We start from the raw sequence: 56,452 nt of genomic DNA, 5'->3' as shown, positions 1-56,452 counted from the left end.
GCGTTGCGGTGCTGAGCCACGCGCACCTCCCACTGGCTGCGACGGCGTCGCGCTTCGCGATCCGCCGAGCAACGGTGGTAGGTCTCCGGCGGCCGGGCCAGCCCGTAGATGTCCCCCCACCACTCCCCCGGCTCGGGGTCGAGGATGGTGTCGAGGTGCGAGGGATAGCGGCGACCTGCGCCGTCATGAACATCCGCGCGGTCGGCCATCGGTTGGACGATCCGGCCTTCCTGGTCCACGACGACCAGGTAGAGCCCGGCCGCGCCGAGTAGACGCTCCAGCACGGCCAGACTCGGTGTCAGGCTGCCCGCTTCGACCCGGCCCACGGTCGAGGGCGCGACCTTGGCGAAGCGGGCCATCTGGTGCTGGCTCAGCCCGACGATCCGACGTGCCCGGCGGACCAGGCCGGCGATGGGAGACCGACCGATGGTCGGACCGGGGAACGGAGGAGGATCGAGCGCCGACGCCATCCGCCCACCATGCCGGTGCCCTCACCCAGACTCAATCCCTGTGGATAAGCCTGTGGAAAACCGCCCGGGGTGCTGAACCGGCGCGAGGCCAGGCACCCAGGTCGCGTCCTTTGCTCTGCTTCAACGGACGCAACAGTTGGACCCGAAAAGTGTTGCGCCGGTTGAAGCAGAGCAAAGGGGCCGCAAGGGGTGCCCGGGCCCGGCACGCCCAGCAGGACGGACGGCAACAGAGGCCAGCCGGACAGGCTGCTCAGTAGCGCTGACGGAGCAGACCGGCGGCCTCGACCGCCCAGTAGGTGAGGATGATCTGGGCGCCGGCCCGCTTGATCGAGGTGAGCGTCTCCAGCATCACCCGCTCGCGGTCGATCCAGCCGTTCGCGGCAGCCGCCTCGACAGTCGCGTACTCCCCGGAGACCTGGTAGGCGGCGACCGGGACGTCGACTGCGGCCCGGACCGCCGACACCACGTCGAGGTACGGCAGGGCCGGCTTGACCATCACCATGTCGGCGCCCTCGGCGACGTCCAGCGCCACCTCGCGCAGCGACTCGCGCAGGTTGGCCGGGTCCTGCTGGTAGGTACGCCGGTCGCCCTCTAGCGCCGACTCCACAGCGTCCCGGAACGGACCGTAGAACGCCGAGGCGTACTTCACCGCGTACGCCAGCACTGCCACGTCCTGGTAGCCGGCCGCGTCGAGCGCCCGGCGTACCACGCCGACCTGGCCATCCATCATGCCGGACGGCCCGACCACGCCGACCCCGGCGGCGGCCTGGGCGACCGCCATCTCGGCGTACGCGGCAAGGGTCGCGTCGTTGTCCACCTCGCCGCCGGGGGTGAGCAGACCGCAGTGCCCGTGCGAGGTGAACTCGTCCAGGCACAGGTCGCCCATCACGACGGTGTCGTCGCCCACCTCGGCCACCACGTCGCGGATGGCGACGTTCAGGATGCCGTTCGGGTCGATGCCGCCGGAGCCGGTCGGGTCCCGCCGCTCGGGCACCCCGAAGAGCATGATCCCGCCGACACCGGCCTGGACCGCCTCAGCGGCGGCCTTGCGCAGCGAGTCCCGGGAGTGCTGGAGCACCCCCGGGAGCGACGCGATGGCCCGGGGCTCGGTAAGCCCCTCCTTGACGAACATCGGGAGGATCAGCTCGGCCGGGTCGACCCGGGTCTCGGCGACCAGTCGGCGGATCGCCGGGTTGCGGCGCAGCCGGCGTAGCCGGATCTCGGGGTACGACATGATGGCCTCCTCGGACGGCTACCGGAAGCGCAGGGCTGTGGGGCCCTGCACCTTCGAGCCGCGGCGCTGCTTGGCCGGCATGGCGGCCAGCTTCTCGCGCAGCTCGACAGCGTAGGCGGCGAGCGCCTCAACCAGGTCGGGCACCGAGGCGTGCGGCGGCTGGACGTCGACCCGCAGGCCGAACTCCGTCGCGGTCTCCGCCGTCTTGGGCCCGATCACAGCAACAACGGTACGGGCGTGCGGCTTCCCCGCGATACCGACGAGATTGCGCACTGTCGAGCTGGACGTGAAGAGCACGGCGTCGAACCCGCCCGACTTGATGGCGTCCCGGATCTCGGCGGGCGGCGGCGCGGCCCGCACCGTCCGGTACGCGGTCACGTCGTCGACCTCCCAGCCGCGCTCGGTGAGCCCGGCGGCGAGCGTCTCGGTGGCGATGTCGGCGCGCGGCAGCAGCACCCGGCCCACCGGGTCGAGGATCTCGTCGTGCGGCGAGAACTCGGCAAGCAGCCCTTCGGAGGACTGCTCCCCGGCGGGGATCAGCTCCGGCTGGATGCCGAACGCGCGGACCGCGTCCGCGGTGGCCTCACCGATGCAGGCGATCTTGACGCCGCCGAAGTGCCGGGCGTCCAGTCCGTGCTCGGCGAACTTCTCCCAGACCGCGCGGACAGCGTTGACCGACGTGAAGATCACCCAGGCGTACCGGCCGTCGACAAGACCCTTTACGGCCCGCTCCATCTGCGCCGGGGTACGCGGCGGCTCGACAGCGATGGTCGGCACCTCACACGGGATCGCCCCGTACGCCCGCAGCCGGGCGCTCATCGCGCCGGCCTGCTCCTTGGTACGCGGTACGAGCACCTTCCAGCCGTACAGCGGGCGGTTCTCCCACCAGCTCAGCTTGTCGCGCTGACCCACGCCCGCACCGATGGTGAGCACCACCCGGCCGGTGAAGCCGAGGGCGGCGGCCACGAAGCTGTCAACTGACGACGTGGTCGTGTACTGGGTCTCGCCGGTGCCGTCGCCGGTCACCCCGACGCCCGTGGTGCCGTCGACCCCGGCGGCCAGCAGACCGTCCCGGACCGCGGCGAGATCACCGGCATCGACAGCGAGCGCGAGCGAACCCCGACCGACGGCAGCTGCCAGCGCCTCGAAGTCCAGCGCTGTGACGTCCTCGACGTCGGCGGCCGTACGCACGCCCGGCAACGGAACACCCGCGTAGGTGGCCACGCCCTCGGCCTGGCCGACACCGGGCACCACCTCGAAGTGGGCGGCGGTGCGGGCCACCGCCTGCACCTCCTTGACCACCGAGTCGTGGCCGAACGGGTCGCCGGCCACGAGGTGCACCGCGTTCAGCCCGGACCGGGCGGCGGAGATCAACACCTTCGCCACGTCCCCCGGTGCGCCTTCGGCAGGCGTGAACTGGGCGTCGTCCCTGGCCTCGGCGCGTACGACGGCGAGCAGAGAGTCGGGGACTCCCCGGTCGTAGATGACCTGGTCGGCGTCGACCAGGGCGTCGTGCGCCCGACGGGTCAGCAGGCCCGGGTCACCGGGGCCCGCCCCGACGAATGCGATACGACCGACGGGCTTACGGGTGCGGGTCATTCTGTGCTCCCAAATTCCTGGGTCCCCGGGCCGGTGTGTCCTTCGTGGCCGAGGATCGAGTCGGCGCCGAGTTCGAGGAGTTCGGCGGCGAGTGCCTTACCGATCTCCGCCGCGTCGGCGGGCGTTCCGGTGCGGGACAGCCGGAGGTCACGAGTGCCATCCGGACTGATCACCGCCCCGCGCAGGTAGATCTCATCGCCGGTGTCACCTTCGGCGAGTTCCGCATAGGCGGCGACGGGTGCGCTGCACCCGGCCTCCAGGGTTGCCAGCAACGCGCGTTCCGCGGTGACCGCGGCGTGCGACGGTGCGTGATCGAGCAGCGCGAGCAGCTCGACCAGGTCCTGATCGTCGGCCCGGCATTCCACTGCCAGCGCTCCCTGGGCGGGTGCGGGCAGCATCAGCATCGGGTCCAACGTCTCGGTGATCACATCGGCCCGGCCGAGTCGGGCCAGCCCGGCCCGCGCCAGTACGACGGCGTCCAGGTCGGCGTCGGGGCCGAGCACCCGGGCCAGGCGGGTGTCCACGTTGCCGCGGATCGGAGTGACCTCCAGTTGCAGGCCGAGGGCGTTCAACTGGGCGATGCGACGCAGTGCGCCGGTGCCCACAGTCGCCCCGGGCGCAAGCTCCGTGAGCGTCCGGCCGTCCCGGGCGATCAGCGCGTCGCGCGGATCCTGCCGGGGCGGAACCGCCGCGACGAGCAGCCCGCCGTCGCTCGCGGTGGGCAGATCCTTGTAGGAGTGCACAGCGAAGTCGATGGTCCGGGCGGTGAGGGCGTCGCGCAGCGCGGAGACGAACACCCCGACGCCGAGCCGGTGCACAGGCGCGTTCGACTGGTCGCCGGCGGTGAGCACCTCGACCAACTCGACCGGGCGTCCGGTGGCGGCGGTCAGCGCCTCGGCGACCTGACCGGACTGGGCCATCGCCAGGGCGCTGCCCCGGGTGCCGAGTCGCAGGGGGGCGGTCATCGGGCACCTCCGGTGGGCGGGGCGGGGTCGGGGGTGTCCACGCCGACCGTCGGGTCGACGCCCGTGAGCGCCGCACCGAGGTCGGGGGTCAGCACGTCGGGGACGGTGTCCACCGGCGAGGTCTGCGGCACCTGAAGGTCGAACAGCTCACGCAGCAGTGCCGCGTACTGGTCGCCTCCGGGCTCGGCGGCGAGCTGGCGGACCTTCACGGTGGGCTGGTGCAGCAGCCGCTGCACCACCCGGTGCACGGTGCGGGCCACCTCGGCCCGCAGGTCGTCGCCGAGGTCGGGGCGACGCTGGGCCAACCGTCGCAGCTCGGCGGTGACGACGTCGTCGGCCCGGCCGCGCAGCGCGGCCACTGTGGGTGCCACGTCGGCGCCGCGCAGCCAGGTGAGGAAGCTCTCCACCTCGCCGAGCACGATCTGCTCGACGGCGGCGGTGTCGGCGGCGGCGGGACCGTCGGCGAGCAGCCCGGCCATCCGGTCGATGTCGATCACCTCGACGCCGGACAGCTCGGCGACGCCCTCCTCGACGTCGCGCGGCACGGCGAGGTCGAGCAGGACCAGCGGGCCCCGGGCCAGGTCCCGCTCGGCAAGCGCGGCGGTGACCACCTCGCGGGTGAGGACCGGTTCAGCGGACGCGGTGGCGGCCACTACGATGTCCACTGTGGAAAGGGTGTCGGTCAGCTCGGCCATCGGCGCGGCGCCCGCCCCGTACGACTGGGCGAGCCGGACGGCCCGGTCGAGGCCCCGGTTCGTGACGGTGAGCGGCCCGGCGCCCAGGCGCGACAGCGTGGCCACCCCGAGCGAACCCATCGCACCGGCACCGATCACCAGGGCGGGACGCCCGGCGAGGTCGCCGTCGAGGTGCCCGGCGGCCAACTCCAGTGCGGCGGTGACCACGCTCTGGCCGGCCCGGTCGATACCGGTCTCGGAGTGGGCCCGCTTGCCGACCCGCAGCGCCTGCTGCATCAGCTCGTGCAGCAGACGGCCTGCCGAGTCGGCGCCGCTGGCCCAGTGGTAGGCGTCACGCAACTGGCCGAGGATCTGCGCCTCGCCGACCACCATCGAGTCGAGACCGCTTGCGACCCGGAAGACGTGGTCCACGGCTGCGGTGTCGTAGTGCACGTACAGGTGGCTGGCGAGCGCCGCCGGCTGGCAGCCGGCCTGCTCGGCCAGGACTGCGCAGATGTCGCCGAGCCCACCGTGGAAACCGGACACGGCGGCGTAGACCTCCACCCGGTTGCAGGTGGAGACGAGCACCGCCTCGCTCACGTACGGCTGGGCGACCAGGCGGTCGAGGGTGCGGGTGAGGTCGGCTGGGGGTACTGCCAGCTGCTCCAGCGTGGCGACCGGGGCGGTCCGGTAGGACGCGCCGACGACAAGCAGTTTCACGTGCCGATCGCCTCCTGGGTGTCGGTGGTCGCGAGCCCGCCCGGCAGAGCGGTGAGGGCGGACCCGCCGGTGGCGGGCAGCGCTACCAGCGACGCCTTGCGGTGCTCGTGGAAGGACAAGATCTGCAGCTCGATGGCGAGGTCGACCTTGCGCACGTCGACCCCCTCCGGCACCGAGAGTACGCACGGCGCGAAGTTGAGGATGCTCGTCACGCCGACCGCGACAAGCTGGTCGGCGACGCTCTGGGCGGCTGCGGCGGGGGTGGCGATCACGCCGATGGCCAGGGATTCTGCGGCGGCGACCGCCGGAAGGTCGTCGACATGCCGGACAGTCAGGCCATTGATCTCTTCGCCGACACGGGACGGGTCGGCGTCGAGCAGCGCCACGATCCGGAAGCCGCGGCCCGCGAAGCCGTCGTAGCCGGCCAGAGCGTGACCGAGATTACCCACGCCGACCAGGGCGACGGCGCGGCGTTGGGTGAGCCCGAGCACATACTCGATCTGCTCGATCAGCAACGCGACGTCGTAGCCGACGCCTCTGGTGCCGTACGAGCCGAGGTGCGAGAGGTCCTTGCGGAGCTTTGCGGAGTTGACCCCGGCGGCGGCGGAGAGGCCCTCGCTGGAGACCGTCTCGTGGCCGGCGTCGGCGAGGTTGTGCAGCGCGCGCAGGTACTCCGGGAGCCGAGCGACGGTCGCCTCGGGTAGGTCCGGGAGCGTCGGTACGGCACCGGCGCGGCCGGACGCGCCTGGGTGACGGTGCTGACTCATGAGACTCCGTGCGGTGCGATCCTCGGCCAACGTCGCAGGTCGGCCGCTTGTGGACTCCCGCTGGCGACCGAGATTGCCGGCTGTGCTAGCAGGGCGCGTCGGAACTACAGAGTAGGCGCTTGTGAAGACGTGCACAAATCGCGATCTTGTCGCCCCGTGACGCAGCCTCACCAGCACCTCCGTTTCGCAAGATCGATTCAGCAGCCGACCGACTCTCGGCCGCCCGGGGCGATTATTGCTCAATCCCGACTTCTCTGACTAATTCCGCGCCGTGCGTCACTAACTCCGCGATCTTGCAGTTGCTGCCCCCGCAGTAGCCCCATAGCGGGCAATCCGGCGACCACAGGTGCAAGATCGGCGCGCCGGAGGGGATTGGGGTAGGGACAGCACTACAAGAGAGAGGCTGGGCTTCGGGATGGGGACGGGCGGCCTCGGTGCCTAGCCTTTTGGCATGACCGCCGCTACCGCCGCCAGCGATCCTCGGATGCTGGCACCGAGCATTCCCCGCCAACTCTTCGTCGACTCCGGGTACGTGCTGCTCGGCCTCCCCCTGGCCGTCGCCAGCTTCGTCGTCCTCGTCGTGGGCCTCTCGGTCGGCGTCGGCCTGGTGGTCACAGTGATCGGCCTGCCGATCCTCAGCGGCACCCTGTACGCCGCCCGTGGGCTCGCCGACATCGAGCGGTTGCGGCTGTCCGCAGTCCTGCGGCAACCACGGATCCGGCCGCACTACCGGCTACCCGAGGCGGGGGCGAACGCCTGGCGGCGGATCTTCGTACCGATCCGGGACGCCCAGTCCTGGCTCGATCTTGCGCACGGCATCCTGCGGCTGGTAGCGGCGGTGAGCACCTTCGTGGTGACCCTGGTGTGGTGGGCCGCCGCGATCGCCGGCTCGCTCTACTGGGCGTACGACTGGGCGCTGCCCCGGGCCGACGCCGACGGCGACCAGGACCTGGCACAACTGCTCGGCCTGGGCGACTCGACCACCGCCCGGATCGGGCTGTACACCGCGCTCGGGGTGTTCTTCCTGATCACGCTGCCGATCGTGGTCCGGGGCTGCGCGCTGCTCCAGGCCAGCTTCGCCAAGGCAATGCTGACCGGGGTGGCCGAGATGCGTGACCGGATCACCGTGCTGGAGGAGCAGAAGCGGGCCGCCGTGTCCGCCGAGGCGTCCGCGCTGCGCCGGCTGGAACGCGACATCCACGACGGCCCCCAGCAGCGCCTGGTCCGGCTGGCGATGGACCTCAGCCGGGCCCGACTCCAGCTCGCCTCCGACCCGGAGGCCGCCGGCCGGACCATCGACGAGGCGGTCACCCAGACCCGGGACACCCTCGCCGAACTGCGGGCGTTGTCCCGGGGCATCGCCCCGCCGATCCTTGTCGACAGGGGGCTGCCCAGCGCCCTGGCCGCGCTCGCCGGCCGCGGGCTGATCCCCATCGAGCTACAGGTCGACCCGCAGCTCGGCACGCCCGGCGGGCGGCTCGACCCGGCGGTGGAGAACACCGCGTACTTCGTGGTGGCCGAGGCGCTGACGAACATCGCCAAGCACAGCCGGGCCACCGAGGCCACCGTCGCCGTGACCCGGCGCGGCACCCAACTCCAGGTACGGGTGGGCGACGACGGGCAGGGCGGCGCCGACCTGGCCAAGGGGCACGGCCTGGCCGGCATCGCCGACCGGGTCCGGGCCGCCGGCGGCGAACTCACAGTGGTCAGCCCCACCGGTGGACCCACCGAGATCCGGGCCGACCTGCCACTGTGAGCGAGCATCGAGACCCGCACGGCAGTCCCGACGTGGTAGACACCAGAGCCATGCGCATCGTGATCGCGGACGACGCCGTCCTGCTCCGGGAAGGGCTGGTGCGGCTGCTGACCGAGAGCGGGCACCAGGTGGTGGCCGCCGTCGGCGACGGCGACGCGCTTGTCGAGGCGGTGGCGGCGCACCAGCCGGACGTGTCGATCGTCGACGTCCGGATGCCACCCACACACACCGACGAGGGGCTGCGGGCGGCGGTGGAGGCCCGCCGGCTGGTGCCGCGTACGCCGATCCTGGTGCTCTCCCAGTACGTCGAGGTGTCGTACGCCGACGATCTGCTGGCCACCGCCGGCGGGTCCGGCGGGGGGATCGGCTACCTGCTCAAGGACCGGGTGGCCGCGATCGACGAGTTCCTGGACGCGCTGCGCCGGGTGGCGGCCGGCGGCACGGTGCTCGACCCGGAGGTGGTGAGCCAGCTCTTCGCACGTCGACGCCGCGACGACCCGCTGCGCGAGCTGACCCCGCGCGAACGCGAGGTGCTGTCCCTGATGGCCGAGGGGCGGTCCAACACGGCGATCGCCCGAGCTCTTGTGGTCAGCGACGGCGCTGTGGAGAAGCACGTGCGCAACATCTTCACCAAGCTCACCCTCCCGCCGGACACCGAGCAGCACCGGCGGGTGCTGGCCGTCCTCACGTACCTGCGGAACTGACCTTGCCGGTGGCCAGGGCCACCGCGTCGGTGAGGGTGTCGGCGACCGGGTGGCCGGAGGCGCGCAGCCGGGCCGGGTCGGTGAAGCCGCCGGTGTAGAGCACCGCCCGGCCGCCGACGGCCAGCGCGGCGTCCGCGTCGTCGATGGAGTCACCGATGAGCACCACCGAGCTGCCGTCCACGCCCAGCTCGGCCAGGTGCAGTTGGAGCGACTCGGCCTTTCGTCCGCCGCCGACCGTGGCCCGCAGTCCGTCCACCCGGGTGAACCGGCCGGTCAACCCGTAGGTGTGCACGGTGGGCACCAGCTCGTCGTGGAACCACATGGACAGCAGGCTCTGGCTGCCCTCCCAGCTGGCCATCGCCGTCTGCGCGTCGGCGGCCAGCTCGCAGGTGGTCAGACCGGTCCGGTACGCGTCGTGGAAGATCCGGTCCAGCCGGCCGAACGCCTCGTCGTCGACGGCCTTGCCGAGCACCTCGGCGTAGTAGTCGGCGATCGGGCGGCGGAACCTCGTCCGATGCTCCTCGGAGGTGACCGACGGCCCTCCCACGCTTGCGAACGCGGCGTTGGTGGCGGCTACCACCAGGCTGAGATCGTTGAGCAGGGTGCCGTTCCAGTCCCACACCAGGTGGGGGTGCGCAGGGCTCATCCGAGCACCATAGGTGCGATTCAGAGCTGGGGGGTGGTCAGGTCCCGCAGCAGCCGGTCCTCCTCCACCCGCCAGTAGCCGTGCTCCTTGCCGTCGAGCATCACCACCGGCAGCCGGTCGCCGTACTCCCGTTCCAGGTCCTGGTTGTCGCTCACGTCCCACTCGACCCACCTGTCACCGGTGACCGCCACCACCCGGTCGAGCGCCGCCTTGGCGTCGTCGCACAAATGGCAACCGGGCCTGGTGATCAGAGCGAGCCGGGCGTCACTGGCCATCGGTTACCTCCGTGCGGGTGTCGGCGGATGCGGGCGGGCCGGCTGGTGTCGCCGACCGGAGCTGGATCTTGCGTACCTTGCCGATCGCCGAGTGTGGCAGGGCGTCGACGAACTCGACGGCGGTCGGGCACTTGAACCGGGCCAGGTTCCGTGCGCAGTGGGCGAGCAACTCCTCGCTGGTCACCGGTCGCCCCTGTGCCGGCACCACGTACGCCCGCACAGTCTCGCCGGTCCGCGGGTGCGGCACACCCAGTACCGCCGACTCGGCCACCCCGGGGTGCCCGCCGAGCACAAGCTCCACCTCGCGCGGATAGACGTTGAACCCGTTCACCAGGATCAGCTCGCCGAGCCTGTCGACGAGGAAGAGGTCGCCGTCGGAGTCGGCGTAGGCGACGTCGCCGGTACGCCACCAGCCGTCGGCGTCCGGGCCGTCGCGGCCGTCCGGCCAGTAACCGGCGAACAGGTTGTCTCCGCCAACGACGATCTCTCCCGGGTCGGTGCCCGGCGCGATGTCGGAGATGTCCAGCTCATCGGGGTCGTCGTCCGGCACGGCCTCGCCGTCGCGCCACAGGTCCACCCCGTCCGGGTCGACAAGGCGCAGCCGCACGCCGGGCAGCGGCCTGCCGATCGAGCCCGCCTTGGCCAGCCCGCCGACGAGGGTCGCGGTGAGCATCGGCGCGGTCTCGGTGAGGCCGTACCCGATGTGCACAGGGTGGCCGGTCGCCTCGGTGAAGCGCGCCGCGACAGCGCGCTCCAGCGGCGCCGCGCCGCACACCGCCACCCGCACCGACGCCATCGCCGTGCGGGCCTGCGGCGCGTCGGCCCAGGTCAGAAACATCGACGGTACGCCCGCCAGCACGCTGACCCGGTGCCGCGCGATCTCGTCCAGTCCCGCTGTGGGCCCCGGCTCGTCGAGCAGCACACCTGTCGCGCCGTTGTGGACGACAGCGCCGAGCCCCGAGTTGAGCCCGTACGCGTGGAACAGCGGCAGTGCCAGCAGCACGGTGTCCGTGGGGCCGACCACCGGCGGGTCGATCCGGTCGACCTGTTCGTGGTTGGCCAGCAGCGCCCGGTGGGAGAGCATCGCTCCCTTCGGGCGGCCCTCGGTGCCGGAGGTGTAGAGGAGTACGGCCAGGTCGTCGCCGCCCCGGGGCGGAAGCGGCGCCGCGGCGGCCGGCGACGCGCCGCGCGCAACGGTCGACGACACGCCGTGCGCAGCAGCTGGCGGCGTGCCGTGCACGGCGGTGAGCGCCGGCAACTCGGCAGCCACCTCGGCGACCAGGCCCCGGACCCGGTCGGCGCCGATCAGCACCGACGCGCCGGAGTCGGCGAGCACGTGCCGCAGTTCCGGCGCGGTGAGGCCGGGGTTGACCGGGACGGCGACCAACCCCGCCCGCAGGGTGCCGAGCAGGCCGATCACGAAGTCGGGGGTGTTGGGCAGTGCGATGGCGACGCGGGGCGGTGTGCCGTTCGGCTCGGTGGGTGGCGCGACGGCGGCCAGGCCGTGCGCGGCGGCGGTCACCGCGGCGTCCAGTTCGGACCAGCTGATGCTCTGGTCCCGCCAGTGCAGTGCGGGCTTGTCGCCGTGGTGGAGAGCCGCCCGGCGGACCGGGTCGGCGAGGTTCGGCGCGGAGCCTGCCGCTGCGTCCTGCACGGTGATCGAGTCTGGCACAGCGGGCGGTGACAGACCATGCCCGACTGTCGATCGCGAGCACCGCTCAGGTCCCGCCGACGGGACCGGAGAATATGCCGTCCACGGTGCCGGCGAGTCCCCCTGATGGGACGTGCGTTGCCTCCGGTCGGCGGTCCGGCCACGCACGATCCACAGTCGGTCGTGGTGAAGCGACCGACCGGCCAATGTGCTCCAAGCAGGGACTTCGTCGTGGAACACCGGCCCGACGGAAAGTCAAACGCACACGACGGACAACCGGTCCGCCATGTGTGCGACACAGAGGGAAATACTTCCGCCCTGTGTAACGGACTTGCCACGCGCGGGTGACGTTGGCCCTATTATCACTCGGGTCGGCTCACCCCATTTGCCGTGAGTCGACACCCCTCAGCCCGAGGAGGCCCCCGTGCCTGTGAGCGCATTGGACCAGCACCTCAAGGGGAACTGCCGCCCGTCGGCACACCCCGGAACCGTCCTACCCGACCGGTGCCCCGGTCGGTCCGCAGCGACGACCCGCAGACCGGCCCGCCCGGCGAACGACGGGACGGGGGCTGCGCGGTGACCGCCTTCGGCTACGCGGAACGCCCGGTCGGTCTGACCGGTCAACCGACCCGCGCCCAGGTAAACGAGCGTCCGGCGGCCCGTGCGCCGCTTGACGACCAGCACGGCGCCGCCATGCGGGGTGACAGCGCGGCCCACCGGACCCGCAGTCGTCCACACACGAACGAGCCGCCACCGAGACCGGCGGTTCCCGGCGGCAACGCGATGCCGACAGGCGGCCGGGTCGTCGCACCGGCCCGGCCGACAATGCCGGCCCAGGGCCGCCGTGTCGGCGACACACCTGCGGTGACAAGCGATCCGGCAGCGGGCGAGACGGCGGTGATCCCGGCCGTCCAGGCCACCACCACGACGACGACCACTCCGACCGGGTACCCAAGCCGACCCGACCCGTCCGACCCGGCCACCGAGGTCTGGACGCTCATCGAGCGCGCCCAGGCCGGCGAGTCCGAGGCGTTCGGCCTCATCTACGACCGGTACGTGGACACCGTTTTCCGGTTCGTCTACTTCCGGGTCGGCAACCGCCAACTCGCCGAGGACCTCACCTCGGACACCTTCCTGCGCGCCCTCAAGCGGATCGGCAGCTTCACCTGGCAGGGCCGCGATCTCGGCGCCTGGCTGGTGACAATCGCCCGCAACCTGGTCGCCGACCACTTCAAGTCCGGCCGGTACCGGCTGGAGGTCACCACCGGCGACGTGCTCGACGCCGACCGGGAGGACCGGGGCCCGGAGGGTAGCCCGGAGGCGGCGGTGGTGGAGCACATCACGAACGTCGCGCTGCTCACCGCCGTGAAGCAACTCAATCCGGAGCAGCAGGAGTGCATCGTGCTGCGGTTCCTCCAGGGCTTCTCGGTGGCCGAGACGGCACGTGCCATGGGCAAGAACGAGGGCGCCATCAAGGCACTCCAGTACCGGGCTGTCCGGGCGCTGGCGCGGCTCCTGCCGGACGGCTTCCAGCCTTAGCGGTTCGGCGGGCGGTCGGAGCACTGATCTGCGTTTGCGCAGCTCAGAGGCGATCTCGTGTGGTGACGGCCATCACTTTCGGTGATTTCCGCTCCGCCCGGCCCGTAACCCGTGCCCCGTCCGCCGCGTTTCTCCGGGTGCGACCGGTGGTCGTCCCGGCAGGCCCGGGACACCGAGGTCCGACCGGCACGCCGGACGGCACCTCACCTCCGTGGTGTCACACTGCCGCCCGGTCGCTGGCAACGACGGCGGCCGACCGGCCGGCCGTGACCAGCGAGAGGAGGTGCCAGCGGTGGACAACATCCTCTTCTCCCGCCGGCGCGCCAAGCGCTTCGCGCAGCTTCTCGACGAGGCCAACGGCGGCCGGCGGCACCACGTACGGTCCCGGGTGGACGGCCAACTGGCACCGCTGGTAGCGGTGGGCCAGCGGCTCAGCGTCGATCCCCCCACGACCGAGGTGGATCCCGAATTCCGCACCGGCCTGCGGGCGATGCTGCTCGCCACCGCCGAGCGCGACGGGATCGGCACCGCGCCGGCGACCGCCGAACCAGCTGTGGCGCGTCCCGCCACCACCACCCGCGGGTCGCTGCTGCCGGCGGCCACCGCCCGGCGCGCCCGCGCCCGGGGCGCGATCCTCATCGGCATCGCCGCCGGCGCGGTCGCCGTCTCCGGGATCTCCGCAGCCAGCGAGAACGCGGTGCCCGGCGACGCGCTGTACGGCATGAAGCGGTCGACCGAACGCGCCCAGCTCGCCCTGGCCAGCTCGGACATCAGCCGCGGCCAACTCTTCCTGGACTTCGCTCGGACCAGGCTCGGCGAGGCCGCCGAGCTGCGCGGCGATCCCGTCGGTTACAGCGCCGTCCTCGACGACATGGACGCCGACACCCGGCAGGGCATCCGCCTGCTCACCGCTGCCGCAGTGCAACGGGCCGAGCCGAGCAGCCTGGACACCGTCAACGCGTTCGTCGCGAGCCAGCACAAAGCGGTGAGCAAGCTCCTCGACGGGGCCAACCGGGCCGACCGGGAACGAACCCGACGGTCGCTGGCGCTGCTGGACACCGTCCGGGAACGTTCGGACGCGCTGCGCGACGCGATCGCCTGCGGCCTGCCGGCACCGGCCGGCAGCGACACCCTCGGGCCCGCGCCGACCACCTGCCCCGGCGACCGCTGACCTGCCGGAACACGCCCTTCCCGCTCGTCCCGACCGACCACGCCACAGTTCACTGAGTGCGTGGTCGGTCGACCGTTGCCGCCGGATACCCTCGCTGGAGACATCCGTCGCGCCTGGTCAGGAAGGGGGTCGCGTGGCACGCAGCCGCAAGGTGACGGTCAGCACCGACGCCCACGGTCACACCGCCGGTTGGGCGGAGACCGAACTGGCGCCGGTGACCCCACCCGCTCCGGACCCGACCGCCGCCGCCTTCTTCGACGTGGACAACACGATGATGCAGGGCGCGTCGATCTACTGGTTCGCTCGCGGGCTCGCCGCCCGCAACTACTTCACCACCACCGACCTGGCGCGCTTCGCCTGGCAGCAGCTCCGGTTCCGGGTGCTCGCCCGGGAACACGCCGGTGACATGTCCCAGGCCAAGGAGGCCGCACTCGCCTTCGTCGAGGGTTGGCGGGTCGACGACGTCGAACGGCTCTCGGAGGAGATCTTCGACGAGCTGATGGCACCGCGGATCTGGAGCGGCACCCACCAGCTCGCCCAGGCCCACCTGGACGCCGGTCAGCGCGTCTGGCTGGTGAGCGCCGCTCCGGTGGAGATCGGCCGGGTGATCGCCACCCGGCTCGGCCTCACCGGTGCGATCGGTACGGTGGCCGAGGTGCTCGACGGGGCGTACACCGGGCGGCTGGTGGGCGACCTCATGCACGGGCCGGCGAAGGCCGAGGCGGTCACCCAGCTCGCCGCCGTGGAAGGGCTGGACCTGGCCCGCTGCGCGGCCTACAGCGACTCCGCGAACGACCTGCCTCTGCTCCGCACTGTCGGCCGGGCGGTGGCGGTCAACCCGGACGGCACCCTGCTGCGGCAGGCCCGGCAGCACGGCTGGGAGGTGCGGGACTTCCGCACCGGCCGGCGGGCGGCCAAGATCGCCGTACCGTCGACTGCGGCAGCCGGTCTGGTCGCCGGAGCGGTGACCGCCGGCCTGGCGCTCCAGCGCCGGCGCCGCGACAGCTGACGCCGCGACTCAGGGGCCGAACGGGTCGGGCCTCCGCTCCAACAGCGAGTGCAGCGTCTGCTGGATGGTCTCCCGCACCTGGTCGGCGAGGTTGAAGACCACCAGCGGGTCGTCCGCCGAGTCGGTCAGGTGCGCGGTGGGGATCGGCGGGCAGAACTCGATAAGCCACTTGCTGGGCAGCGGCACCATGCCCAGCGGCCCGAGCCACGGGAAGGTCGGCGTGACCGGGAAGTAGGGCAGCTTCAGCAGCCGCGCGAGGGGCTTGATGTCGGCGAGCATCGGGTAGATCTCCTCGCCGCCGACGATGGCGACCGGCACGATCGGGGTGCCGGTGCGCAGCGCCGCCGAGACGAACCCGCCGCGTCCGAACCGTTGCAGCTTGTAGCGGTCGGCGTAGAGCTTGCCGATGCCCTTGAACCCCTCGGGGAACACGCCCACGAGGTCCCCGCCGCCGAGCAGTCGCTCGGCGTCCGGGTTGCAGGCCACAGTGCCGCCGGTCTTGCGGGCGATCTCCGACACCACGGGCATCCGGAAGACCAGGTCGGCGCCGAGCAGACGCAGGTAGCGGTGTGCGGGGTGCTTGTCGTGCAGGGCCGCCGAGAGGATCAGCGCGTCCAACGCCACCGTGCCCGAATGGTTGCCGACCACCAGGGCCGGCCCGTCGACGGGCACGTGCTCCACGCCGCTTACCTCGGTGCGGAACCAGTCCCGGTAGAGCAGCCGCAGCAGCGGGTGGAAGACCGCGTCGGTCAGCTCCGGGTCGAAGCCGAACTCGTCGACCTCGTACTCGCCGGACAACCGTCGGCGCAGAAAGGCCAGGCCGTCGGCGACACGCCGGTCCCACGGGTCGCCCGGCCGGTCCGGAACGGCAGCGCCACTGGCGGCCACGGGCTCGTCGGTGGCAGCGGTGTCGACCTCGTCGGCCGGCGTCGGGGTCGGGGTCGGGGTCGGCGCGGCCTGTGCCGCTGGTCGGTGCCCGTTGCGCCGCGCCGGATCCACGTCCGGCGTCGACCCCGGGGGTACGTCGAATCGCCCGTTGCCCGTCGGTTCGCGACCCGTTTCCGGCCCGGTCACGACGACCGCTCCCGCACCGCTGCGCGAACCTGCCGGATGCCGTCCAGGACGAGCTGCTCGGCGGCGGCCAGCTGACTCCGGCTGAGCACGACCCCGCCGTGGTGGGCGCGGATGAAGTCGTCGAACGCGGCGGCGGTGGAGCGGGGCGTGAAGCCGTACTCCTGCTCGAGCCGTGTGGTGTCGACGACCCGGCCGTGCACGAAGAGGTCGACCTGGTCCAGGCCGTAGCGACCGAAGCCCATGTTGCGGGCCAGCGCGGCGGCGCCGGAGAGACCTGGCTCCAACACCGGCACCGCTACCCGGCCGGCCCGCCGGATCGCCTGGGACAGCGACAGGACGCCCGGCCCGGCGACGTTGTAGGTGCCCGGGTGGTCCTCGACGATCGACCGGTGCAGCACCTCCAACGCGTCGTCGAAGTGCAGGAACTGCAACCGTGGGTCGCGGCCGAAGACGGTGGGCACGAACGGCTGCGCGAAGTAGCGGGTCAACGTCGTGTCGGCGTTGGAGCCGATGAACGGGGCGAATCGCAGCACCGTCGCCGTGACGTCGGGTCGGCGACGCCGGAAGCCACGGACGTACCCCTCGACGTCGAGGATGTCGCGGCCGAAACCGCCGCGCGGCACCTCGCGCGGCTCGGTCTCCTCGGTGAAGACCGCCGGGTCGCGGAACGACACCCCGTACGCGGCCGTCGAGGACCGGACCACGAGCTTGCGCAGCCGGGGCGCTCGCTGGCAGGCGGCGAGCAGTTGCATGGTGCCGATGACGTTCTGGTCCTTCATTGCCGACCGGCCACCGTGCTGCGGGTCGGGGGAGCTGACCAGCGCGAGGTGCACGACTGCGTCGACGTCCAGGTCGGCGAGGAGCCCACCGAGTGAGCCGGGGTCGACACGCACCCGCTCGACCCGGTCGAGCAGGTCGGTGAATTCGGCACCGGGCTCCGGCACGTCCACGCCGATGACCCGTTCGATACGCGGGTCGGCCGCCAGTCGCGCGGCCACGTGAGCGCCCAGGTACCGACCGACGCCGGTCACGACGACGACCCCCGGAGCACCTGGGGTGCTACCGGGGGTCATCTGACGCACCTACGCCGGCAGGAGGGACCGAGCCGGGACGACCACGGCCTGATCACCTGAGCCTCCGGAAGTCGACAGTTGGCAAGAGCCGCCGAACGCCGGGCCATGAGCCCGGCGGCGATCACTTGCCGAGACGGCGACGCTGGACGCGGGTCTTGCGCAGCAGCTTGCGGTGCTTCTTCTTAGCCATGCGCTTACGGCGCTTCTTGACCACCGAGCCCATACGACAGCCTTTCGATACAACGTGCGGGGCGGACCGGATGACACCACGCTGGTGGCGACGGCGACCGCATGCGGACAAAGGACCGGACCAGTCTGGGCGGCGGGGCGCACCGGTGGGGCCTCGGTCGGGCTCCAGGGTAGCGGGAGAGCGTCAGCAGGACCAACGCGCCCCCGCCGTCACGGCTTTCGGTGCGCGACCACAGGCCCCGCCCGTCCACCTCTGGCGCTCACCGATGCCGATTCCCGTCGGCGCCCGACAGGCCCGTACGCGCGCCCGTCACTGTGTGCGCGATCGGCCCGACGGTGGCTCAGGCGGTTTCCTGAAAGGCACCCCGGAGATATTCGTGCACGGCGTGCTCGGGCACCCGGAAGGACCTGCCGACCCGGACAGCGGTGAGCTCACCGCTGTGCACCAGGCGATAGACAGTCATCTTCGACACCCGCATGACCGTCGCGACCTCTGCGACGGTCAGGAACTTGACCTCCGACAGCCGTCCGTCGGACTGTGACCCGGCCATGGCTCACCGACCCATCCCATGCCCGGCGCGTGCCGTCCCGACGGATGCTCCGGGCCGGGCGGCGACGCGCGTGTTACCAGTACGGTAGCGGGGCCGCTGTGACCGGCGCGATCCCTTCTTACAACTGATCATGTTTGGATCGCTGGTTCACCCGATCCGCGCTCCCGGATTCTCCCCGCCTGCGCCCGCCGTCCGATTGCGTTCCTCACTCGGCGCGCAGCGCCACCACCGGGTCGAGCCTGCCGGCACGCTGCGCGGGGACGACACCGAAGACGATGCCGACGGCCGCCGACACACCGAAGGCGAGTGCCAGCGACCACCAGGTGATTGCCGCCGGAATTGGGGACAACGCGTCGACAAGCAGCGCGGTGCCAACACCCAGGGCCATCCCGGTCAGCCCGCCGATCGTGGTGAGCAGCACCGCCTCCAGCAGGAACTGCACGCCGATGTCGCGGGGTCGGGCGCCGACGGCCTTGCGCAGCCCGATCTCCCTGGTCCGCTCGCGGACGCTGACAAGCATGATGTTGGAGACGCCGACCCCGCCGACGAGCAGGGAGATGCCGGCGATGGCGGCGAGCACGCCGGTGAGGATGCCGAGGATGTCGCCGAGTACGCCGAGGATCTGCTGCTGTGTGACAGCGCTGAACTCGGTGTCCGGGTGGCGGCGGTTGAGTTCGGCGACGATGCGCTCGCCCAACTCGTCGATCCGTTCCCGGTCCGGCGCTTTCACCGCGATGCCGTCCACCCGCTGGGTGCCCCAGAGGCGCTGCGCGGCTGTCACCGGCACGTGCACCTCGTCGTCACGGTCGACGCCGAGACTCTGACCGAGCGGTGTGAACACGCCGATCACCCGGAACCGCACCCCGGCGAGTGTCACCTGCTGGCCGAGTGGGTCCCGGTCGGGAAAGAGCGCGCGGGCCACCGAGTCACCGAGCACCGCCACCCGTCGGCTCGTGTCGACGTCAGTGCCGGTGAGGTAGCGCCCCCGGGCCAGCGACCGCGCGAACACCGCAGGGGTCGTCTCCAGTACGCCCTGCACGGTCGTGAAGTCGGAGTAGGCGCCGGCCCGTGCGGTAGCACCCGAGGCGACGGTGACGGCCACCCGCTCGGGGTCGCCGACCACCCGGGTCACGGCGTCCACGTCCTTGAGGGTCAACGGCGACACGACAGGCGCGTTGCCGACCTCGATGCGGCCGGGGACGACAAGCAGCAGGTTGGAGCCGAGCCCTTCGACCTGCTGTTCCACCTTCTGCTTGGTGCCGGTGCCGATGGCCACCAGCAGCACCACAGAGGCCACGCCGATGATCACGCCGAGCATTGTGAGAGCGCTGCGCAGCCGGTTGGCCCGCAGCGCGTCCAACGCCACCCGCCACGCCTCGGCGACCCTCACGACCCGCTCCCGGAGCCTGCACCGGGCGCGTGGCCGGCGTCGGCATCGGTGGGCGCGAGCGCCGCGTCGGCGCTGGCCGAAGTGCCTGTCGCGGCGGTTTCCGGGGGCGCGAGCGGAAGGCGCCCGGTGGCTCCGGCGGCGCCACCGGAGCCACCGGGCGGGTGCCCCGGGCCGTTTCCGGACACGGACCGGGGCTCCGCGCTGGGAGCGGGCATCAGTGTCTCAGGTCGACCGTTGCCATCCGACAGCGGTCGATCATGAGGGCCGGCGGGCTCGGCGGCGATGCTGTCGGCGACCACCACACCGTCGCGCATGGTGATCCGCCGGGCGGCCCGCGCCGCCACCTCCTGGTCGTGGGTGACCATCACCAGCGCCACCCCGGACTCGGCGTTCAACTGCTCCAACAGCTCAAGCACCGCCGCTCCGGTGACGCTGTCCAGGTTGCCCGTCGGCTCGTCGGCAAGCAGCACCGTCGGTTCGGTGACGAGCGCGCGGGCGATCGCCACCCGTTGCTGCTCGCCGCCGGACATCTGGTTGGGCCTGTGGTCCAGCCGGTGCCCGAGGCCCACCCGGCCGAGCATCGCCGCCGCCCGCTCCCGGCGCTGCCGGGCCGACACGCCCCGGTAGACCAGCGGCAGCGCCACGTTCTCCACAGCTGACGTACGCGGCAGCAGGTGGAACGCCTGGAAGACGAAGCCGATCGTCTCGTTACGAAGGGTGGCCATCTCCGGTGGGGAGAGCGCGTTGACGTCCCGACCGCCGATGACCAGGCGACCACCGGTGGGCCGGTCGAGCCCGCCCAGCAGGTGCATGAGTGTGGACTTGCCCGAGCCGGACGGGCCGACGAGCGCCACGTAGTCACCCGGCTGCACTGTCAACGACACCCCACGCAGCGCTTCGACCGACACGCCGTCCAGTTGGTACGTCCGCGACACGTCCACCGCCTCGATGGCAGCGACGCGCTCCCCCGCCGGCCCTGCTGCCGGCTCGGTCACCGGACTTCCTGGCCGTCGCGCACCTGGTCGGTGCCGCGCACCACGATCCGGTCGCCGGGCTGGACGCCGTCGAGGATCTGCACCAGGTCGGGCCCCTGCACGCCAACTGTCACCGGCGCGCGACCCGCCTTACCGTCGCGGACCACCCAGACGGCGTCCCGCCCGTCGGCGGAGAACACCGCCGAGGCGGGGACGGTCACCGCGTCGGCCGCCTCGCGTACGCGCAGCCGCACTATCGCGTTCATGCCGGGGCGGGGCGTCGGGGCCGGCTCGTCCTCGGCGAGCTTTCCGGCACCCAGTGCGAGGCGCACCCGGTAGGTGACACCGCCCTGCGCGGAGTTGGTGGGCAGCACGTCGACCGAGCGGACCGTCGCGTCGTAGCTGGCGCCAGTGACGGCGTCCAGCTCGACAGTGGCTGTCACGCCGGGCTTGACAAGCAGCACGTCGGTCTCGTCCACCTCGGCGAGCAGCCCCAACTGCCCGATGTCCACGACTGTCAGCACCGGCGTGCCGGCGGTGACCTGGCCGCCGACCGCGACAGCGTCGTCGACTCCGGCGGGCGGCCCACCCTGGGCGGGGGCCAGCGCGGACGGGTCGATCCCGGCCCCGCCGGCCTGCTCCAGCAGCCCGGCCAGACCGGCGTTCGCGCCACCGGCGGCCCGGGTGCCGCCCGGCTGCACCACACCGGCGAGCGGGGCGCGCAGGGTCAGCGCGTCGACTGTGGCCTTCGCCAGGTCGTACGCCTGCTGGGCCTGGAGCCGTTGCGCAGCGGACAGCGCGCCGACGGCGGAACTCAGCCCGTTGATCCCCCGCTGCACGGCACGGACGGCCTGGTCGGCGCTGCGCGCGGCTGCGGCGTACTGCCGCTGGGCGGAGGTCACCTGGGCCAGCAGCGCGTCCCGTAGCTGCGGGTCGGCGATCTTCTCGGCGGCCTTGCGGGCCGCGTCGAACGCCTCGCCGGCGGCCTTGTCGGTGTCGCGCCGGCTGCCGGTCAGGTCGCCTGTGGAAACACCTCTGCCGGCGCGCTTCGCGGCGGTAAGCGCCTCCTTCGCCTGGCGCAGGCGCTGCTGCGCCGACGGCGAGTCGACAACGGCGAGGACCTGGCCGCGCTTGACCCGCTGACCAGGTTGGACACGCAGGCTGGCCAGCGTGCCGTCGGCGGGTGCGGAGAGGGTCGCGGCGGCGCGGGCGGTCACCGTCGCCGGGGCGTCGATCACCTCGGCGACCGGGTTACGGGCGGCCGACGCCAGCGCGAGGTCGGGGTCTTCGTCGCCGCAGGACGCGGCGGTGGTGGCGGTGAGAACGGCGACGGCGGTCAGGGCGATGAGCAGGCGGGGCCGCGTGACGCTTGCGGGCCGCGGCGGCTGGGGGCGGCGCACCCATCGATGGTACGGCGCACCGTCACCGCCGCATCGGACGTCAGGCGGCGACCGCGCGGACGTACGCGACGCACTCGTCGTGCAGCGTCGACCACTGCTCGCCGAACGCTTCCTCGGCTGCGGCGTCAAAGGGCTTGCGCTCGTGCACCACTGCCTTGAAGAAGGCGAGCAACTGGGCCGTTCCGAACCTGTCGACGAGGTGCCGGACGGCGAGGTAGCCGACGCCGTAGCTGCCGCCGACCCGCTCGGCTTCGGCGTTGTCGGCGGGAGTGATCCCCTCCAGCCTGCCGTCCCATTTGCCCCGGACCAGCGTGCGCACCTCGGCGAGCCCCTCGTACCTGTCGACCGCCTGCCCTCCCGCACCGGCGAACTCGGCAAGCCCTTCGACAAGCCACCACGTCGTCTTGCCCGGATAGCCGCGCTCGGGCAGCGAGGCGGCATGGGTCAACTCGTGCCGGAGCAGGTCGTCGGTGCCGCTGCTGGGCAGCCCTTCGGCGTTGAGCACCACCTCGTGGTGGCCACCGCCGACGGTCACGGCGTAACCACCGGTCCACTGTGGCCGTCCGCCGCCGTACCAGCGCTGCCACTCGGTGCGACCGGCGTAGAAGATCCGGTAGCGGTCCGGCGGGGAGCCGGCCACGACGTACCCGTCGGCGACCTTGGCCGCCGCCTCGGCCTGGGCCAGCAGGCCGGGCAGCTTGCCACGCAGCGCCGGTGTGGTGGCCACGATCGTCCGCGCGCCGACCGCCACGGCCAGGTCGCTGATCTCCCACGGTCGGGTGCCGGTCTCTGCCGACTTGGACTCCTCCACGGCGACCAGCCGGGGCTGGTCGCCGTTCTCCCGCCAACGGGTACCGATCAACACCGGGCTCGGCCGGCAGTCCGGCACCACGAAGCAGTACTGGAAGCGCACCAGGAGCCGCCACTCGCCGGGCTGGCCGACGACAGGCACGGGCAGGCCACTCGGCTCGGCCCGCCACACGGTGACCTTTAGCGCGCGCAGCGCGGCGAAGCGGCGGCGCAGGTCGGCGTGCGCGCCCGGGTCGGCGACGGCCAGGTAGGCGGCCCGGTCACCGCCGAGCAGCGCCGTTGCCTGCCGCTGGAGCTGCGCGGTCATCCGGTCGGACAGCCCGCGGGCGACGGCGGTCGCCGGGTCGTCGCTGGCCGGGGTGCCGGCACGACTGACGGTGGCCCGGTCACCGGACTCCCGCACCACCCCGGCGACAAGCAGCGCGGGCAGACCACAGCCGAGCAGCAGGACGACCACCACGAGCATCGTCCACAACGGCCAGAGCCGCCGCGGCGATGGCAGCTCCAACCCGTCAGTCACCCGCCGAAGGGTACGACCATTCGCCGGAGCAAACGAGCCGCCACCACCTCGACCCACCCTGTGGACCCACCCGCCACAGTTGGCTACTTCTTGGACATCAGGGCACGGCCGAAGAAGACCAGGTTCGCCGGGCGCTCCGCGAGCCGGCGCATCAGGTAGCCGTACCAGTCGTCGCCGTACGGGACGTACGTGCGAACGGTGTAGCCCTCGCCGGCCAGCCGGGCCTGCTCCTCCGGACGGATGCCGAAGAGCATCTGGAATTCGAAGCGATCCGCTCCCCTGTCGAACCAGCGGGCCCGGTCCTCGCCGATCGCGATCATCCGTGGGTCGTGGGTGGCGAGCATCGGGTAGCCGTCGCCGGACATCAGGATGTTCATGCAGCGGACGTAGGACTTGTCGACCTCGCGGGCCGACTGGTACGCCACCGACTCCGGCTCCTTGTAGGCGCCCTTGCACAGCCGCACCCGCGAGCCCGCCGAGGACAACTCCCGGCAGTCCGACTCGGTGCGACGCAGGTACGCCTGGAGCACCGCGCCCGTCGACGGGAAGTCCTTGCGAAGCTTGGCCAGCACCTCCAACGTCGAGTCGGTGGTGGTGTGGTCCTCCATGTCCAGGGTGACGGTGGTGCTCGCCGCGTCGGCCGCCGCGCAGATCGCCCGCACGCTGTCGTAGGCCAACTGCTCGTCGAACATCTGGCCGAGGGCGGAGAGCTTCACGCTCACCTCGGCGGCCGGGGTGAGCCCCGCCTCGGCGAGCATCTTCAGCAGCCTGAGGTATTCGTCCCGGGTGGCGACCGCCTGCTCGGGGGTGACGGTGTCCTCGCCGAGGTGGTCGAGGGTGACAGCCAGGCCGTCGTCGATGAGCCCGCGGGTCACGCGCAGCGCATCGTCGGTGGCGGCGCCGGCGACGAACCGGCGGACGACGTCCCGGGTGTACGGGGCGGTCGCGACAAGCCGCTCCACCTGGGATGACCGGGAGGCGGCGAGGATGACGGAACGGAGCATGAGCCGAGCGTATCGCCCGCGCCAGTACCTCCGCCGGGCAGCGGCCGGGGCACCTCGACCGGATGTCACTTAGGGGTTTATGTGCTACAACGGGCCCCTTTGACAACCGGGGGCGGGGCGGCGCTGTTGGCATCGATCAGCTACAACGATGCCGTGGAACAACGCCCCCGTCGCCGGCTCCGGTCGGCCTCCGTGCAGCTCGGCGCGCTCACCGCTCTGGCGCTCGCCCTCTCCGGCTGCAACATGACCTCCGACGACGACGATGACGACGACTGCGCCCTCGGGCCTGTCGGCGGCGGCGACACTGTCGCGCTGGCGATGCGGGTCCCCCAGGCCGCCGCCGGTCGGGCGGCACCGGAGCCGACGACCGCAGCCGTGCCCGAGCGCGGCGGCTTCGGCACCCACCTCGCCGCCTGCGGAGGTTGACGTGCGCCGTGTGACCGTGACCCCTCGGCCCGACTGGGACGCCACCATCCGGGAGCAGGGGCTTGTCTACGTCGACACCGAACTCCCCGACGGCGAGATCATGTCGTACTGGGACGAGACCGCCGCGTACGCGTTCGACCTGGACGAGGTGCTGCGCCTGGAGGAGGCCACCGAGGAGCTGCACCGCATGTCGGTGGCAGCCGCCGAGCACGTGGTCGCCAAGCACCGGTACGCCGAGTTCGGCATCCCGCAGTGGGCCGCCGAGGCGGTGGCCAGGTCACTGCGCGAGGCGCCACCCACCCTCTACGGCCGCTTCGACCTGGCGTACGACGGCACCTGGCCTCCGAAGATGTTGGAGTACAACGCCGACACCCCCACCGCGCTCGTCGAGGCGAGCATCATCCAGTGGTTCTGGCTGGAGGAGACCCGGCCGGATCTTGACCAGTGGAACAGCCTGCACGAGCGGCTGGTCGGCGCCTGGGCCAAGATCGGCGCCGGGCTGCACGACCGCCGTGTGCACGTGCTCTGGTCGAACGAGGAGGAGTCGGGCGAGGACCACATGACCGCCGGCTACCTGGCCGAGACGGCCCGGCAGGCCGGCCTGGACGTCGAGCTGCAACCCATCCAGAAGATCGGCTGGGACGGCCGGCGCTTCGTCGACGCCGCCGACCGCCCGGTGACCACGTGCTTCAAGCTCTACCCGTGGGAGTGGATGCTTGCCGAGCCGTACGGGGTGCCGGCGCTCGACCCGGGTACGCCGACCACCTGGATCGAGCCGGCCTGGAAGCTGCTGCTGTCCAACAAGGCGCTGCTCGCCGTCCTCTGGGAGCTCTACCCGGGCCACGAATACCTGCTTCCGGCGTACCTCGACTCGCCGCGCGGCATGCGGGAGTACGTGGCGAAGCCGCTGCTCGGCCGCGAGGGCGGCTCGGTACGCATCGTGACGGCCGAGGAGGAGATCACCAATCCGGGGATCTACGGCGACGAGGGCTGGTGCTACCAGGAGTTCCGGGCGTTGCCGCAGTTCGACGGTAACCGGACGGTCCTGGGCAGTTGGATCGTCGACGGGGAGTCGGCGGGCGTCGGGGTGCGCGAAAGCGCAAGCCTGATCACCGACGGTTACGCGCGGTTCCTGCCGCACTACATCGACGCGCCGCGTACCGCGTGAGTCGTCTACCTTTGAGGGCGTGAACTTCGACGCGTACGCCCGGACCGGTGTTGACCTGGTCAACGCCCGCCTGGACGACCTCGACGACCTAAGGGCGCTCTTTCCCGACGAGAACGCATGGATGCGCGACGAGGTCGCGGAGCGGGATATCGCGATCTTCCGGCGGGCGCAGAAGCGGCTCCGCGACGTCTTCGAGTACGGCACCTCGGGGCGTGACGCCCAGGCGGTGACCGAGCTGAACGCGCTGCTTGAGGCGTTCCCGGTCCAGCCGCGCATCTCCGGGCACGACTCCAGCGACTGGCACATGCACGTCACCAGCCGGGGCGCGTCGGTAAGCGCGGAATACCTGGCCGGCGCGGCCTGGGGGCTGTCGGTGTGGCTCTGCGAGTACGGCAGCGCCCGGTTCGGCGTCTGCGCCGACGAGCGGTGCGGCAACGTCTACCTGGACACGTCGTCCAACTGCTGCCGGCGGTTCTGCTCGGAGCGCTGCGCCACCCGCTCGCACGTCGCGGCGCACCGGGCCCGGAAGCGGGCCGCGATCGTCGAGCAGCCGACGGTCGCCCCGCAGCCGACAGCGAAAGCCGATTCGCTGACGCGGATCAGCTAGGCCGCCGACCGGCGCGGGGCGGGCCCGCGCCGGGTCCCGGCGCGGGCGTTCAGGCGTCGACCGGGGACGGCGTGCTCAGGTGCTGGCGAGCGAACTCCAGCGCGGCGCGCAGGTCCGCCTCGCGCACCGCGCGGCTCTTCGCGCCCCGCGTCGCCACCTCCACCGCCACGGAGCCGGTGAAGCCCCGCCCGGCCAGCGAGGAGAGCAGCTCCCCGCAGGGCTGGGTGCCCCGGCCAGGCACCAGGTGCTCGTCACGACCCTCGCCGGTGCCGTCGCCGAGGTGCACGTGCACCAGCCCGGAGCCCATCCGGTCGGCCATCTCGAGCGGGTCGCTGTGCGAGGCCGCGCAGTGCGACAGATCCAGGGTGTACGACGCGTAGCCGGCCTCGGTGGGATCCCACCCCGGCACGTACGGGACGAACTGGCGGCCCGCCATCCGCACCGGGTACATGTTCTCCACGGCGAGGTGCAGCCCGCTGAACTGGTCAGCGACAGTGGCCAGCCCGTCGACGAAGCCGCGCGCGTAGTCGCGCTGCCAACTGAACGGGGGGTGCACCACGACCGTGGGTGCCTCCAGCGTCTCGGCCAACTCGGCGGCCCGGCGCAGCCGCTCCCACGGGTCCGGGCTCCACACCCGCTGGGTGACGAGCAGGCACGGCGCGTGCACCGACAGCACCGGCACCCCGTAGTGCTCGGAGAGGCCGCGCAGCGCCCCCGCGTCCTGGCTGACCACGTCGGTCCAGACCATCACCTCGACGCCGTCGTAGCCGAGCGCCGCGGCCATCTGGAACGCCGCCGCGGTCGGTTCGGGAAAGACTGACGAGCTGGACAGGAGGACGGGAACGCGGGAAGTCACATCAGCCAGGGTAGCCCGGTTGTCACGGGACTATCAGGACGAGCATCGGCAAAACACCCCTAACCAGACCCGTCCTCACATCGGTTCGAGTTGATCGAGTCGACGGAGGATGACGCCCTCGCGCAACGCCCACGGGCAGATGTCCACCGAGTCCAGGTCCAGCTTGCGCATCACCGCCTCGGCGACCACAGCGCCGGCCAGCAACTGGTGGGCGCGGCCCGCGCTGACCCCCTCCAACTCCATCAACTGAGCCGGCGGGATGTGCCTGATGAAGCCGATGACCTGCCGCAAACCGGCGCGGGTCAGGCGGCGGGACACCCAGAGCCCCGCGCCCGACGGTGCCGCACCGGCGAGTCGGGCCAGCGTACGGAACGTCTTCGAGGTGGCCGCCGTCCGCTCCCAACCCACCTGGGTCATCTGGTCGACCACCTTGTCCAGCCGGCCGTCCACGTACTCCCGCAGCCCGTCGACGGCCTCGGCGGACGGCGGCGCCGTGCTGTCCGGCTCGACCCGCAGCCGCTCCCTTGTCAACCGGCCGGCCCCGAGCGGCAACGAGATCGCGACGTCCGGGTCCTCGTCGATCCCGGCGGCGATCTCCAGGGAGCCGCCGCCGATGTCGAGCGCCATCAGCCGCCCCGCCGACCAACCGAACCAGCGCCGCACCGCCAGGAAGGTCAACCGCGCCTCGTCCGCGCCGGAGAGCACCTCCAGGCGTACGCCGGTCTCGTCGCGGACCCGGGCCAGGACGTCGGCGGCATTCGTGGCGTCACGGACCGCGGAGGTGGCGAACGCGATCAGGTCGGCGGCCTCCAGGCCGGTGGCCGCTGCCCTGGCCATGCCGACCGCCTTGACCAGGCTGTCCGCGCCCGCCTCGGTCAGCGCGCCGTCGGGGCCGAGCTGCTCGGCGAGGCGCAGCACCACCTTCTCCGAATGCGCCGGCCAGGGGTGCGCACCGTGGTGCGCGTCGACAACCAGCAGGTGCACGGTGTTGGATCCGACGTCGAGGACACCCAGTCGCATGGTGAAGACACTAGGGGCAACACGTTTGCGCGGCTCGGCGGCCCGTGGCCGAGACCGGGCGTACGCTGGTCCGGGTGACGATGGAGCTCCGCGTGCTGGTGGACGATCCGGGCGACCCGCGTAGCCGCGAGGTGCCGCTGGACTTTCCCCGGGAGTGGATCGAGTTCGCCGACCCGGCGGACGACAACCACCTGATCCGCGCCGACCTGACCTGGCTTCTGTCCCGCTGGACCTGCATCTTCGGCCGGGGCTGCCACGGCATCATCGCCGGCCGGTCCGCCGACGGCTGCTGCTCGCACGGGGCGTTCTTCACCGACTCGGACGACGAGAAGCGCGTCCGCAGCGCCGTCAAGCGGCTCACCCCGGCGACCTGGCAGCACTTCCGGCGTGGCTTCAAGAGCTGGACCGACGAGGACACGATCGACGGCAAGAACCCGGCCCGCCGCACCGCCACCCAGGGCGCGGAGGGGCCGTGCGTCTTCCTCAACGACGCCGATTTTCCCGGTGGCGGTGGCTGCGCCCTGCACGGTCAGGCGCTCCGCGACGGCGTGCACCCGTTGGAATACAAGCCGGACGTCTGCTGGCAGTTGCCGATCCGGCGCGACCAGGACTGGGTCAAGCGGCCGGACACCACAAAGGTGCTGGTCTCCACGCTTGCCGAGTTCGATCGGCGGGGCTGGGGCGCCGGCGGGCACGACCTGGACTGGTGGTGCACCTCCTCGACGGATGCGCACGTCGGCGCTGAGCCGATGTACCTGTCGTACGGGCCCGAGTTGACAGCGCTCATCGGGGCGGCGGCGTACGAGCGGCTGGCCGAGCTGTGCGCGGCCCGGGTGAAGCAGGGCATGATCGCCCCGCACCCCGCCGACGATCCCAGCTGATCTTGGTAGCAAGGTCGTCGCTACCATCCGATCACGGCTCGAACTTGTAGCCCAGCCCTCGCACGGTGACGATGAAACGCGGCGCGGACGGCTCCGGCTCGATCTTGGAGCGCAGCCGCTTGACGTGCACGTCGAGCGTCTTGGTGTCACCGACGTAGTCGGCACCCCAGACCCGGTCGATGAGCTGGCCCCGGGTCAGCACCCGACCCGCGTTGCGCAGCAGCAGCTCCAGCAGCTCGAACTCCTTCAACGGCAGCTGCACGTTCCCGCCCTCGACGGTGACCACGTGCCGCTCGATGTCCATCCGCACCGGGCCGGCGGCCAGCGTCGGGGCGCCGGACTCGGCCACCTCCGGGCTCTGCCGTCGCAGCACCGCCCGGATCCGGGCGACCAGTTCCCGGGGCGAGTACGGCTTGGTGACGTAGTCGTCGGCACCGATCTCCAGGCCGACCACCTTGTCGATCTCGCTGTCCCTCGCGGTGACCATGATGATCGGCACCGCCGAACGCTGTCGGAGCTGCCGACACACCTCAGTCCCCGACATCTCGGGCAACATCAGGTCGAGCAGGACGATGTCAGCGCCGGTCCGGTCGAATTCGGTGAGGGCGTCGGTGCCGGTCGCGGCGACCGAGACCTCGAAGCCTTCCTTGCGGAGCATGTACGACAGGGCGTCGGAGAACGACTCCTCGTCCTCGACCACCAGAACGCGGCTCAACGGGGGGTTCCTTTCATTGCTGTCAGACCTGCCGAAGCTCGGCCGGACCGGCCTCGATCCCAGCCGGTGGCAGTGTCGCCAGCAGGTCGTCCGGTGGGCTGACGGGCAACCGGAGGGTGAACGTCGATCCACCTCCAAGAGTGCTCGACACCTCCACCCGACCGCCATGGTTGCTCGCGATGTGTTTCACGATGGCCAGGCCGAGCCCGGTGCCGCCGGTGGCACGTGAGCGTGCCTGGTCGGCCCGGTAGAACCGCTCGAACACCCGGTCCACGTCGGTGGGGGCGATTCCGATGCCCTGGTCGGCGACCGCGATCTCGACGTGCTCGTCGCCGCCGCGAAGGGTGACCCGCACAGTGGTGTCCTCCCCCGAATAGTTGATGGCGTTCTCCACGAGGTTCGCCACGGCCGTGGCGAGCTGGGCGTCGCTGCCGTACGCGGTGAGGCCGCGCTCGCCGTCCACCGTCACCTCGACGCCGCGGGCGGCGGCCGTGGTGCGCGTCCGGTCCACCACCTCGGCGATCACCCAGTCGAGCGCGACAGGCTCCGGAGGAGGCTGCGGCTCGGCGCCCTGCAATCGGGTCAGTTCCAGCAACTCCTGCACCAGCCGGCCCAGCCGGGTCGACTCGTGCTGGATCCGTTCGGCGAACCGACGGGCGGCCACCAGGTCCTCGGAGAGGTCGGGCACCGCGGCGTCGGCGGGTTCGGTGGCGTCCAGCAGCGCTTCGGCGAGCAGTTGGAGCGCCCCGATGGGGGTCTTCAGCTCGTGGCTCACGTTGGCCACGAAGTCACGACGTACCCGGGTCAGCCGGTGCGACTCGGTAACGTCGACCGCTTCCACAGCGATGAAGCCGTTGCCGATGCCCATGGCCCGCAGGTGCACGCCGAGCGGGTTCTCCCCCGCGCTGTCGCGGCCCCGGGGCAGGTCCAGCTCGATCTCGCGGCGCACGCCGGTGCGCCGCACCTGACCGGCGAGGGTACGGATCAGCGGGTGCGCGGCGATCGAGCCCGGGGTGCTGCCGGTACGCAGCAGCCCCATCGCGCGGGCAGCCGGGTTGATCAGCACAGGCACGTCGTCGTTGTCCAGGACCACGACACCGGCTCGGAGCGAATCGATCGTCCGCCGGCCGAGCCCGGTCTGCTGTTCGTCGGCTATCGCGGGCCTCCCCCTGGTCCATCGGGAGCTCACGCCGCCCGTCGATCTGGTGCGGGCGTCGCCCGCCGGCAGGAACCGGGGCAGCAGGAGGCCGGCGACCAGTCCGGCCGCCAACGCCACTGCCACCACGATCGCCACTGCCCACTCCACCCGGCGATCGTAGGGTCATTGTTAACCTGGCTACCACGCAGAACGGGACGAACCACCCTCACTTTCGAAACTGTTCACCCGCCGGTCCGGCGTCGTTCATCGTGGTTCATCCGGGATCCGTCAACGCCGCCTACCGTTGGCGTCGCACCTGCTCAGCCCCCTGCGCCGACAGCCGTCGGCGGCGACGACCACAGGACGTGATGATGCGCGACGAGTTCCGGGCCGACCTTCAGATCGTCAGCCAACTGCTTGTGGACATGGCGGAGGGCGTCCGCGCCGCCATGCGCCAGGCCACCCGCGCCCTGCTCACCGCCGATCGGCAGGCCGCCGAGACGGTCATCGAGCGGGACGCCGAGATCGACGACCTCTACCGGCACGTCGAGGAGCGGGTGTGTGACCTGCTCGCCCGGCAGGCGCCGGTCGCCTCCGACCTGCGCGCCATGATCACCGCTCTGCACGTGGCGGCCGATCTGGAGCGGATGGGCGACCTCGCCGACCACGTGGCCAAGACAGCGCTGCGCCGGCACCCGTCGCCTGCCGTGCCGGCCGAACTGCGGGCGATCTTCACCGAGATGGCCGACATCGCCGACCGGATGGCGGTGAAGATCGGTTCGGTGCTCGCCAAGCCCGACGTCGACCTCGCCAGCGAGCTGGACCGTGACGACGACGCCATGGACGAGCTGCACAAGAGCCTGTTCTCGGTGCTGCTCGGCGACGACTGGCCGTACGGGGTGGAGACCGCCATCGACGCCACCCTGCTGGGCCGCTTCTACGAGCGCTTCGCCGACCACGCGGTGAACGCCGGCGAACACGTGATCTACCTGATCACCGGAGAAAGCGCCCCCACCGCCAGCTGAAGTGCAAGGAAGGGCCCCTTGTTATCGCTTTTTGCATAACAAGGGGCCCTTCCTAACTTCTTAGCGGCCCTGGTTCGCGACCGCCGCGGCGGCTGCCTTCGCTGCCGTGGGGTCGAGGTAGGTGCCGCCCAGGGTGAGCGGGCGCAGCTGCGGGTCGAGGTCGTAGCGCAGCGGGATGCCGGTCGGGATGTTGAGCTTGGCGATCGCCTCGTCGGAGATCTGGTCGAGGTGCTTGACCAGGGCGCGCAGCGAGTTGCCGTGCGCGGCCACCAGCACCGTCCGGCCGGCCAGGATGTCCGGCACGATCGAGTCGTACCAGTAGGGAAGCATCCGCTCCACGACGTCCTTGAGGCACTCGGTACGCGGCATCAGCTCGGTCGGCAGCAGCGCGTACCGCGGGTCGCCCACCTGCGACCACTCGTCGTCGTCGGCGATCGGCGGCGGCGGGGTGTCGTACGACCGGCGCCAGAGCATGAACTGCTCCTCGCCGTACTCGTCAAGGGTCTGCTTCTTGTTCTTGCCCTGGAGTGCGCCGTAGTGCCGCTCGTTGAGCCGCCACGACCTGCGCACCGCGATCCAGTGCCGGTCGGCGGCGTTCAGCGCCAGCTCGGCGGTACGGATCGCCCGGCGCATCACACTGGTGTGGACGACGTCCGGCAGCAGGTCGTGTTCGCGAAGCAGCTCGCCGCCGCGCCTCGCCTCGCCCTCGCCCTTCTCGGTCAGGTCGACGTCGACCCAGCCGGTGAAGAGGTTCTTGGCGTTCCAGTCGCTCTCGCCGTGCCGCAGCAGGACCAGCGTCCCGATGGTGGGCCCCTCGCTCGCAGTCATGCGGATCATCCTGCCTCAACCCGGTACGGGACACGCGGGCACCCGTCGTGACGACCACCACGTGAAAAAGCGGGTGACCTGTCGATCGGGCCACCACTAGGGTCGTAAGGCGCTACGGTCACTTCGGTCATTACTTGCAAGCGGGGGCACGACGTGTTGACGATGCGGAACTGGTTCCGGGACACCACCGGCGGCCTCCCCACCACCTTCTGGTACCTGTGGACCGGCACCCTGATCAACAGGCTCGGCTCGTTCGTCCTCATCTTCCTCGCCATCTACCTGACCCAGGAACGCGGCTTCTCCGCCTCCCAGGCCGGCCTGGTGCTCGGCCTGTGGGGCGTCGGTGGCGCGGTCGGCACCACAGTCGGCGGCACCCTTGCCGACCGGTGGGGTCGCCGCCCGACGCTGTTCACCGCGCACGTCGGCGCGGCCGCCATGATGATCGCCCTCGGCCTGGCCCGGGACCTCTGGGCCGTGGCACTCGGCGCGCTGCTGCTCGGCATGTTCGCCGAGGCGGCCCGGCCCGCGTTCGGCGCCATGATGATCGACGTGGTGCCGGCGAAGGACCGGCTACGCGCCTTCTCGCTCAACTACTGGGCGATCAACCTGGGCTTCGCCTGCGCCGCCATCCTCGCCGGTCTCGCGGCGCAGGCCGACTACCTGCTGCTGTTCATGGTCGACGCGGCCACCATGCTGATCACCGCACTGATCATCTTCATCCGGGTGCCGGAGACCCGCAACGCCGGCCCGGTCGTCACGACCGCCAAGGCACCTCGTGGTGCGCTGCGCACGATCCTCGCCGACCGGGTCTTCCTCGGCTTCGTGGTGCTGAACCTGTTCGCCGCGCTCGTCTTCCTCCAGCACATCTCGATGCTGCCGATCGCCATGGGCGACTCCGGCCTGAGCCCGGCCACCTTCGGCTCGGTGATCGCGCTCAACGGCGTCCTGATCGTCGTTGGCCAGCTCTTCGTGCCCAGGCTGATCCGGGGCCGCAGCCGCTCGCACGTGCTCGCGCTGTCGGCCGTCGTGATGGGGGTCGGTTTCGGGCTTACCGCGTTCGCCGGCTCCGCCTGGTTCTACGGACTGACCGTGCTGATCTGGACGGTCGGCGAGATGCTCAACTCGCCGTCCAACGCGACCCTGATCGCCGAGTTGTCCCCGGCCGCGCTACGTGGGCGCTACCAGGGCGTGTTCGGGCTCTCCTGGCAGATCGCCGGAGCCAGCGCGCCGGTCCTCGGTGGTCTGGTACGCGAGCACGCCGGCAACTCCGCGCTCTGGCTCGGCTGCGCCGCGCTCGGTGTGCTGACGGCGGTGGCCCACCTGGTGTCCGGCCCGGCCCGGGAACGACGGGCCGACGCGTTGCGCCGTTCCGGGGCAGGGCTGGTGCCTGCCGACGCCCGACCGGCAGCACAGCCTGCCGAGGCGACGGCCTGACCGCGCTGTGACGAATCGCCCATGATCAGCAGTACGGCTGGCGCGAACGGACCCGACTTCCTACCGTCCCAGGGAAACGGTTAGGAAACTGAACTGTCGGGAGGTTGGGTGCACGCCCTTCGACGCTTGTGGAACGACGCCGCGGGCGGGCTTCCCGCCACCTTCTGGTATCTCTGGGCCGGCCTGCTCATCAACCGGGCCGGCGCGTTCGCCATGCTCTTCCTGTCGCTCTATCTCACCGACGCGCGGGGCGCCAGCGAGTCGCTGGCCGGGACAGTGGTCGGGGCGTACGGAGCGGGCGGGGCGGCAGGCGTGCTGCTCGGCGGGGTGCTTGCCGACCGGTGGGGCCGACGGTCCACCCTGCTCGCCGCCCACCTGGCCACCACCGCCCTGATGGTGGCGCTGGCCTTCAGCCGGCCCCTGCTGCTGATCGCGGTGCTGTCCGCGCTGGTAGGCGTGGTGCACTCGATGCCCAGCCCGGCGTTCGTCGCGGCGATCGTCGACGTGGTCCCCGCGCAGCGCCGCTCGCGTGCGTTCAACCTCCAGTTCTGGGCGTTCAACCTGGGCATGGCGGTGGCGTCGCTGCTCGCCGGGGTCCTGGCCGAGGCCAGCTTCACAGCACTGTTCCTGGTCGACGCGGGCGCCACGCTTACCGCAGCCGTCGTCATCGCCTGGAAGGTTCCGGAGACCCTGCGACGGGCCGCCCCGAGCGTCGACCTCCGACCACCGGCCACGGCAGCCCGGCGTCCCGGCCTGCGTACCGCGCTCATCGACCGGACCTTCCTGGTCTTCGTCGGGCTCACCTTCGTGCTGGCCGTACTCACCATGCAAACCTCGACGATCATGCCGCTGGCGATGCGCGCGGACGGCCTCGGCCCATCGGCGTACGGGCTGGTGGTGGCCCTGGGTGGCGCGCTGATCGTGCTGGGGCAACTGTTCGTGCCCCGGCTGATCGACAGGCACCGCAAGGACGTCGTCCTTGCGGTCTCGACCGCCCTGCTCGCTGTCGGTTTCGGTGTGCTGGCCGTGGCCGACGTGCTGGGTGTCTACCTGGCCGCCGCTGTCGTCTGGACGGTCGGCTCGATGCTCGCCGCCCCGCCCAACGCGCAGATCAACGCGGATCTGGCGCCACCGCAGCTTCGCGCCCGGTATCAGTCGGTCTTCTACCTGACGTTCCCGGCGGCGGCGTTCGTCGCACCCACGCTGGGCGGGGTGAGCCTGCAACACCTCGGCGACGGGCACTGGCTGATCGTGGGCGGGCTGGGCCTGCTTGCCGCACTCGGGCACCTGCTGGCCGGGCCGCCCCGGGAGCGGCACGTCGCCGCGCTGCGCCGGGCCGCCGGCCGGGAGCCGGCTCCGGCCGTGGACCACGCGCCGGCCGGGTGACCTCCCCGAACGGGGGTACGAAACACGCAAAGCGCCCACCATGTCCCGAAGGTCATGGTGGGCGCCCGCCGGTGGGGCCGGCGGCGGCGGGCAACACTCACCCCCGTAAGCATCGCCCGCTCACGCCGCCGGTCCAAACAGGTGGGCACCGTCCCCCAACGGTAGATCCACCCGTTCCTCGCATCTCGCCTGGTGCACGGACCTGATCGATCCGCCGCTCCCCCGAACGTTTCCAAGCGCGACGCGGTGCAATAAAGCTAGTTCGCCCGGATTCCGGATTCAACCCAACTGGGTGTCTCGCCCGTCACAACTGGCGGGTATCCCCCAGTTGGGGGTCACCGTCTCTGGCAACCGCCGCATACCCCTCGGGCATTCCCGCAAACACCTCAGCCGTCTTCCCGATCGGGTGACTCGGTCCGGAAGAAGTTGCTCTGCCGGCCGTCGCGCATCTGCTCCTGATAGATCAGGTTCAGCCGGCGCAGGTCGAAGGTGTGGAACCACTGGTCCCAGGTGATCTCGCGAATCTTGCTGCTCTCGCGGTAGCCGGGGATGTTGAAGGTCAACACACCCGCCCGACCGTCCCGCTCGGTGCCGGCGATGGTGGCCGGCTTCGCGCCCCGCTCCCGTGCCCAGCGCTGGATCACCTCGTGGTTCGCGGTGATCAGGCTGCGCCCCGGGCGCTCCGGCCGGTCCGCGATCGACGAGATCACCTGCGAGCTGCGGACCGACCGCCCGGTGCCCCGTCCGGTCCGGATGCCACCGGCCGCCGTACCGCCGCCGGCCGGACGGCTCGCGGCAGCACGCTTCGCGGGCGCCGCACGCTTGGCCGCCGGTCGCGCCGGTGCCTTACGCGCGGTACGGGCCGAGGACGTCTTCGCCCTGGCGGTCGACGTGGCTCCGGCGGACTTCCTTGCCGGGGCCGTCTTGCGCGCCGCCGCCGGCTTCGACGCGGCAGCAGCAGTGGTACGTGCCGCCGGCTTGCGCGCCGCAGCAGTGGTACGTGCCGCCGGCTTACGCGCGGCAGTCGTGGTACGCGCCGTCGTCGACTTCCGCGCGGCGGTCGTCTTCTTGGCGGCGGCCCGCTTCGCGGGAGCGCTCTTGTTGGCCGGCGCGGCCTTGGCGCGACTGGGCGCCGCCCTCGAAGCCGACTTCTTCGTCGCGGCGGCCCGACCGGCCGACGCCCTGCTGCCGGTGGCCCGACCAGCCGGGCCGGTGCTGCGCCGGGCCGCGCCACCGCGTTCGGATCGCAGCGAGCGCACCAACTGTTTCACAAGGTCGGGCTTGCGCAGTGCGGAGATCCCGGAGATCCCGCGTTTGCGCAACTGGCCCCGGATGTCGTCCACCCGCATCTGAGAGATCTCCGATTCGGAGACCCCTGGAGTATTCGGCGTCTGGTTGCCGGCCTGCCGTTTGGTCCTTGTCGCAGTCCCGCCGCGACCTGAGCTGTTCCGCTGAGCCATGGGATGCTCCGCTCCTCGACACTCCGTCCTCGGCGCGCGGGGGTCCCTGTGCCGTACCGCGCGGTGCGGCATACCCGTCAGGAGCAGTCCGAACCACAGACATCCGACCGACTGGAATCCGGGTCGTCAGGCCGGGCCGAAACGGGGTCAGGCTGGGCGGAAACGGGCGTCAGGCCGGGTCGGGACCGGTGCCGGACGGTTCGAAGAGGTGGGCGAAGGCGGCCAGGTTCGCTGTCGACTCGCCGCGCTTGACCCGCCACTCGTACTCGCGCCGGATCGAGCTGCCGAAGCCGATCTCCAGCATCGTGTCGAACGACTCGTCGGAGTACGTGAGCACCGCGCCGAGCAGCCGGTCCAACTCGTCGGCGTCCACGCCGGCCGGGTTGACCCGCCCGGTGAGATACACGTCGCCGACCTTGTCGGTGGAGAACGAGACGCCGTACATCCGGGCGTTGCGCTGCAACAGCCAGGCCCACAGTTCCTCGCGCCGTTCGTCGGGCTGGCGCATCACGAACGCCTCGATCCGCAGCGCGTGCTCCCCGACGATCAGGTTGCAGATCGTCTTGAGCTTGTGGGTGCCCGGCAGTGTCACCGCGTACGACCCGGGGCCTGTCGACTCCCAGGCCAGGTCACGCTCGGCGCACACCGACTCGATCAGGGACGCGAGATCGCTTTTCGGGCTCACCGCACCCACTCTACGACCGGTCGGGTCGGCGCACCCGACGAGAGCCGGTGCCCTCGATCACCAGGAGCAGGACAGCGCCGGATCGCCCGCCAGGTCGGCGGCGAGCCGTGCGCGGCGCGCGGCGACCGCCTCGCCGTACACGTCGAGCAGGCCCGAGACCGTGCGGTCCCAGGAGAAGTTCCGGGCGTGCTGTTCGGCGCCCCGGCCGAGCACCGCCCTGCGGGCCCGATCGGGAAGCAGGCGGGCCAGAGCGCGTGCCCAGTTCACCGGGTCGTGCCCGTCGATGAGCACCCCGCTCACCTGGTCCCGTACGGCGGTGACCAGCCCGCCGACGGCGGCGGCCAGCACCGGCGTACCGCAGGCCTGTGCCTCGAGCGCGACCAGCCCGAAGGATTCGTTGTGCGACGGCACCGCGACCAGGTCGGCGGCCCGGTACAGGGCCGGCAGGTCGTCGCCGGTCCGCGGCGGCAGGAAGCGGATCCGGTCGCTGACCCCCAGCGTGGCGGCCAGCTCGATCAGTGCCGTCGGCCGGTCCAGACCGCTGCCGCTGGGCCCTCCGCAGATCGCGACAGTCACCTGGTCGGCGAGGGCCGGGTCACGCTCGCGCAGCGCGGCGACCGCGCGGATCAGCACGTCCGGCGCCTTCAGCGGCTGGATCCGGCCGACGAAGGCCACCAGGTACCCGTCGACGGGCAGCCCGAGACGGCGACGGGCGGCCTGAGCTGCCGTGTGCCGGTCGCCGGGAACGGGCCGGAACCGTGCCAGGTCGACGCCGGGCTGCACGACGGCGACCTGACCGGGGTCGGCGTCGTACCGCTCGACCAGGTCGCGGGCCTCCACGCGGGTGTTTGCGACGAGACGGTCCGCCTCCGCGACCACCTGCTCCTCGCCGATCACCCGGGCCTTGGGCTCCGGCCGGTCACCGGCCGCCAACTGGGCGTTCTTGACCTTCGCCAGGGTGTGCGCGGTGTGCACCAGCGGCACTCCCCAGCGTTCCTTGGCCAGCCAGCCGACCTGCCCGGAGAGCCAGTAGTGGGAGTGGATCAGGTCGTAGTGGCCGGGCGGCCGGGACGCCTCGGCGCGCAGCACCCCTGCGGTGAAGGCGCAGAGCTGGCCGGGCAGTTCCTCCTTGGTGAGCCCTTCCAGGGGGCCGGAGGTGATGTGCCGGACCTGCACACCGGGGGCCATCTCGGTCACCGGGGGCAGGTCACCGGAGGTCGCTCGGGTGAAGATCTCCACCTCGACGTTGGCCTCGGCGAGCCGCCTGGCGACCTCCAGGATGTAGACGTTCATCCCGCCGGCGTCGCCCGTGCCGGGCTGGTGCAGTGGGGAGGTGTGTACGGACAGGGTGGCGATGCGACGCGGCCGGGGCCACGGTCGAGCACCTCGCTGACGACCGACACCGGTGTGCACTTCCGCCACGTCCGCTCCCTCTGCCACGGCCAACGTCGTCTCGCACGACCGGCGCATCTCGGTCAACCTGTACGCCGGATGTCATCTTCCCCACCCGACCATGGAAATTCGTCGGCACGGGCCCTGGGCGTGACGGACCTCATCACGGCGCCCGTGTCGACGCCGGACCGGAGCGGAGCGGACGGGCGCGCGACAATGACCGGATGACAGCTGTCGCCATCGTCACCGGAGCGTCCAGCGGGATCGGGGCGGCCACCGCCCGCCGCCTCGCCGCCGACGGTTTCCACGTGCTCGCCGCCGCCCGCCGCACCGACCGACTCACCGGTCTGGTCGCCGAGATCACTGCCGCCGGCGGTCAGGCAACCGCAGTGACCTGCGACGTCACCTCGGACGAGTCGGTGGCCGGGCTCGCCGAGGCGGCGGCGCGGGCACCTGGGCCGGTCACCCTGCTTGTCAACAACGCCGGCGGCGCGCGCGGTCTGGACCCGGTGGAGTCCGGCTCCGTCGCCGACTGGCAGTGGATGTACGACGTGAACGTGCTCGGCACGCTGCGGGTGACCCAGGCGCTGCTGCCGGCGCTGGAGGCGTCCGGCTCGGGGACCATCGTGGTGGTCTCCTCCACTGCCGGGCTGACCGTGTACGAGGGCGGTGGCGGCTACACAGCGGCGAAGCACGCGCAGACCGCCATCGCGGGAACGCTGCGGCTGGAGCTGTGCGGCCGGCCGCTGCGGGTGATCGAGATCGACCCGGGGATGGTGAAGACCGACGAGTTCGGGCTGGTCCGTTTCGAGGGCGACGCGGACCGGGCGGCAGCCGTCTACGCAGGTGTTCCGGATCCGCTTGTCGCCGAGGACGTGGCGGACTGCATCGCCTGGTGCGCCACCCGACCCGAGCATGTGAACGTGGATCGGCTGGTGGTCCGGCCGCGGGCGCAGGCCGCGCAGCACAAGGTGCACCGCGTCAACCCGTGAGGCGCACGGTCGTCGGGAGGTCACGATGAGCGGGACGGCGCGACGCCGGCCGCTCGGCGTCGTCACCCGGGGCACCACGAACCCGAACCGGCTCCGCCGGGTGGACAACTGGATCGTGGCCACCTGTGCCGACCGGCTGCGGGCTGCGGCCGACCCGCTCGTGGTCGATCTCGGCTTCGGCGCCACAGCGGTGACCGCCGTGGAGCTGCGGGCACGGTTGGCCGCAGGCGTCCGTCCGGACGTACGCCTGGTCGGGCTGGAGATCGATCCGGCCCGGGTGGCAGCCGCGACACCGGCCGCCGACCCGCCGGGCCTGACCTTCGCCCGGGGTGGCTTCGAGCTGGCCGGGCTGCGGCCGGTGCTGGTCCGCGCGTTCAACGTCCTGCGACAGTACGACGAGCGCGAGGTGCCCGAGGCGTGGCGGACGATGGCCGACGCCCTCGCCCCTGGCGGCGCGCTCGTCGAGGGCACCTGTGACGAGCTGGGCCGGCTCGCGAGCTGGCTGCTGATCGACGCCGAGGGCCCGCAGACGCTGACACTGGCCGCGAAACTCACGACCCTGGGCAGCCCCGCCGAGCTGGCCGAACGACTGCCCAAGGCGTTGATCCACCGAAACGTCCCCGGTGAGCCGGTGTACGACCTGATCGGCGCGTTGGACGACGCCTGGCGTGCCGCCGCCCCCTATGCGCCGTTCGGGCCGCGTCAACGGTGGCTGCGGGCCGTGGCCCAGTTGCGGGAGACGGGCTGGCCCGTCCTGCACGGCCCGCGCCGATGGCGCCACGGCGAGCTGACCCTCCCCTGGCCACCGCCCGGCTGACGGCCGGCCACGCCGAGACGCGGTTGTCAGAAGGCGCAGTTGATGAGGACCGGTTCGGGGTGCAGTGTCACGCCGAAGCGGGCGTGCACCGCATCGCGGATGGTGCCGGCCAGGGTGAGCAGGTCGCTGGTGCTGGCGGTGCCGCTGCGGTTGGTGAGGGCGAGGGTGTGCTTGCCGGAGATGGCGACACCACCCGGGCCGGGGTGCCCCTTCTCGAAGCCCGCCTTGTCGATCAGCCAGGCGGCGCTCACCTTTACGGTGTCGTCGCGTCCGGGCCAGGCCGGTGGTTCGCCCAGGTCGGTGGCGCGTTCCCGGAGCAGCTCGTACGTCGCCCGGTCGAGCACCGGGTTGGTGAAGAAGGAGCCGACCGAGCGGGTGTCCGGGTCGGCCGCGTCGAGCACCATGCCCTTACCGGCGCGCAGTCGCAGCACCGCTGCCCGAGCGTCGGCAAGCGGCACCTGGTCGCCCACCTCGACACCGAGCGCCCGGGCCAACTCGGCGTAGCGCACCGGGCCGGAGAGCGGTGACCGGGTGAGCCGGAAGTCGACCGACAGCACGATCCAGCGGTCCTGGTACTTGAAGATGCTGCCCCGGTAGGCGAAGCCGCATTCGCCGGCCGGGATCATCTGGCGGGTGCCCTCGGCGCGGTCGTACACCTCGACCCCGGTGATCGTCTCGGCGACCTCCTGGCCGTACGCGCCGACGTTCTGGATCGGGGTGGCCCCTGTCGCGCCAGGGATGCCGGAGAGGCATTCCAGGCCGGACCAGCCGTTGGCGACTGTGGCGGCGACCAGGTCGTCCCACGGCTCGCCGGCTTCGACGCGTACGGTGACGGTTTCGGTGTCCTCGGCGACGACCCGCAGGCCCCGGGAGCGCACAAGCACGACGGTGCCGGGGAAGCCGGCGTCACCGATCACCACGTTGCTGCCGCCGGCCAGGACCAGGACCGGTTCGCCCGCGTCCTGGACCGCCCGGACGAGTTCGTCGGCGTCCTCCGCCGCTACGATTCGCCTGGCCGGCCCGCCCATCCGCAGCGTGGTGTGGTGGGCCAGTGGAACCGGGATGGCACGATCGGTTTCGGTTGTCGGCTGGGCATAGGCGTCTGACACGTATCTCACCTTAGGCTGATGTGCAGCCGCAGCACCCATTGGTCGCTCGGCACCCCCGGGAGGATGGCGATGAGCAGACTGCAGGGCAGCAAGGATTTCTGGATTGGGGCACTCCGGACCGAGGGTCCGGCCTTCGCTGCGGCGGTCGCCGAGGCGCCGCCGGAGACACCCGTGCTGTCCTGTCCCGGCTGGACGGTCGGTGATCTCACTCTGCACCTCGCCGGCATCTACCTCTGGGTGGGTTCGTTCGTCGGGTCGGGCGAGACGAGCGCGCCGCCGCCGCGCCCGGAACGGCCGGAGATGCCGCCGGGTGTGAGCCCGCTCCAGCTCTGGCAACAGGGGTACGACCAGCTGATCACCCGGTTCGACGGGCTCGACCCGGAGGCGCCGGCGTGGAACTGGGCGCCGCAGCCGAAGAGGGCGGGCTTCTGGCCACGCCGGATGGCGCACGAGACGGCGGTGCACCGCTGGGACGCCCAGCTCGCCATCGCCTCCGGTGAGCCGATCGAGGCGAAGCTTGCGGCCGACGGGGTGAGCGAGGTGCTGGACACCTGGCTGCCCGCGGGCCGGCGGCGGACGCCTGGCGACTGGCACGGCGTGGTGCAGCTGACGTCGACCGACGCGGAGCAGCAGTGGTATCTGCGGCTGCGCGGCGAGGGGGTGGCGCTGCTGGACACGGCGACCATCTTCGACCACGACGACCATCACGCCCGTGCGCAGGTCAGCGGCACCGCGAGCGACCTGCTGCTGGCGCTCTGGGGCCGGGTCAGCTTCGAAACACTCGACGTGGCCGGGGATCGCGCGCTGTTGGAGGGCTTGCGTACCAGCTGATCTGGTAACGAGCCGAACCGGCTCGACGAGGGCGTCACCCGACGGGGTGGCGCCCTCGTCGCATGTCGGGATCGATTCGGATAATCGAGAGAGCGCTCTCTTGACAGCGGGTCGAGGACCCACCACCCTGTCGTGAGAGCGCTCTCTTGGCTATCGCCATCACCTCACCACCTTGAGAGAGGTCCATATCCCATGGCTGTCTTCCCACGCCGCCGCCTCGCCGCAGTGGCCCTCGCCGCCGCCACCGCCCTCCTCGTCACCGCCGGCTGCGGCGGCGGCGACGACGCCGAAGGAGACGGGCCGATCACGCTGACCGTCGACGTCTTCGGCCAGTTCGGCTACGAAGAGCTCTACAAGGAGTACATGGCCGCGAACCCCGGCGTGAAGATCGTCGAGCGGGGCACCGGCACCAACCTCGACGAATACTCACCGAAGCTGACCCAGTGGCTCGCCGCCGGCCGAGGCGCCGGTGACGTGGTGGCCATCGAGGAAGGCCTCATGGTCGAGTACAAGGCGAACCCCAACAACTTCGTCAACCTGCTGGACCACGGCGCCGCCGACCTCAAGGGCAACTTCCTGGAGTGGAAGTGGAACGCCGGCCTGACCGCCGACGGCAAGCAGCTCATCGGCCTCGGCACCGACGTCGGCGGCATCGCCATGTGCTACCGCAAGGACCTGTTCGAGAAGGCCGGCCTGCCCACCGAGCGCGACGCCGTCTCCAAGCTGTGGCCGACCTGGCAGGACTACATCGCCACCGGCGAGAAGTTCGTCGCGGCCAAGACCGGGGCGTCCTTCCTCGACGCGGCCACCAACACGTTCAACACCATCCTGCTTCAGACCGCAGGCAACACCACCGGCTACAGCTACTACGACACCAGCGACAACCTGGTCGTCGACAGCAACCCGGCCATCCGGCAGGCCTGGGACACCACTATGGACATCGTCGACTCGGGCCTCTCCGGCAAGTACGGCTCCTGGTCCGAGGAGTGGGTGTCCGCCTTCAAGCAGTCGAAGTTCGCCACAATCGCCTGCCCCGCCTGGATGACCGGGGTCATCGAGAGCAACGCCGGCGCCGGCGCCCAGGGCAAGTGGGACATCGCCAAGGTGCCCGGCAACGGCGGGAACTGGGGCGGCTCGCACCTCGCCGTGCCCAAGCAGAGCAAGCACCAGGCCGAGGCGATCGCGCTTGCCAAGTTCCTGACCAGCGCCAAGGGCCAGATCGGCGCGTTCAAGGCCAAGGGTCCGCTGCCCTCCTCGCCGCAGGCGCTCGACGACCCGGCGATCTCCGGCGCGAGCAACACGTACTTCTCCGGAGCGCCCATCGGCACGATCTTCGGCGCGGGCGCGAAGAGCCTCAAGCCTGTCTACATGGGGCCCAAGAACCAGGCCGTACGCACCGAGGTGGAGAACGCCGTGCGGACCGTGGAACTGGGTCAGCGCAGCCCGGCGCAGGGCTGGACGGACGCGGTGAACAACGCCAAGAAGGCCGCCGCCAAGTAGCCCGAACGAGCGTGTGTGCGGGTCTCCGGCACCGGAGGCCCGCACGCACGGCGAAAGGAGTTCCCGGGCATGACCGTCCAGCTCGACGCCCGCCCGCCGGCCGTACCGGCAGCCGGGCCCCGCCGCCGATCGACGGGTCGGCTCAGCCGGCTCGACACCCGCTACTCGCCGTACCTCTACATTGCCCCGTTCTTCCTGCTCTTCGCGGTCTTCGGGGCCTACCCGCTGGTGTACACCTTCTGGGTTTCGCTGCACGACTGGGACCTGCTCGGCACCGACCACCCGTTCGTCGGCGCGGAGAACTACACCCAACTGCTCGCCGACGCCGACTTCTGGCACGCACTCGTCAACACGATGGGCATCTTCGTGATCTCCACCGTTCCGCAGTTGCTCGCCGCGCTCTGGCTGGCCAACCTGCTGAACCGGGGGCTGCGCGGGCGTACCGGCTGGCGGATGGCGGTGCTCGTCCCGAACGTCACCTCCACGGCGGCCGTGGCGATCGTGTTCGGAGTGCTCTTCGGCCGCGAGTTCGGCATGATCAACTGGGTGCTCGACCTGGTCGGCGTGGACGCGATCGAGTGGAAATCCAACCGGCTCGCCTCCTGGGTGGCCATCTCCACAATGGTCGACTGGCGATGGACCGGCTACAACGCGCTGATCCTCCTGGCCGCGATGCAGGCCATCCCCCGCGACCTGTACGAGGCGGCGGCGATCGACGGCGCCAGCCGGGCCCGACAGTTCTGGTCGGTCACCGTGCCGATGCTCAAACCGACGATCCTCTTCTGCACCATCATCGCCACCATCGGCGGGTTGCAGCTCTTCACGGAGCCCCGGATGTTCAACTCCGGCACCAACCCGATCCGCGGTGGGCCACTGCGGGAGTCGCAGACGCTGACCATGTACATGTTCGAGAACGCATTCGCGCCGCACTACAACTTCGGGTACGGGTCGGCCGTCGCCTGGCTGCTCTTCGCGCTCATCGCTGTCGTCGCGGCCGTCAACGTGCTGGTGCTGCGCCGGCTGGGCGGTTCCCGGCCGGGCGCCCGGAAGGGAGTCAACCGATGAGCCGCCTCTGGCGGGCCAGCCCGCTCACCTACCTGGCCCTCGTGGTCGCCGCCGGCCTGTCGGTCTTTCCGATCTGGTGGATGTTCGTCGTCGCCAGCCGCACGAACGACGCGATGGGCCAACTGCCGCCACCGATCACCCCCGGCGGCAACCTCGGCGCCAACATCTCCCGCCTCTTCGACAACGCCGACGCTTACTTCCTTACCGGCCTGATCAACTCGACGGTCGTGGCCACCACCGTGACCGTCTCCGTGGTGTTCTTCTCCAGCCTGGCCGGCTTCGCCTTCGCGAAACTGCGGTTCCGGGGTCGCAACGCGCTGCTGCTGGTGATCATCGCGACGATGATGGTGCCGACCCAGCTCGGCGTGATTCCGCTCTACATGCTCATGAGCAAGCTCCAGTGGAACGACCGGCTGCCCGCCGTGATCGTCCCGGTGCTTGTCACCGGGTTCGGGGTGTTCATGATGCGGCAGTACGCCGGCCAGGCGATCAGCGACGAACTGATCGAGGCGGCCCGGATGGACGGCTGCGGGACCGCCCGGATCTGGTGGCACGTGGTGGTGCCCGCGCTGCGCCCGGCCGCCGCCGTCCTCGGTCTGCTCACGTTCATGACCACCTGGAACGACTTCCTGTGGCCGTACGCTGTGCTGAACGACCCGGCGAACCCCACCGTGCAGCTCTCCCTGCGAGCGCTGTCGGACGGCTACTACCAGGACATGTCGCAGGTGTTCACCGGGACGGCCATCGCGACGCTGCCCCTACTGCTGGTCTTCGTGCTGTTCGGGCGGCAGATCATCGGTGGGATCATGGAAGGTGCGGTCAAGGCGTGAACGAACTCCGATTTCCCGAGCATTTCCTCTGGGGAGCGGCCACCGCCGCGTACCAGATCGAGGGCGCGGCCCACGACGACGGACGCGGCCCGTCCATCTGGGACACCTTCAGCCGCACACCCGGCAAGGTTTACCAGGGCCACACCGGCGACGTCGCCTGCGACCACTACCACCGGTACGCCGACGACGTGGCGATCATGGCCGAGCTGGGATTGCGGGCGTACCGGTTCTCGGTCGCCTGGCCCCGGATCCAGCCCGACGGCACCGGCCCGGTCAACACGCGCGGGCTGGACTTCTACGACCGGCTGACCGACACCCTCCTCGCCCGGGGAATCGATCCGATCATCACTCTCTACCACTGGGACCTGCCGCAGTCCCTCGGCGACCGTGGTGGCTGGACCAACCGGGACACCGCCGAGCACTTCGCCACGTACGCCACAGCCGTGTACGGCCGCCTCGGCGACCGGGTGGACGTGTGGACCACGCTCAACGAGCCGTGGTGCTCGGCGTACCTCGGCTACGGCAACGGTGTGCACGCTCCGGGTGAACAGGACCCGGCGGCGGCGTTCACCGCCGTACACCATCTGCTGCTCGGGCACGGCCTGGCGGCGCGGGCGCTGCGGTCGGCCGGGGCACGCAGCGTCGGCATCACGCTCAATCCGGCCGACGTGCGGCCGGCGGATCCGCAGAGCGCTGCCGACGCCGCAGCGGTCCGCCTGGTCGACGGCCTGCACAACCGGATCTTCCTGGACCCGTTGCTGGCCGGCGGCTACCCGGACGACGTACGGGAGCATGTGGCCCGCATCGTCGAGCCGACGTTCATCCGCGACGGCGACGAGAAGCTGATCGCCGCCCCGATCGACCTGCTCGGGATCAACTACTACCAGCCCGGCTACGTCGCCGGCCGGCCCGACGGCGAGGGCAACCCCGCGTACCCGGGCACCGAGGGCGCTGTGCACTTCCTGCCGCCGACCGGGCCGCTCACCGACATGGGTTGGATGATCGAGCCCGCCGGACTGACCCGTCTCCTCGAACGGATCGCCACCGACTATCCCGGGGTGCCACTGCTCATCACCGAGAACGGCGCGGCGTTTCCCGACAAGCCAGGCGTCGAGCAGGCCGGTGGGCCTGGGCAGGTGATCGACACCGACCGGATCGCGTACCTCGACGGGCACCTGCGCGCCGCTCACGAAGCGATCTCCCGGGGCGTGGACCTGCGCGGTTATCTCGTATGGTCATTCCTGGACAACTTCGAGTGGGCGGAGGGCTACCGCAAGCGGTTCGGGATCGTGCACGTCGACTACCTGACCCAGCGGCGCACACCGAAGGCCAGCGCCCGGTGGTACCAGGAGGTGATCTCCCGGAACGGGCTGTGACGAGCGGGGGTGGGGAGTCGCGATGACGACGGCGCAACGGCCGACGTTGGAAGCGGTGGCGGCACGGGCCGGTGTGTCCCGGGCCACCGTCTCCCGGGTGGTCAACGGCTCCACCACCGTCGCCGAGCCCATCCGGGAGGCCGTCAACCGGGCCGTCGCCGAACTGGGGTACGTGCCCAACCTGGCCGCCCGCAGCCTGGTCACCCAACGCACCGACTCGATCGCGCTTGTCATGCCGGAGGCGGCCACCCGGGTCTTCTCCGACGACCAGGTGTTTCCCGGCATCATCCGCGGCGTCAGCCAGGAGTTGGAGACCGCCGACAAGCAGCTCGTGCTGATGCTTGCCGGCTCCCCCGCCGGGCACCACCGGGTCGAACGGTTCACCACCGGCCGGCACGTCGACGGGGTGCTCTTCGCCTCGCTGCACGGCGCCGATCCGCTGCCCGGGACGCTGGCCCGGCTCGGCATCCCGGTGGTGTGCAGCGGCCGACCGCTCGGCGACGTGCCGGTGCCGTACGTGGACGTCGACCACGTCGGTGGCGTCACCGCAGCCGTACGCCACCTGATCGACAGCGGTCGGCGGCGGATCGCCACGATCGCCGGCCCACAGGACATGGTCGCCGGCATCGAACGGCTCCGCGGCTACCGGGAGACGGTCGCCGCCGCCGGCCTGCCCGAGCTGATCGCCGTCGGTGACTTCACAAGGGAATCCGGTGCGGAGGCCACGCGCCGGCTGCTCAGCGAGCACCCCGACATGGACGCCGTGTTCGCCGCCTCCGACCTGATGGCGCACGCGGCCCTGCGGACGCTTCGCGAGGCCGGGCGGCAGGTGCCGGAGGACGTGGCGGTGGTCGGTTTCGACGACATCGAGACCGCCGCGTACACCGAGCCGCCGCTGACCACCGTCCGGCAGCCCATTGTGGAGATCGGTCGCCAGATGACCCGGCAGCTGCTCCGGCTGGCCGCCGGCGAGACCATCGAGCAGGCGATCATGCTCCCCACCGAGCTGATCCTGCGCGAATCGGCCTGACCGCCCGCCCACCGCACCCCAAGATCCGCACAACCGCCTGCGACCGGGGTCGACAGAGCGGTTAATCCATCGCTCTGGTGCTCGATCCTCGCTAGCCTCGCCGACATGCCGGATGCCGTCGCGCTGCTGCACGTCCCCGCTCTCTCCCGCGTCGCCGAGTACGCGTACGCGGCCACCGTCGAGTCGCCCGCCCGGCTGGTGTTCACCGCCGGCGCGTGCCCGCTGGACGCCGACGGGCGTACCGTCGCGCCCGGTGACCACGCGGCGCAGGCGCGGCAGGTGATGGCGAACCTGGAGGCCGCACTCGCGGCAGCCGGCGCCGCCCTCACCGACGTGGTCAAGACCACCGTCTACGTGGCGTCCTCCCGGCAGGCGGATCTGGTGACCGCCTGGGAGGTCGTGCGGGACCGCTTCGGCGACCACGACCCGCCAAGCACCCTGCTGGGGGTCGCCGTGCTCGGCTACACCGACCAGCTCGTCGAGGTCGAGGCCGTCGCCGCCGTACGGACGGGGGCCTGACGTGCGGATCCGCGTGGCGCAGCCGGACGACGCACCGACCGTGGTGGCGCTGCGGGCGACGGTCTACCCGTACCTGGTGCGCGGGGTCGAGTCCACCCGCAAGATGATCGCCGAGCCACCGCCCACCCCGGGCTGGACCGCCCTGGTGGCCGAGGTCGACGGCCAGGTGGTCGGCTGGGTGACCGCTGAGCGCGACAACTCGACGTCAACGGCGAACTTCGGCAACATCAACCTGCTGCACGTCCACCCCGGGCACCGGCGGCGCGGCATCGGCACCGCGCTGCTGGCCGCCGCGACCGGGCACCTCGTCCCGCTGGGCGTCCGCCGGGTCCGGGCCTGGGCGCAGCCGGAGGCGCTGCCCTTCGCCCGCCGGCACGGCTTCGAGCCGAGCCGGGAGATGCGGTACTCGGCACTCGACCTCGACTCGCTGCCCGCGCTTCCCGACCCACCTCCGGGGGTACGCCTGCGCCCGATCGCCGAGGTGGACCCGCATCTGATCTACGCGGCGGACGTGGCGGCGGCCGTCGACGAACCGGGCGACGTGCCGGTGGACGCGATGAGCTACCAGAGCTGGCAGTACGACGTGTGGGACAACGTCGGGCTGGACAAGATGGCCAGCACTGCCGCCGAGGTCGACGGCGAGGTGGCCGCCTTCAGTCTGGTGAAGCGGGACGGTGACCGGATGTGGTCGGACTTCACCGCTAGTGTCCCGGTGTACCGGGGTCGAGGGCTTGCCCGGCTGGCCAAGACGGCGGCGCTGCACCTGGCCGCCGCTGCGGGCGTCCGTGTGGCGTACACGTCGAACGACGAGGCGAACGCGCCGATGCTGGCGATCAACGCCCGGTTGGGTTACCGGCCGGTCGCGGCCCAGTGGTCCTGCCTTGCCGACCTGATCTGACGTCGGGTGCGGCGGCCGGGCCTCAGGCGCTGTCGCGGTCGAGGTACGGGCTGAGGAGTTCGCGGCCGAGGCGCGTCGCTGCCCGCAGGGAAAGCCCTCCCTCGATCATCCGGCTGAGGGCGTAGACGATCGACTGGACAAGTTCGGCCATCCGGACCGGGTCCGAGGAGCCGTGGTCGGTGAGCGCGGTGCGCAGCGGGGCTTCCAGGCGGTCGTGCATGAGTCGGCTGGAGCTGGCGAGTGCCTCACTGCTGCTCGCCGACGCCAGGGCGCGGGCCAGAGCGTGATCGCCCCGGGCAACCAGTTGCAGGTTGGAATCCACGTACGCCTGGATCTTCTGCCCGGGTGTCGTGGCGGCGTCCATGCGCTTCTCGACGTAGGCCGACCAGCGGGGGAACGTGTCGGTGACCAGGGCGTCGAACATGTCGGCGCGGGACTTGAAGTAGGAGTAGACGCTGGAGCGGGCGAGGCCGGCGTGCTGGGCGACCTCGGCCAGGCCGGGGATCCGCTCGGGGTGTTCTGACAGCAGGGTGCGGGCCGCGTCGAGCAAGGCGGCGCGTTGGGATGCCCGGTGCTCGGCGACGGTCGGAGCCTGGATCTTCGGCACGCCGTCCTCCCTGTTCCGGATGGACGTGACCTTCTCCTGCGCCCCGCCCGCACCCTGCCGTCGTGGTTCAGCTGGTGGCGGCGAGCTTGCCGTCGACCATCTCGTAGACGGTGTCACAGTATTGCAGCACATCGTGGTCGTGAGTGACCATGACCACCGCGACCGAACGCTGCCGGGCCTCATGGGCCAGGAGCTTCACGATGTCGTGGCTGCGTGCCCGGTCCAGAGCCGCGGTCGGTTCGTCGACGAGCAGCACGCTCGGCTCGGTGACAAGCGCGCGGGCGATGCCGACCCGCTGGCGCTCGCCGCCCGACAGCTGGTGCGGGCGACGGTCGGCCTTGTCCGCCATTCCGACGTCCGCGAGCAACTCCATCGGGTCCCGGCCGGACCGCTCCGATCGCGGCCCCAGGCGCAGCGGCAACCGCAGCTGGTCGGCGGCGGTCAGCGCGGGCAGCAGGTTGCCCGACTGGAACACGAAGCCCACGTGCTTGCGGCGCAGGGCAGTCCGCGTGCGGCGGCTCGGCACGGTCATGTCCTGACCGGCCACTGTGACAGTGCCCTCATCGGGTCGGGCCAGGCCACCGGCGACGGCGAGCAGACTGGACTTGCCGGCACCGGACGGACCCACGACGGCGGCGAGTTCACCGGGTCGCACCGTCAGATCCACGTTGTCGAGCGCCTGCACGGTCTCGGCGGCGTTGCCGTGCCGCAGGGACACCGCGCGCATCACCAATCCGAGACGCTCGGACGCGTCGTCGGTGGGTGTGGTCGCGGCGGTCGAAGCGGAATGCCTGCTCATCGGTTACCTCCCAGAGCGGTGGCCGGGTCGACAGAGGTGATGCGGATGACGGCAGCACCGGCTCCGACCAGGCCGAGGACGATGAGGCCGATGCCGGCGATGGAGATGCTCGGCATGCTCAACGCGAACGGAATGCCGCTGCCCGTGATGAGGGCGCCGAGCGCGAGGCCGATCCCGACGCCGATCGCGACGGCGGCAGCCAACAGCACGAACGCCTGCGTGAGAGCGTCACGCAACACCCAGCCGGTCGAGGCGCCCAGTGCCCGCAGAACGGCAACCTCGGGCTTGCGCTGGATCGCCCACACCGCGAAGAACGCTCCGGCCACCAGCGCCGAGATCGCGTACAGGAATCCCTGGATCAGTTGCAGGGTCGTCGTCTCGGCGGTGTAGCCCGGCGAGGCGCCGTAGGACTCCTTCAGGGTGAGGCTCTCGGTGCCCGCGGCGGTGTCACCGGCGGCCATGTCGAGGGACTTCCCGTCCTCCGCGCGGATCGCCACCGCCGTGATCTCCGTTGCGGCGCGCTGCGGCAACTCGGCCTCGGGAGGGGTGCCGGACTTGATGGCCTGCCACGCCGCCAACGGCACGTACGCGACGTCCACGTGCCCGAACGTGTCCTGCTGCTCGGTGACACCGACGACCCGCAACCGCGTGCCGAGCCTGTCGATGGTGACGATGTCGCCCATCTGCAAGCCCGCGTCCAGCGCGGTCGGGCTCACAACGATCCCGTCCGCCGTGCCCAACCGGTCGCCCTGGCTGACCGCTGGCGACAGGAACGAGTCGGGCAGGACGCCGAACAGCGCCAGGTCCACCTCGGTTCCCCGGTCGGTACGCGTGTTCACGAGCGTGTTGCCGAACGGCGTCGCGTCCGCGACTCCCGGCTGGGCAGCCCACGTCTCCACCGCCGACAGGTCAACGACGCTACGGGAGAACGCGGAGTCCTTCTGGACGTCCTTCGCGAAGGCGAATGAGGTGACCGGCAGGTTCTGGAGCCCGGACACACCGTCACGGACCAGCCCCACCGACAGCCCTGACAGCATCACCATCAAAACGGCGATCAGCGCGATCACGGCGCCCATCAGAACGAACCGCAGCCGGGCGAAGTTCAACTCACGTATCGCGAGGAACATCAGCGCCCACCCTCGTGGATTGTCGACATCATGTCGACATGTTATCAACACCTTGTCGGCAAAGACGACGAGGTGGCTGTCTCTCCCGCCACACCGCGGCCTGCGGAAACGGCATGGCGGAGCGACAACGGACAGCCGTGATCACGGGCACTGCCGCAGAGGTGACGGTTCAGGCAGCGTCAAAGACGCGGCGGGCCACAGCGTGGGTGTCCGCGCCGAACAGCACCAGGCGCGCCTCGGCGACGGTTGCGGGCGTGGCCGAGCGCAGCACCGACAGCGCCTGACCGACCGCGTCGTCGACCGGCCAGCCGTAGATGCCCGAGGAGATCAACGGAAAGGCGAGCGTGACCGCCCCCAACTCGTCGGCCACCCGCAGACTGTTCGCGTAGCAGTCCCGCAACAGCGCCGAGCGGTCCTCGTCTGCCGACCAGACCGGCCCGACGGTGTGGATCACCCAGCGGGCCGGCAACTCGCCGGCCGTGGTCGCCACCGCCTGTCCGGTGGGAAGGCCCCGGCCGTACCGGGACGCCCGCAGCGCCCGACACTCCTCCAGAATCGCCGGACCGCCGCGCCGGTGGATGGCGCCGTCGACCCCACCGCCGCCCAGCAGTGACGAGTTGGCCGCGTTGACCACGGCGTCCACCCGCTGGGCGGTGATGTCCCCCTCGACCAGGACGATCTCCACGTCAGCCCTCCACAGCCGGTCTACCGGATGGCGGCGCGGACAGCGGGCCGTCGATCGACTGGCCGAGCGAGCGGCGGGCAAGCAGGGCGGCGCCCGCCACCGCCGCCGGCATGATCAGCACGGCACCCAGCGGAATGAGGAAGCAGAGGAAGACCGCCACCCCGAACCCCAGTGCTGTGGGCCGGTCGGCCTTGAGGATCGCCCGGCGCTGCGGCAGCCGCATGCCCCGCCTGTAGAACGGCGCGCCGACCAACTCGACGGCGAGGAACCAGCCACCCACCGCCGCCCCGATCACAGGCACCACGGTCTGCCCCACGACCGGAATGAAACCGGCCACGAAGAGCGGGATACCGACAAGCAGCGAGAGGGCGACCAGACGTGCGGAGTCGGCGAGGCTGCGGCGCAGCGACGGCCAGAACGGCACCTCCACGGCGTTCGGCGTTCCGCCGTACCGCTCCTCCACCCGCTCGGAGATCTTCTCGTAGAACGGGTCGCCGATGACCAGTGTGACCGCCGTGAAGGTGAGCACACCGACAAGCCCGCCGATGCCCAGGATGGCCACTCCGGCGATCACCCGGGCCAGGCTGCGCACGGTGCCCGACCAGTCATCGGCGAACGGCGTGACGAGCGCGGCCAGGTCGTCCACGAACCACACGAGGGTGGCGAACGCGCCGAGGAACAGCACACCGGAGATCAGCGCCGGGATGACGCCCAGCAGCATCAGACCGGGGTTGCGCACATAGAGGCCGAGGCCACGAAGGAGCAGGCCCGCTCCGGAGAGGAATCGGCCGAGGGACCCGGTGACCGGGCGGGCGATGCTGCTGACATCCACGACCGAAGAGCCTAGATGAGCGGGGCCGCGCACGCCGGTCTAGCAGGCGACCGGAGGTGGGTCGGGTGGCGGCGACAGCCGCTCCATCCTGTTCCAACCGGACCAGCCGCGCTCGCGCATCAACTCCCACAGCCGCTCCACCCGCGGGTCGGACTCCAGAGCGAGAGCGTCGATCAGGTCATGCGGGAGGTCGTCGGATGCCTCGTCGCTGGCAATGACAGTTCCGGCGTTGTACGCCTGCTCGGCCAGGGACGCCATGATGTCGGCGACCTCCACCATCCGCGAGTCGTCGTCCTCCGTGCTGTCGAAGATTTCCGACAACAACTGGTAGAGCCGGACGATCTGCGGGTCATCGAGCTCGGCGACCTTCGCGGGCATCCATTCGCTGATGCGGTGGGGCCAGCGCGCCGCAACCAGGATCCACCCGTCCCGTTCCGCCTCGACAAGCCGCTTCGACGCACCGATCCGGCGCAGCTGGTCCAGATAGGAGACCACCTCCGGCGGCAGCGCCAGGCTGTCCCCCGCACTGAGCTGCGCGATGTGCCTGCGGCTGGTCTCCAGCCTCTCGATCTCGTCGCGCAGGTGGTCGTCGATCGCCCGAACCGCCTCGGCGAAGCCCTTCGCGTCGGCTTCGAGCATCCGGCTGATCTGCGATCGCGGCACACCGGCGTCGGCGAGCGTACGGATCTTGATGAGGGACACGACAGCTGTCGCGCCGTAACGGCGGTAACCCGAAGCGTCCCGTTCCGGCTCGGGCAGCAGCCCGATCTGGTGATAGTGCCGCACCGCCCGCACCGTGACGCCCGCGTACGCCGCGAGTTGCCCGATCGTCAGCATGCTCCCGATCCTGCCCTCGGCCGACCCGGTCCGACGCCCCTGTTCAGGAGATCCGGCGCCGGTAGGACATGGTGGCGAAGAGATAGGCGACGACGAGGATGCCGACGCACCAGGCGAGAGCGGTCCAGATGTCGGCACCGACCGGCTGAGACGTGAACAGGTCCCGGATCGCGTTGACGATTGAGGTCACCGGCTGGTGCTCGGCGAAGGCGCGTACCGGGCCAGGCATGGTGCCGGTGGGCACGAAGGCCGAGCTGATGAACGGCAGGAAGATGAGCGGGTAGGAGAACGCGCTCGCACCGTCGGCGGACTTCGCGCTGAGGCCCGGGATCACGGCGATCCAGGTCAGCGCCAGGGTGAACAGGATGAGGATGCCGGCGACCGCGAGCCAGGCCAGCACTCCGGCACCCGAGCGGAAGCCCATGGCCAGGGCGACGAGGACGACGACCACGAGCGAGATCACATTGGCGACCAGCGAGGTAAGGACGTGCGCCCACAGCACGGCAGGCCGGGCGATCGGCATGGACTGGAAGCGCTCGAAGATCCCGCCCTGCATGTCGAGGAAGAGCCGGAACGCGGTGTACGAGATACCCGAGGCGATCGTGATGATCAGGATGCCGGGCAGCAGGTAGTTGACGTACGAGTCGGTCCCGGTCTCGATCGCGCCGCCGAAGACGTACACGAACAGCAGCATGAAGGCGATCGGCATGACAGCGGTGGTGATGATGGTGTCCGGGCTGCGGCTGATGTGCCGCAGGGAACGGCCCAGCAGGACGCCGGTGTCGCCGAGGAAGTACTTGTTCATCGTTGTCCCTTGTCCGTTCTGGCACCGACGAGGCTGAGGAAGACGTCCTCAAGGGTCGGCCGCTTTTCGACGTACTCGATCTCGGCGGGTGGCAGGAGTTGTCTGAGCTCGTCGAGGGTGCCGTTGACGACGATCCGACCCTCGTGCAGGATCGCGATCCGGTCGGCGAGCTGCTCGGCCTCGTCGAGGTACTGGGTGGTGAGCAGCACTGTCGTGCCGCCCTGTGCGAGTTCCCTGACGGCGTGCCACACCTCGATGCGCGCCTCCGGGTCCAGCCCGGTCGTGGGCTCGTCGAGGAAGATGACCGGCGGATTCCCGATGAGGCTCATCGCGATGTCCAGGCGGCGGCGCATACCACCTGAGTACGTCGCCACCCTGCGGTTGGCCGTCTCGGTCAGCGAGAAGCGCCTCAGCAGGTCGTCCGCTATCGCACCCGGGCCCGTGAGGTGCCGCAGCCTGGCTACCAGGACGAGGTTCTCCCGCCCGGTGAGGATCTCGTCGACCGCCGCGAACTGTCCGGTGAGGCTGATGGCAGCGCGTACGTCGGCGGCCCGGGTCCGGACATCGAAGCCGTTGACCTGGGCGATCCCGGCGTCGGCCCGGAGCA

The 56,452-nt window shown here is 71.2% G+C and carries 56 protein-coding genes and 1 pseudogene (2 of these 57 cut by a window edge); 22 read left to right on the top strand and 35 right to left on the bottom strand.

The window, feature by feature from the left end; translation table 11 throughout:
- From ACPXB1_RS10420 to ACPXB1_RS10395, 6 genes are all read right to left on the bottom strand, one after another.
- On the bottom strand, positions 1-470 hold the 5' portion of the coding sequence (locus ACPXB1_RS10420; protein ID WP_355589593.1) for a helix-turn-helix domain-containing protein. It extends 34 nt beyond the left edge of the window; 470 of the gene's 504 nt are visible here — the first part of the coding sequence; it begins with the start codon at positions 468-470; its stop codon lies off the left edge, out of view.
- 250 nt (positions 471-720) lie between these two features.
- Entirely contained in the window at positions 721-1,704 is a 984-nt protein-coding gene (hemB, locus tag ACPXB1_RS10415) for a porphobilinogen synthase (protein WP_355589595.1), read from the bottom strand.
- 18 nt (positions 1,705-1,722) lie between these two features.
- Positions 1,723-3,303 carry a uroporphyrinogen-III synthase gene (locus ACPXB1_RS10410; protein WP_355589597.1) on the bottom strand — a complete coding sequence of 527 codons (1,581 nt, stop codon included), beginning with the start codon at positions 3,301-3,303 and terminating at the stop codon, positions 1,723-1,725.
- Positions 3,300-4,268, bottom strand: a complete 969-nt coding sequence (hemC, locus tag ACPXB1_RS10405) for a hydroxymethylbilane synthase (protein ID WP_355589599.1) — start codon at positions 4,266-4,268, stop codon at positions 3,300-3,302. Before hemC ends, ACPXB1_RS10410 begins: the two co-directional genes overlap by 4 nt.
- The gene (locus ACPXB1_RS10400) at positions 4,265-5,662 is read right to left on the bottom strand and encodes a glutamyl-tRNA reductase (protein ID WP_355589601.1); all 1,398 of its coding nucleotides are present in this window, start codon (positions 5,660-5,662) and stop codon (positions 4,265-4,267) included. The genes hemC and ACPXB1_RS10400 overlap by 4 nt, the downstream gene beginning before the upstream one ends.
- The gene (locus ACPXB1_RS10395) at positions 5,659-6,429 is read right to left on the bottom strand and encodes a redox-sensing transcriptional repressor Rex (protein ID WP_355589603.1); all 771 of its coding nucleotides are present in this window, start codon (positions 6,427-6,429) and stop codon (positions 5,659-5,661) included. The genes ACPXB1_RS10400 and ACPXB1_RS10395 overlap by 4 nt, the downstream gene beginning before the upstream one ends.
- Positions 6,430-6,880: 451 nt before the next feature.
- Here ACPXB1_RS10395 and ACPXB1_RS10390 point away from each other — a divergent pair, with 451 nt between their 5' ends.
- Entirely contained in the window at positions 6,881-8,185 is a 1,305-nt protein-coding gene (locus ACPXB1_RS10390; protein ID WP_355589605.1) for a sensor histidine kinase, read from the top strand.
- Between the two features lie 50 nt (positions 8,186-8,235).
- Positions 8,236-8,889, top strand: a complete 654-nt coding sequence (locus ACPXB1_RS10385) for a response regulator (protein WP_425735118.1) — start codon at positions 8,236-8,238, stop codon at positions 8,887-8,889.
- On the opposite strand, the gene ACPXB1_RS10380 is transcribed toward ACPXB1_RS10385, so the two are convergent.
- The 3 genes from ACPXB1_RS10380 to ACPXB1_RS10370 are packed head-to-tail and all read right to left on the bottom strand — an operon-like array spanning position 8,870 to position 11,464.
- Entirely contained in the window at positions 8,870-9,535 is a 666-nt protein-coding gene (locus tag ACPXB1_RS10380) for an HAD family hydrolase (RefSeq protein ID WP_355589609.1), read from the bottom strand. The genes ACPXB1_RS10385 and ACPXB1_RS10380 overlap by 20 nt on opposite strands.
- A 20-nt stretch (positions 9,536-9,555) precedes the next feature.
- Positions 9,556-9,810 (bottom strand): glutaredoxin family protein, encoded by a 255-nt coding sequence (locus tag ACPXB1_RS10375; RefSeq protein WP_053654171.1) that lies wholly within the window; start codon positions 9,808-9,810, stop codon positions 9,556-9,558.
- Entirely contained in the window at positions 9,800-11,464 is a 1,665-nt protein-coding gene (locus ACPXB1_RS10370) for an AMP-binding protein (RefSeq protein WP_355589611.1), read from the bottom strand. The genes ACPXB1_RS10375 and ACPXB1_RS10370 overlap by 11 nt, the downstream gene beginning before the upstream one ends.
- Positions 11,465-12,037: 573 nt before the next feature.
- Here ACPXB1_RS10370 and ACPXB1_RS10365 point away from each other — a divergent pair.
- The 3 genes from ACPXB1_RS10365 (at position 12,038) to ACPXB1_RS10355 (ending at position 15,180) form a co-directional block, all read left to right on the top strand.
- Positions 12,038-13,000 carry an ECF subfamily RNA polymerase sigma factor, BldN family gene (locus ACPXB1_RS10365; RefSeq protein WP_355590362.1) on the top strand — a complete coding sequence of 321 codons (963 nt, stop codon included), beginning with the start codon at positions 12,038-12,040 and terminating at the stop codon, positions 12,998-13,000.
- A gap of 283 nt (positions 13,001-13,283) precedes the next feature.
- Complete coding sequence (locus tag ACPXB1_RS10360) at positions 13,284-14,171, top strand: DUF5667 domain-containing protein (protein ID WP_425735117.1); 888 nt, start codon at positions 13,284-13,286, stop codon at positions 14,169-14,171.
- A gap of 133 nt (positions 14,172-14,304) precedes the next feature.
- Positions 14,305-15,180, top strand: coding sequence for an HAD family hydrolase (locus ACPXB1_RS10355; RefSeq protein WP_355589615.1), 876 nt, complete (start codon positions 14,305-14,307; stop codon positions 15,178-15,180).
- A gap of 9 nt (positions 15,181-15,189) precedes the next feature.
- Here the strand turns inward: ACPXB1_RS10355 and ACPXB1_RS10350 are convergent, their stop codons facing one another.
- The 9 genes and pseudogenes from ACPXB1_RS10350 to ACPXB1_RS10310 form a co-directional block, all read right to left on the bottom strand.
- Positions 15,190-16,068, bottom strand: coding sequence for a lysophospholipid acyltransferase family protein (locus ACPXB1_RS10350; RefSeq protein ID WP_355590365.1), 879 nt, complete (start codon positions 16,066-16,068; stop codon positions 15,190-15,192).
- A gap of 182 nt (positions 16,069-16,250) precedes the next feature.
- Positions 16,251-17,327, bottom strand: coding sequence for an NAD-dependent epimerase/dehydratase family protein (locus tag ACPXB1_RS10345; protein ID WP_355589616.1), 1,077 nt, complete (start codon positions 17,325-17,327; stop codon positions 16,251-16,253).
- A gap of 121 nt (positions 17,328-17,448) precedes the next feature.
- Positions 17,449-17,550, bottom strand: a complete 102-nt coding sequence (locus ACPXB1_RS10340; protein WP_007465623.1) for a 30S ribosomal protein bS22 — start codon at positions 17,548-17,550, stop codon at positions 17,449-17,451.
- Positions 17,551-17,857: 307 nt separating this feature from the next.
- Positions 17,858-18,067 carry a helix-turn-helix domain-containing protein gene (locus tag ACPXB1_RS10335; RefSeq protein ID WP_007465625.1) on the bottom strand — a complete coding sequence of 70 codons (210 nt, stop codon included), beginning with the start codon at positions 18,065-18,067 and terminating at the stop codon, positions 17,858-17,860.
- 205 nt (positions 18,068-18,272) lie between these two features.
- Positions 18,273-19,457, bottom strand: a complete 1,185-nt coding sequence (locus ACPXB1_RS10330) for an ABC transporter permease (RefSeq protein WP_053654177.1) — start codon at positions 19,455-19,457, stop codon at positions 18,273-18,275.
- A gap of 119 nt (positions 19,458-19,576) precedes the next feature.
- Positions 19,577-20,452: pseudogene (locus ACPXB1_RS10325) on the bottom strand (ABC transporter ATP-binding protein); the annotation flags it as partial.
- The gene (locus ACPXB1_RS10320; RefSeq protein WP_355589618.1) at positions 20,449-21,831 is read right to left on the bottom strand and encodes an efflux RND transporter periplasmic adaptor subunit; all 1,383 of its coding nucleotides are present in this window, start codon (positions 21,829-21,831) and stop codon (positions 20,449-20,451) included. The gene ACPXB1_RS10320 and the pseudogene ACPXB1_RS10325, both read right to left, overlap by 4 nt.
- A 40-nt stretch (positions 21,832-21,871) precedes the next feature.
- The gene (locus ACPXB1_RS10315) at positions 21,872-23,161 is read right to left on the bottom strand and encodes a hypothetical protein (protein WP_355589620.1); all 1,290 of its coding nucleotides are present in this window, start codon (positions 23,159-23,161) and stop codon (positions 21,872-21,874) included.
- 83 nt (positions 23,162-23,244) lie between these two features.
- Positions 23,245-24,165: a proline dehydrogenase family protein gene (locus tag ACPXB1_RS10310; protein WP_355589622.1), complete on the bottom strand. Its 921-nt coding sequence runs from the start codon at positions 24,163-24,165 to the stop codon at positions 23,245-23,247.
- A gap of 153 nt (positions 24,166-24,318) precedes the next feature.
- Here ACPXB1_RS10310 and ACPXB1_RS10305 point away from each other — a divergent pair, with 153 nt between their 5' ends.
- The 3 genes from ACPXB1_RS10305 to ACPXB1_RS10295 are packed head-to-tail and all read left to right on the top strand — an operon-like array spanning position 24,319 to position 26,366.
- Entirely contained in the window at positions 24,319-24,591 is a 273-nt protein-coding gene (locus tag ACPXB1_RS10305; protein WP_355589624.1) for a hypothetical protein, read from the top strand.
- Position 24,592: 1 nt separating this feature from the next.
- The gene (locus ACPXB1_RS10300) at positions 24,593-25,759 is read left to right on the top strand and encodes a glutathionylspermidine synthase family protein (RefSeq protein WP_355589626.1); all 1,167 of its coding nucleotides are present in this window, start codon (positions 24,593-24,595) and stop codon (positions 25,757-25,759) included.
- Positions 25,760-25,778: 19 nt separating this feature from the next.
- Positions 25,779-26,366: a CGNR zinc finger domain-containing protein gene (locus ACPXB1_RS10295; protein WP_355589628.1), complete on the top strand. Its 588-nt coding sequence runs from the start codon at positions 25,779-25,781 to the stop codon at positions 26,364-26,366.
- Positions 26,367-26,415: 49 nt separating this feature from the next.
- Here the strand turns inward: ACPXB1_RS10295 and ACPXB1_RS10290 are convergent, their stop codons facing one another.
- Both ACPXB1_RS10290 and ACPXB1_RS10285 read right to left on the bottom strand, forming a co-directional pair.
- Positions 26,416-27,222 (bottom strand): sugar phosphate isomerase/epimerase family protein, encoded by an 807-nt coding sequence (locus tag ACPXB1_RS10290; protein ID WP_355589630.1) that lies wholly within the window; start codon positions 27,220-27,222, stop codon positions 26,416-26,418.
- A 75-nt stretch (positions 27,223-27,297) separates the two neighbouring features.
- A complete protein-coding gene (locus ACPXB1_RS10285) occupies positions 27,298-28,242 on the bottom strand; it encodes a Ppx/GppA phosphatase family protein (RefSeq protein WP_355589632.1) in 945 nt (314 codons plus the stop codon).
- Between the two features lie 80 nt (positions 28,243-28,322).
- On the opposite strand from ACPXB1_RS10285, the gene ACPXB1_RS10280 reads away from it, so the two are divergent.
- Positions 28,323-29,123 carry a hypothetical protein gene (locus ACPXB1_RS10280; protein WP_355590368.1) on the top strand — a complete coding sequence of 267 codons (801 nt, stop codon included), beginning with the start codon at positions 28,323-28,325 and terminating at the stop codon, positions 29,121-29,123.
- A 31-nt stretch (positions 29,124-29,154) separates the two neighbouring features.
- Here ACPXB1_RS10280 and ACPXB1_RS10275 read toward each other — a convergent pair whose 3' ends face one another.
- Together ACPXB1_RS10275 and ACPXB1_RS10270 are read right to left on the bottom strand one after the other, a co-directional pair.
- Positions 29,155-29,838, bottom strand: coding sequence for a response regulator transcription factor (locus ACPXB1_RS10275; RefSeq protein ID WP_053654192.1), 684 nt, complete (start codon positions 29,836-29,838; stop codon positions 29,155-29,157).
- A gap of 22 nt (positions 29,839-29,860) precedes the next feature.
- Positions 29,861-31,144 carry a sensor histidine kinase gene (locus ACPXB1_RS10270; RefSeq protein ID WP_355589634.1) on the bottom strand — a complete coding sequence of 428 codons (1,284 nt, stop codon included), beginning with the start codon at positions 31,142-31,144 and terminating at the stop codon, positions 29,861-29,863.
- Between the two features lie 203 nt (positions 31,145-31,347).
- Here ACPXB1_RS10270 and phoU point away from each other — a divergent pair, with 203 nt between their 5' ends.
- Positions 31,348-32,001, top strand: a complete 654-nt coding sequence (gene phoU / locus ACPXB1_RS10265) for a phosphate signaling complex protein PhoU (protein ID WP_053655002.1) — start codon at positions 31,348-31,350, stop codon at positions 31,999-32,001.
- 60 nt (positions 32,002-32,061) lie between these two features.
- Here the strand turns inward: phoU and ACPXB1_RS10260 are convergent, their stop codons facing one another.
- A complete protein-coding gene (locus ACPXB1_RS10260; RefSeq protein WP_355589636.1) occupies positions 32,062-32,829 on the bottom strand; it encodes a phosphoglyceromutase in 768 nt (255 codons plus the stop codon).
- 153 nt (positions 32,830-32,982) lie between these two features.
- Here ACPXB1_RS10260 and ACPXB1_RS10255 point away from each other — a divergent pair, with 153 nt between their 5' ends.
- Complete coding sequence (locus tag ACPXB1_RS10255) at positions 32,983-34,263, top strand: MDR family MFS transporter (RefSeq protein WP_425735116.1); 1,281 nt, start codon at positions 32,983-32,985, stop codon at positions 34,261-34,263.
- A 108-nt stretch (positions 34,264-34,371) separates the two neighbouring features.
- A complete protein-coding gene (locus ACPXB1_RS10250) occupies positions 34,372-35,649 on the top strand; it encodes an MFS transporter (RefSeq protein ID WP_425735115.1) in 1,278 nt (425 codons plus the stop codon).
- A 386-nt stretch (positions 35,650-36,035) separates the two neighbouring features.
- Here ACPXB1_RS10250 and ACPXB1_RS10245 read toward each other — a convergent pair whose 3' ends face one another.
- From ACPXB1_RS10245 to mshA, 3 genes are all read right to left on the bottom strand, one after another.
- Positions 36,036-36,899: a hypothetical protein gene (locus ACPXB1_RS10245; RefSeq protein ID WP_425735151.1), complete on the bottom strand. Its 864-nt coding sequence runs from the start codon at positions 36,897-36,899 to the stop codon at positions 36,036-36,038.
- Positions 36,900-37,278: 379 nt separating this feature from the next.
- Positions 37,279-37,794, bottom strand: coding sequence for a YbjN domain-containing protein (locus ACPXB1_RS10240; RefSeq protein ID WP_355589644.1), 516 nt, complete (start codon positions 37,792-37,794; stop codon positions 37,279-37,281).
- A gap of 57 nt (positions 37,795-37,851) precedes the next feature.
- On the bottom strand, positions 37,852-39,216 hold the full coding sequence (gene mshA / locus ACPXB1_RS10235) for a D-inositol-3-phosphate glycosyltransferase (RefSeq protein WP_355589646.1): 1,365 nt from the start codon (positions 39,214-39,216) through the stop codon (positions 37,852-37,854).
- Positions 39,217-39,410: 194 nt separating this feature from the next.
- On the opposite strand from mshA, the gene ACPXB1_RS10230 reads away from it, so the two are divergent.
- Together ACPXB1_RS10230 and ACPXB1_RS10225 are read left to right on the top strand one after the other, a co-directional pair.
- A complete protein-coding gene (locus ACPXB1_RS10230; RefSeq protein WP_355589648.1) occupies positions 39,411-40,178 on the top strand; it encodes an SDR family oxidoreductase in 768 nt (255 codons plus the stop codon).
- A gap of 25 nt (positions 40,179-40,203) precedes the next feature.
- On the top strand, positions 40,204-40,995 hold the full coding sequence (locus tag ACPXB1_RS10225; RefSeq protein ID WP_355589650.1) for a class I SAM-dependent methyltransferase: 792 nt from the start codon (positions 40,204-40,206) through the stop codon (positions 40,993-40,995).
- Between the two features lie 26 nt (positions 40,996-41,021).
- On the opposite strand, the gene ACPXB1_RS10220 is transcribed toward ACPXB1_RS10225, so the two are convergent.
- On the bottom strand, positions 41,022-42,104 hold the full coding sequence (locus tag ACPXB1_RS10220) for a UDP-N-acetylmuramate dehydrogenase (protein WP_355589652.1): 1,083 nt from the start codon (positions 42,102-42,104) through the stop codon (positions 41,022-41,024).
- A 69-nt stretch (positions 42,105-42,173) separates the two neighbouring features.
- On the opposite strand from ACPXB1_RS10220, the gene ACPXB1_RS10215 reads away from it, so the two are divergent.
- The 8 genes from ACPXB1_RS10215 to ACPXB1_RS10180 all read left to right on the top strand — a co-directional run bounded on the left by ACPXB1_RS10215 (position 42,174) and on the right by ACPXB1_RS10180 (position 50,153).
- Positions 42,174-42,935 carry a maleylpyruvate isomerase family mycothiol-dependent enzyme gene (locus ACPXB1_RS10215; protein ID WP_355589654.1) on the top strand — a complete coding sequence of 254 codons (762 nt, stop codon included), beginning with the start codon at positions 42,174-42,176 and terminating at the stop codon, positions 42,933-42,935.
- A gap of 192 nt (positions 42,936-43,127) precedes the next feature.
- On the top strand, positions 43,128-44,435 hold the full coding sequence (locus tag ACPXB1_RS10210; protein ID WP_355589656.1) for an ABC transporter substrate-binding protein: 1,308 nt from the start codon (positions 43,128-43,130) through the stop codon (positions 44,433-44,435).
- A 69-nt stretch (positions 44,436-44,504) separates the two neighbouring features.
- Entirely contained in the window at positions 44,505-45,500 is a 996-nt protein-coding gene (locus tag ACPXB1_RS10205) for a carbohydrate ABC transporter permease (protein ID WP_425735114.1), read from the top strand.
- Positions 45,497-46,330 carry a carbohydrate ABC transporter permease gene (locus ACPXB1_RS10200; protein WP_355589660.1) on the top strand — a complete coding sequence of 278 codons (834 nt, stop codon included), beginning with the start codon at positions 45,497-45,499 and terminating at the stop codon, positions 46,328-46,330. Before ACPXB1_RS10205 ends, ACPXB1_RS10200 begins: the two co-directional genes overlap by 4 nt.
- Positions 46,327-47,706, top strand: coding sequence for a GH1 family beta-glucosidase (locus ACPXB1_RS10195; protein ID WP_355589662.1), 1,380 nt, complete (start codon positions 46,327-46,329; stop codon positions 47,704-47,706). The genes ACPXB1_RS10200 and ACPXB1_RS10195 overlap by 4 nt, the downstream gene beginning before the upstream one ends.
- Positions 47,707-47,728: 22 nt before the next feature.
- On the top strand, positions 47,729-48,736 hold the full coding sequence (locus ACPXB1_RS10190) for a LacI family DNA-binding transcriptional regulator (protein WP_425735113.1): 1,008 nt from the start codon (positions 47,729-47,731) through the stop codon (positions 48,734-48,736).
- 105 nt (positions 48,737-48,841) lie between these two features.
- The gene (locus tag ACPXB1_RS10185) at positions 48,842-49,255 is read left to right on the top strand and encodes a RidA family protein (protein WP_425735112.1); all 414 of its coding nucleotides are present in this window, start codon (positions 48,842-48,844) and stop codon (positions 49,253-49,255) included.
- Between the two features lies 1 nt (position 49,256).
- The gene (locus ACPXB1_RS10180) at positions 49,257-50,153 is read left to right on the top strand and encodes a GNAT family N-acetyltransferase (protein ID WP_425735111.1); all 897 of its coding nucleotides are present in this window, start codon (positions 49,257-49,259) and stop codon (positions 50,151-50,153) included.
- 22 nt (positions 50,154-50,175) lie between these two features.
- On the opposite strand, the gene ACPXB1_RS10175 is transcribed toward ACPXB1_RS10180, so the two are convergent.
- From ACPXB1_RS10175 to ACPXB1_RS10140, 8 genes are all read right to left on the bottom strand, one after another.
- Positions 50,176-50,760, bottom strand: coding sequence for a TetR/AcrR family transcriptional regulator (locus ACPXB1_RS10175; RefSeq protein ID WP_425735110.1), 585 nt, complete (start codon positions 50,758-50,760; stop codon positions 50,176-50,178).
- A gap of 67 nt (positions 50,761-50,827) precedes the next feature.
- Positions 50,828-51,559, bottom strand: coding sequence for an ABC transporter ATP-binding protein (locus tag ACPXB1_RS10170; RefSeq protein ID WP_355589670.1), 732 nt, complete (start codon positions 51,557-51,559; stop codon positions 50,828-50,830).
- Entirely contained in the window at positions 51,556-52,686 is a 1,131-nt protein-coding gene (locus ACPXB1_RS10165; RefSeq protein ID WP_355589672.1) for an ABC transporter permease, read from the bottom strand. The genes ACPXB1_RS10170 and ACPXB1_RS10165 overlap by 4 nt, the downstream gene beginning before the upstream one ends.
- Before the next feature lie 169 nt (positions 52,687-52,855).
- Entirely contained in the window at positions 52,856-53,371 is a 516-nt protein-coding gene (locus tag ACPXB1_RS10160; RefSeq protein WP_355589674.1) for an O-acetyl-ADP-ribose deacetylase, read from the bottom strand.
- Between the two features lies 1 nt (position 53,372).
- Positions 53,373-54,203: an EI24 domain-containing protein gene (locus tag ACPXB1_RS10155; RefSeq protein ID WP_425735109.1), complete on the bottom strand. Its 831-nt coding sequence runs from the start codon at positions 54,201-54,203 to the stop codon at positions 53,373-53,375.
- A gap of 39 nt (positions 54,204-54,242) precedes the next feature.
- Positions 54,243-55,040, bottom strand: coding sequence for a MerR family transcriptional regulator (locus tag ACPXB1_RS10150; RefSeq protein ID WP_355589678.1), 798 nt, complete (start codon positions 55,038-55,040; stop codon positions 54,243-54,245).
- Between the two features lie 43 nt (positions 55,041-55,083).
- Positions 55,084-55,845 carry an ABC transporter permease gene (locus tag ACPXB1_RS10145; protein WP_355632504.1) on the bottom strand — a complete coding sequence of 254 codons (762 nt, stop codon included), beginning with the start codon at positions 55,843-55,845 and terminating at the stop codon, positions 55,084-55,086.
- Positions 55,842-56,452, bottom strand: partial view of an ABC transporter ATP-binding protein gene (locus ACPXB1_RS10140; RefSeq protein WP_355632501.1) — the 3' portion only. The gene runs 187 nt beyond the window's last position; 611 of the gene's 798 nt are visible here — the last part of the coding sequence; its start codon lies off the right edge, out of view; its stop codon occupies positions 55,842-55,844. The genes ACPXB1_RS10145 and ACPXB1_RS10140 overlap by 4 nt, the downstream gene beginning before the upstream one ends.

The sequence above is a fragment of the Micromonospora sp. DT68 genome (assembly GCF_049847245.1).
Lineage (GTDB): Bacteria > Actinomycetota > Actinomycetes > Mycobacteriales > Micromonosporaceae > Micromonospora > Micromonospora profundi.
The sequence above is the reverse complement of the archived record's forward strand: the minus strand, read 5'-3'. Positions and strand labels throughout refer to the sequence as shown.

Excerpts from the sequence above, each read along its gene's own strand:
- ACPXB1_RS10190 (WP_425735113.1), top strand. The coding sequence starts at position 47,729 with ATGACGACGGCGCAACGGCCGACGTTGGAAGCGGTGGCGGCACGGGCC.
- ACPXB1_RS10150 (WP_355589678.1), bottom strand. The coding sequence starts at position 55,040 with ATGCTGACGATCGGGCAACTCGCGGCGTACGCGGGCGTCACGGTGCGG.
- ACPXB1_RS10205 (WP_425735114.1), top strand. The coding sequence starts at position 44,505 with ATGACCGTCCAGCTCGACGCCCGCCCGCCGGCCGTACCGGCAGCCGGG.
- ACPXB1_RS10185 (WP_425735112.1), top strand. The coding sequence starts at position 48,842 with ATGCCGGATGCCGTCGCGCTGCTGCACGTCCCCGCTCTCTCCCGCGTC.
- ACPXB1_RS10170 (WP_355589670.1), bottom strand. The coding sequence starts at position 51,559 with ATGAGCAGGCATTCCGCTTCGACCGCCGCGACCACACCCACCGACGAC.
- ACPXB1_RS10390 (WP_355589605.1), top strand. The coding sequence starts at position 6,881 with ATGACCGCCGCTACCGCCGCCAGCGATCCTCGGATGCTGGCACCGAGC.
- hemB (WP_355589595.1), bottom strand. The coding sequence starts at position 1,704 with ATGTCGTACCCCGAGATCCGGCTACGCCGGCTGCGCCGCAACCCGGCG.
- ACPXB1_RS10145 (WP_355632504.1), bottom strand. The coding sequence starts at position 55,845 with ATGAACAAGTACTTCCTCGGCGACACCGGCGTCCTGCTGGGCCGTTCC.
- hemC (WP_355589599.1), bottom strand. The coding sequence starts at position 4,268 with ATGACCGCCCCCCTGCGACTCGGCACCCGGGGCAGCGCCCTGGCGATG.
- ACPXB1_RS10395 (WP_355589603.1), bottom strand. The coding sequence starts at position 6,429 with ATGAGTCAGCACCGTCACCCAGGCGCGTCCGGCCGCGCCGGTGCCGTA.
- ACPXB1_RS10375 (WP_053654171.1), bottom strand. The coding sequence starts at position 9,810 with ATGGCCAGTGACGCCCGGCTCGCTCTGATCACCAGGCCCGGTTGCCAT.
- ACPXB1_RS10335 (WP_007465625.1), bottom strand. The coding sequence starts at position 18,067 with ATGGCCGGGTCACAGTCCGACGGACGGCTGTCGGAGGTCAAGTTCCTG.
- ACPXB1_RS10165 (WP_355589672.1), bottom strand. The coding sequence starts at position 52,686 with ATGTTCCTCGCGATACGTGAGTTGAACTTCGCCCGGCTGCGGTTCGTT.
- ACPXB1_RS10225 (WP_355589650.1), top strand. The coding sequence starts at position 40,204 with ATGAGCGGGACGGCGCGACGCCGGCCGCTCGGCGTCGTCACCCGGGGC.
- ACPXB1_RS10410 (WP_355589597.1), bottom strand. The coding sequence starts at position 3,303 with ATGACCCGCACCCGTAAGCCCGTCGGTCGTATCGCATTCGTCGGGGCG.
- ACPXB1_RS10340 (WP_007465623.1), bottom strand. The coding sequence starts at position 17,550 with ATGGGCTCGGTGGTCAAGAAGCGCCGTAAGCGCATGGCTAAGAAGAAG.
- ACPXB1_RS10280 (WP_355590368.1), top strand. The coding sequence starts at position 28,323 with ATGGAGCTCCGCGTGCTGGTGGACGATCCGGGCGACCCGCGTAGCCGC.
- ACPXB1_RS10260 (WP_355589636.1), bottom strand. The coding sequence starts at position 32,829 with ATGACTGCGAGCGAGGGGCCCACCATCGGGACGCTGGTCCTGCTGCGG.
- ACPXB1_RS10385 (WP_425735118.1), top strand. The coding sequence starts at position 8,236 with ATGCGCATCGTGATCGCGGACGACGCCGTCCTGCTCCGGGAAGGGCTG.
- ACPXB1_RS10310 (WP_355589622.1), bottom strand. The coding sequence starts at position 24,165 with ATGCTCCGTTCCGTCATCCTCGCCGCCTCCCGGTCATCCCAGGTGGAG.
- ACPXB1_RS10380 (WP_355589609.1), bottom strand. The coding sequence starts at position 9,535 with ATGAGCCCTGCGCACCCCCACCTGGTGTGGGACTGGAACGGCACCCTG.
- ACPXB1_RS10285 (WP_355589632.1), bottom strand. The coding sequence starts at position 28,242 with ATGCGACTGGGTGTCCTCGACGTCGGATCCAACACCGTGCACCTGCTG.
- ACPXB1_RS10230 (WP_355589648.1), top strand. The coding sequence starts at position 39,411 with ATGACAGCTGTCGCCATCGTCACCGGAGCGTCCAGCGGGATCGGGGCG.
- ACPXB1_RS10210 (WP_355589656.1), top strand. The coding sequence starts at position 43,128 with ATGGCTGTCTTCCCACGCCGCCGCCTCGCCGCAGTGGCCCTCGCCGCC.
- phoU (WP_053655002.1), top strand. The coding sequence starts at position 31,348 with ATGCGCGACGAGTTCCGGGCCGACCTTCAGATCGTCAGCCAACTGCTT.
- ACPXB1_RS10345 (WP_355589616.1), bottom strand. The coding sequence starts at position 17,327 with ATGACCCCCGGTAGCACCCCAGGTGCTCCGGGGGTCGTCGTCGTGACC.
- ACPXB1_RS10200 (WP_355589660.1), top strand. The coding sequence starts at position 45,497 with ATGAGCCGCCTCTGGCGGGCCAGCCCGCTCACCTACCTGGCCCTCGTG.
- ACPXB1_RS10215 (WP_355589654.1), top strand. The coding sequence starts at position 42,174 with ATGAGCAGACTGCAGGGCAGCAAGGATTTCTGGATTGGGGCACTCCGG.